Origin of the sequence: Euzebyella marina (assembly GCF_014855515.1) — a bacterium.
GTDB classification, from domain to species: domain Bacteria; phylum Bacteroidota; class Bacteroidia; order Flavobacteriales; family Flavobacteriaceae; genus Euzebyella; species Euzebyella marina.
Genome location: NZ_JACYFK010000003.1, coordinates 403,701 through 461,371, shown reverse-complemented (window position 1 = coordinate 461,371; position 57,671 = coordinate 403,701). Strand labels below are relative to the sequence as shown.

The window sequence follows — 57,671 nt, the reverse complement described above, 5'->3', positions numbered from 1 at the left end:
GTTGCCGACTTTGCAGGTATCGAGTATGTGATTATTTCAGCTACTGGATATACTGGTTCCGGCGGATTTGAAATCTATTGTAAGAACAGCGAGGTACAACAAATCTGGGATAAGGTTTTTGAAGCTGGTGCCGATTTCGGAATCAAACCGATAGGCCTAGCGGCCAGAGATACCCTACGACTGGAAATGGGCTATTGCCTTTACGGAAATGACATAAATGAAGACACATCACCGCTTGAAGCCGGTCTGGGATGGATTACCAAGTTTACCAAAGAGTTTGTCAACAGTGAAAATTTGCTCAAAGAGAAAGAAAATGGTGTAAAAAATAAATTGGTTGCCTTTGAATTAGATGATCGAGGTATACCAAGGCAAGGTTATGATATTGTAGATAATGATGGCCAAGCCATTGGCACCGTCACATCTGGCACCATGTCACCCAGCTTGAACAAAGGTATTGGCATGGGTTATGTACCGGCCGACAGGTCTCAAGTGGGTACCAAAATCAATATTCAAATTAGAAAGAAAGCGGTGCCGGCCACCATTGTAAAACTTCCGTTCTATAAAGTTTAATGATCGATTTTCAAGGTATATTACATAAAGTCTATTCAGAGATTGGCAACCGTCAAGAGCGGGGAAAAGTAGCCACCTATATACCTGAGTTGGGCGATATTGACATTAATAAGTTTGGCATTCATTTGGTCGATTCTGCAAAAAATGAATATTCAGAGGGCCATTCGCAAGAGAAATTTTCCATACAAAGTATATCGAAAGTATTGTCATTAACCAGGGCGCTAAGCCTAGTGGGCGAAAAACTATGGAGTAGGGTCGATGTTGAACCTTCCGGAGACCCTTTTAATCATCTATCCCTCTTAGAACAAGAAAATGGTATACCTCGTAACCCATTAATCAACGCAGGTGCCATTGTGGTTGCCGATGTTCTGGTATCTGAATTAAAAAATGCCAAAGTCGAATTTCTCGATTTTATAAGGAGGATTGCCAATGATCCCAGTATAGACTACAATCTAGCGGTTGCCAAAAGTGAAAAAAATACCGGATTTCGAAATTTCGCCGCTGCCAACCTTTTGAAATCTTATAGCAATCTCAAAAATAACGTTGATGAAGTGCTTGACTTCTATTTTCATCAGTGCTCATTGGAAATGAATTGCGCGCAATTGGCAGAAACCTTCTTTTTGTTCAGTAATAGAGGCCATTGCATACAAGACCAAAAGTTTTTAAGCGTTAATCAAGTAAAGAGAATCAACGCCTTGATGCTAACTTGTGGTTTTTATGATGAGGCGGGAGAATTTGCCTTCGAGGTAGGATTACCGGGAAAAAGTGGAGTCGGTGGAGGTATCGTAGCGTTATTACCGAACAAATTTACGGTAGCTACTTGGTCACCGGGCCTGAATAAAAAAGGGAATTCAAAGTTAGGTATGGAAGCTTTGGAAATGTTGACTACCGAAACCGGATTATCTATTTTTTAATTTTGGAAAGTAAGAGAATTTTAATCCTGGGAGGAAGCGGTTTTTTGGGCAATGCTATTTATAAAGAGCTTTGCAATTATTATGATACCTACGGCACCTACAATTCCGCTAGGCGGTCATTCGAAAACAACCAGCAGTTTTTAAGATATAATCTAGAAGAAGATGACGTTTTCACCATTTTGGAAAAAATCAAACCACACGTAATTATATCTGCCCTTCGCGGAAACTTCGCTTCTCAAATTCAGGCGCATCAGCATATAGTCGAATACTTGAACCAAAACGAATGTACGCTTTACTTTCTCTCGTCTGCCAACGTATTTGACGCTTACAGAAAATATCCCTCTTACGAAAACGACAAGACCTTATCTGAAAGCATTTACGGAAAGTTAAAAATCAAGATTGAAAACATGCTTCTCAGAATTCCCCAGAAAAAAATGGGCATCTTAAGGCTGCCCATGGTTTTTGGTAACGGGTCACCACGTATCAAAGAAATTAAAAAATTGATTTGGGACAATGAGCCTATTGAAGTTTTTCCAAATCTTGTTTTGAACGTTACCAATGATGACAAGTTAACGCAACAGATACATTACCTCATCAATAGAAATAAAACAGGTATTTTTCATTTAGGTAGTAAAGATTTGGTACATCATGAAGATTTTATCAAAGAGGTTGTTGATCGAATCGGTAAATTCAATCCTATCTACAAACGGGTCTTCACCTCTAATGAAGAACGCTATTTGGCCGTTCTGCCCAAAGACAATAAGCTGCCCAAGAATCTAGAAGTGACCTATCAAGATATAATCGACCATCATATCGTAGGCTAAAGCTTTACCATTAAATTCTTTCTTTATTAAGCCCCTAATCAACGTTCTTTTTAGTAGCTTCAAACAATACCTGAACATTTAAAAATTAATATCATGAAAAAATTATCCGATTCAGAAATAAATGAAAAACTTCAAGATTTAGAAGGGTGGGATTATAACAATGGTGCTATAGAAACTACTTTCGAGTTCCATAATTTTAAGGAGGCCTTTTCAACAATGACACGAATAGCCTTTGAATGTGAGGCGCAAAACCACCATCCGGATTGGCAGAATGTCTATAATACTCTAAGTATACGATTGAATACCCATGATGCCGACGGGGTAACTGAAAAAGACTTTAAATTGGCCAAATCTATTGAAGAAATCATCGAGAGCGAATAACAAGTCGTACTTATATAGATACAGTCAGAAGGTTTCTAGATAATTACGTGGGTAGTGAAACATTTTTTTAAATTTGCGTCCACTGAATAAATAGCACAGAATATTATGGGAAGAGCTTTTGAATTTAGAAAGGCCAGAAAAATGAAGCGTTGGGCAGCCATGTCCAAAGCATTTACCAGAATCGGGAAAGATATCGTTATGGCGGTAAAAGAAGGAGGACCCGATCCTGATGCCAATGCGCGTTTACGAGCGGTCATTCAGAATGCCAAGTCGGTCAATATGCCCAAAGATAATATTGAAAGGGCTATAAAAAGGGCCAGTGACAAAAACCTGGGTGACTATAAAGAAGTGCTGTTTGAAGGATATGCCCCCCACGGAATCGCCATTTTAATAGAAACTGCAACCGACAACAATACCAGAACAGTTGCCAACATAAGAAGTTATTTTAACAAGTGTAATGGCAGTTTGGGAACTTCCGGTTCTGTTGAATTTATGTTTGACCATACTTGCAACTTCCGAATCAATGCAGAAGGCCTAGACCCAGAGGAATTAGAATTAGAAATGATCGATTTTGGTGCCGAAGAAGTTTTTGTTGATGAGGATGGGATTTTAATTTATGCCCCCTTTGAAAGCTTTGGCGACATTCAAAAAGAACTGGAATCGCGGGAAATAGAAATTCTATCTTCGGGTTTTGAGAGAATTCCTCAGGTGACCAAAGAACTAGATGAAGAACAGACGGCAGATGTAGAAAAACTTTTGGAAAAAATTGAAGAAGATGATGATGTGCAGAACGTGTACCACACTATGCAGGAATAAATACGCTCACACCCCTTAAATACACGTAAAAGCCTCTATATCAATAGAGGCTTTTATTGTTTATAATCGTTTATATTTCATTATATTTATGCATATTCCGAACTAATACCGAACTAATGAATTTTAACTATTATCTTTCTACTTATTTAAAAAAGAACGGAACCCAATTAATCAGACTTAAAATTGAGACTTCTAAAAAGGATGTCCAGTATATTGACTCTGGAATATCTGTACTAAAAAACCAGTGGGACGACAAAAAGAAAAAAATAAAAAGGCATCCACTTGAAGAAAAACTGAACGCCAATCTCCAATCCTTATTGATCTCTGTTCAACAAATCTATTACAATAACAAAGGGATCTCGGCCAAACGCTTGCTTCTTCTTTATAAGAATAATAAGAAGTATGATACTAGTTCTTTTCTGGACTTCTACCAACAAATAGTCGATGAAGCTAGGTTAAAAGGTAAAATCCGCACTGCCAACACACAACAGAAGTACATCCAAAAACTAAAAAAATTCTCGAGCTACGTTTCATTCTCCGATCTTTCTGTACAATTCGCCAAGGATTATGAAAAATGGATGCTTGAAAAAGGGAATAAAATTAATACAGTCGCCTCGAATTTCAAGTCAATGTATGCAGTTCTAAATAAAGCAATGAAAATGGGTGTTATAAAGGAAAATCCTATAAGAGGCTATACAATAGTAACTGAGAATGTTGAAAAAGACTCATTGACTTTTGAAGAAATCACCAAACTTTCAGAATTGGAAATCCCTGTAAGATTCAAAGGGATGATCAAAGCCAGGGACATGTTCCTATTTTCCTTCTATACCGCTGGCATGAGATTTTCTGATATATGTAAGCTTAAATGGGAAAATATTGCAGGAAATGAAATCGTATATACTATGGGCAAATCCAGAACTAGAGCAGGTGCAAAAAGAACTTTGCCTTTGACTCCTAAGGCTGCGGCCATACTAGAAAATTATAAAGGCAGAAACAATACTTTTATCTTTCCTCCCCTTTATGGAATGGACAATAAAAATGCAGATGAAATAGAACACAAATTATATATTGCCAATAATGCTATAAACCGTTCATTGCGTAATGCTTGTGAAAAAGCAGAAATAGGAAAATGGGTGAATATGCATATGGCAAAACATTCCTTCGCCGACTTTGCGGTAAAGAAGGATACTGGGCTGTTATTGATCTCCAAACTATTGGGGCATACCAAATTGTCCACCACACAGCATTATTTAAAAGATTTTTACCATAAGGAAGAAGCAGAGGAAATGAATAGATTGTTCGGTTAAAGTGCTTTTGGTTCAATATTTAAACTACTTCATTTATAGTGATGTAATACCCTTTGTCCACTCTTATCGATATTTCCCCTTTTCTGAGTTTTTGATTGATCGAATAAATGTCTTCATAAGCATACAGGTATTTTTTGCCAACTTTGAAAAAACTGACTAATCCTAGATCCCGTAAAGCCTGCATGATCTGGCCATTGTACGATACACCAAGCTTTTCGCAAAACGCCTTACCGGTCAGATTAAGGGGTTGTATGTTTACTTGATTGCCCATTGAATTTTACGACACTCTGAATCGATTTATTTGTTCAATCCCTTTCTTTTCTTCTTTCTTTTAGACTTTTTTCTGGCACCATGGTCAGTAAGTTCCAGCTTAAAAGGATTCCATTCCGATTCATCCATTAAAGGCTCGACTATTCCATTTTCCTTAATTTCTCCCACATGACTTTTTGATTGTTGAGCAGAATTTCGAGTGCCTTTTGCAGTCCCATTATTTCTTGGTTCAACCTTGACTGTTCCTTCATCGTTTCCTTCGTCAGCTTGATCAGTTCCTCGTTCTTTTCCATTAGCCGATAATATAACTGAACGGTCTCTTGTTTGCTCATAATCGATTTGTTTTACAATACTGTTCCATGAGAATTTTTTACCTAGGGTACTGCCTTTATATACCACATCTTGATATTTGAAAGATATCCCCGAAACCCTGCCCGTAGTTTTGCTCACGTTAAATTTTGGCGAGATATTTTGCTCTTGTAGCAACTTGATAAATTCTGTTGTGTCCATTGCTTTTGAGATAGCCGGACCGATTCTCTCCTGTAGGACAAGCTTGATAGGTACATCGCCTGTTCTCAGGGTTTTCTCTATTTCCTTTTGGTCAAGTGATTTTTTTCCACCAATTTTTGTTGAAATTTGGGTCAATCCATATTTCCTTTCCAGATTATTGAGCACTTCCCGACTTCTTCTCTTAATGTTGCTATCATTTGTTATCCTGCCCGAATACCTGACCCTATTGGCCACTATATGGATGTGTTCGTGTTCCGTGTCCGTATGACGGTACATAATGAACTGGTTGTTATCGAAACCCATCTTCATTAGATAGTCACATCCGAATGAAGCAAACTCCTTATCGTTTAATTGATCTGAGTAGGGCAGGTTCAAGGAAACATGGAGGACCGCATTGCCCAATCTTGGCCGCAATTGCCTGATCAAATTGAATTCCTGTGTCATATTCACCGCTGTGGATTGTCCGATATTTGAATCGATCACATACCCTACACCTTCGCTTACCTTTTTTTCATTGTAGGCAAGAACACCGTAAAAATCCTTTCCTATGGTTATCTTACCTATCATTGTTCGCAATATTTGATTTGAGCTGTTGCAACAGCATTTTTACCTCCTCCAATTGTTTTATGATATTGAACGGGTCACGGATACCTGAGTTTGAGACCCTGGCAAGTTGGTTCAGGTTGTTTCCCACCCGGCTCAACTCGACAAAGAGTTTCCTGTCCAATGGGGTTATCTTTTTATTCGGCAAGGATTTTCCCGTACATTTTCTTCGGATATATTCGGCAACGGACAGCCCGATGGTTTCTGCATTAACGGAAACTTTGGAATGATCAGCAGCAGTCATCCTGACATTGACCTGTATTGTTTTTAATGACCCAAGTTCTTTTTTTGGCCTTCCCATTTCAAATGATTTAACGCATCACAAGGCAAACTGCAAACAAGGTGCGCAGGGTTTTTGTTAGCAAAAACACAACTTGCTACGTGACCTCCGATTAACTTAGGCCAAACCTAAAACATATCTCAAGTCAATAAGGGCTTTGCCGTACACGGAGTGTTGTACGGTAAATGGATTCAGCAGAGTTTAACGTCCTCGAAAAGGATTTTAAGGGAGGCCTCGGCTTCAGGAACCTGAAAGTACCTATGGGATTCCAACACGAGATGTTGTAGTGCGGATCTATAGCGTGCTTTGCCATGGGCGTTGTCCTCGTAAAAAGTACAGGGATCTTTGGGATGCACCTCCATGGGCGTGGTAAAGGATTTTACGTCCCTGTTCATATACTCGAATCGTTGGGAAGCCCTTCTGTGGATGCGATTAAGGGTAAGTTCTTTGGGGTATTTAGGGACATTGTAGTAGAGTTCCTCCAAGATTACGATAAAGGCCCGTCTGCGGGAAAGTTTCGGTTTCTGCGAAGCGATTCCGATGGCATTTTGCACATCGCGTACCAAACGCTCGGCCAATAGGACCTGTGATTGGGAATATTCCTTGCCGTTGACCTCGGGATGTTCCTTCTTGGCCAAATCTTCCAGATAGCTGAGCAGTTTTTCCGACGGAATCATAATTTAGGTCCGCCCCTGCGTTTGTTTATGTTTGGAGTTCGCTCTATAGCATTTACCAAGACCTTGGCAAGTTTTTCGGACCGAAGGGAGAGGCCGAGCAGGTGTTGTTGCACTATAGAACCCGCCAACAAATAATCGGCCATTGTAGTCTTCCCAGGCCAGAGCTTGGCCTTTACGACAAGATGTAGCAGTACTTGTTCGTGGGCATCGAGACTATAGCGTGCATTTTCCAGTTCCTTATCAAAATTTTTGAGATAAGCTTCGGGGCGTGGTTTCTTTTCTTTCACGGTTTTCTCCACTTTTTTCCATTGGGCCTGCGTCGAAAAACGCGCTGTTAAATAAGCTATGGAGAATCGGCCATATTCCCATTTTCGGTATGACGTAGCTTGGTCCAATAGTTCCATTTCTACAAAATCCGCTAGCGGTTCATTGGACAATGGCCGTTTCAAATCACATTCAATATTTTGGAGTGCTTCCAACTGTAACATCGCAGGACTATCCAGATTGTTCATCAGATGTCTTACAAAGGTTTGGGATAGGTCGAACAGCGGTTGTTTGCCTTCCAGAATTGCCTTTAACAGCAGTTCCCGTTGCCCTTCGGATACCTCGTCATAATGAAGCCCATACGTAAAGATGGCCGTGATGAGGGTTTTCAGTTGCTCGTCCGAAAGCGTGGTCTTTTTGTGGGAAGGGGAAAGACCATCCGGTTCACTGATGACCTCAACGAAAGACTGTCGGTCTATCGGCCGACTGAAATCCAGTACTTTATATAGGGTTTCCGACATGGTATAAATTTAATCAATATAGATTGTTCTCAACTTTTAGGCAAGGGAAATTCCACTCCCATTCTCCAATTCAAAGCGTTCATCTTTTCTAAAAATCCTTGGATTCCTTTGACCAAATCTTCATAGGCCGGCGAATCCCCATAAATCATTTGCTCTTGCATTGTTTTATAATCTGCCTTCCAATCCTCCCTATACTTAGGGGATGGGATGGGCCGTATATCTTGTGGTTGATGCAGATTATAATCGACCCCGCCAAGTTTTGTGAATACATACCTATGGCTTACTATGGTTTCATATAATCCTTGGTCATTAATGGCATTGGCCGCAAATTCTGTTTTCGATAATTGAAAAATATCGTACAAATGACGGCTTAGCCTATCTACCCTTATCTTTTCCTTGGGACGTTGGAATTCCTCATGCAATAGGAAAAGCTTTTCCAAAAAAGTCCTTTCAGGGGTTACGGATGGAACATTCACTGGAGGCTCGACAAATTCGGCATCGGGATATTCTTCATCAACAAAGGAGTTTATCGGTTTTAATCGAAAAGGTTCCCTTAAGGAGCGACAGCCAATCTCAACCTGCACCCTTGGTTGGATGTATCCGGGGGATTTGGTCAGAAATGGATAATAGATTTCTATGATACGGGGGTCTTGGTCACTTGATTCGGCCGGAATGATATTGAAACCCACATCCTTAAATCCGCCGTTCTTAAATCGCTGCTGCAACACTGGATAAAATTTCCCTGAAATATAGGAGCTGGTTTCTTTCCTCAGCTTGGTCAGCTGTTTTTTTGATAGCTCCCCTGAATATCCAAAAAATCCGCGGTCAACGGCAAGGTCGATATCTTCACTAAACCGATCTATCAGTTTCCAAGCCTTGCTTAGCGAGGTCCCTCCTTTAAAGACCAAATGTTCCGCTATCTCCATTTCAAAGATTACCTTTAATGCCTGGACGACCCACCAGTCTTTTTCAACCGCAAAATCAGGTATCCCCGTTTTGTTTTCTACATTTTTAAAGATGGCAAGCCTATCTTCTTTGGGTATATCGTAAAATGTCCTTTTATCCATTTTCCAAGCTCTTTTCCATAATTTTACGGATCCATGCCGGAGCCAATGCTATATCGTGAAGCAGGTCTTTTTGGTCTTCTTTTTTCAATAGGGCAATAATCTTTGCTTCTTCCTCGTCCGTTAATTGTTCCTTTCCTATCTCGCGAAGGGCCTGTATGACCAGTCTGCTTATCTCGCCCTTGGCCGATAAATTCTTGGGGGTGGTCTTCTTTAGTTTTATGCTTCGCTTCCCCAATTTTAATTCCCGGGGAGCTCCATCGGTAAGGAAGACAAGTTTCATGGGTACCTGTGTGCTAAGCCCCAACGCACTTAAAGCATATACCCCGGTAGGTACCAACCTGATCTTGTCCCTTTTGGCTATGGCCCTAGCAATCTCCTCTGCCGTTGGCAATACCTCTCCCACATATTTACTTATCTTGGGACGGACATAGATTCCTTGGGCCACTCTTTTTATATACCCTTCTTTTTCAATCCTATGGAGGGCCAACCGTATGGCTTCAGGTGAACCCAATCCCCGAAAATCATCGGGGAACACTAATTCTCCCTGCTCCTTTTTGGAAATGGATTTTTTTATTTTGGACTCAACACTCTGCATAACACATTCATCTTATCTGTAACAAATTTAGTAAATTTTTGTTACAGAATACCTTTGGCTATTAATCTATTCCTACAATAGTTGCCTTCAAATTTGTTTGCGTAAAAAACGGTAAAATATCTTAAATACGGGAACCAACGGTACACACACCGAACAAAGTTCTCGTACACTATGGAACTACAAAACACGTTCCGCAAAGGTATGGGACCCCGATAGGGGCTTCCATACGTTTGCATCCCGTTTCGAGGGGGTTGAAAATCAGTAGCCGGAAAGACGACCGAATGCGAGCCAGCGCAGCGTGCTCGCTCGGTCAGGCTTGAAGGTGGAGGGTTTTCAATTCCCGCAGAAACCATGGGGAGGGAGAGAAAAAGACGAACCAATGAGAACGATCATTCCAATGGTAAGATCAAGAATATGGCCTCGGCCATCTTTTAGCGATATAATATCCCCAGACCGATAGTTCCATTGCACCGAAGAGCCATACCAAATCTTTTATAAACGGGATACCGACCATGATGAAAAGAAAAAGTAGAAACGGTATTCTCAAAAAACGTTTGAGCCTGAGCATTCCCTGTAAAATAATCCACATAAAAATGATGAATCCCAAAAAGGGAAGTTTTTCGTAAAGAATTTCAAGCGATAGCATGTATATTGGATTTTATAGGGAGCGGATTCGTCCTGCCCGTTTCAAGGTTTACGAATGCCCCGTGATATTTGATTTTTTTGTTCACTAAAAGTTCGTAGAGGCAATGGACGGCCATCGACGACAGGGCATCATTGATGAACAGCGATTGTTCCTGCAACTTGTCCGCATAGCTACACCCTTTACCCTGTTCCACCTCATCCTCCATTTTTGATAGGTCGGGGAACAAATCAACGATATGATCTAACTTTTGTTTTTGCACCTCCCCATTCGAAGGCCGATCATTGTGTTGCAGATTTCCGAGGACATACTGACCAAAGTATTTCCCGTTGCCCAAATCCAACCAATAATGTTGGTTCTCATAGGGATAGGAACTTGAACGGGGATGTTCCAACACCTTTGCCAGTTCCAACCTAAAATCGGCACCGTCCACACAGCTAATGATCAAATTGGCGTGCAATCTTTTATCGTCCGCACCTATCCGTTCGGGAACGGCATCCCATTGCAGTCCGAAGGTATGGTTGACCTTGGTTACGGCACAAATGGCCTTGTTGCCCCCAACATCCTGTGGGGCGTACAACTGTCGGCCCACGTTCGAAGGCTGTACCATATCCCCGTCGAAAACGGTCACATAGATGCCTGGATGCCCTAACTGCACCAAGGCATGGTCGAGCCTTGCCAAACGTGCCAACACGAGGGAACCATTGCCCCCTGCCCCGACCAACGCAATGGTTATGGGATGGGTGGGAGCGAAAAAATAATTCGGGGCGTAGTGGTAATCAGTTTTCATAGACATGCTGTAAAAGTTGGTGGTTCGGGAGTAAAAGGGCTTCCTCGAAATGCATCGTCTCGTGCATCTGGAGCATCAACTCAGTGTAGTTTCCGTTCAGCAGATGGTCGTGGTTCGTATGGGTAAAAACCGACAGGAAAAATTGCTTTTCCACAAAGGCTATGATATCCTCATAAAAGTCCAAATGGCGATAGTGCAATGTCGCATCGCCCATGCACACCTTTCCAGAGGCATAGACGTTCATAAAAGGGGCATGGTAGAGCTCCGTGCCGTCATGGATCGGCTTTTTTCGTGTTATGGCAAAAACGGAAAGCGATTCCCCCGAAAGGGAAAATACCAATTTGGGTATGGGATATGTTCCCGTGGGTATGTCCAATTGCTCCTTAAAAAGAAGCCTTTCCACGGGTCGGTCACAAGACCAGACCAATTGTAACGTCCCCTTGTCCCTGAAATAGAGCAACGGTTTCGGCAATTGACCCTTAAAGGAAAACTCGCATCTGTCCACATCGACCAATTTGAGCATGTCCCTGACCATATCCATAGTAAGCGGAGACCCTGCCCCCAATTTCCCGTTTCGAACGGTATGCCTTGAGAAGTAACATTCGTCGCGTCCGTAGTAGCCATTTATGGCCTCATAACCTATGATGGCTATTTTGGGTTCAAAATGAAATTTCGGGTCGTGTAGGGTGTTTTCTTCCATCAGAGTTTTTTTAAGAGTTCGTTCAAACGGTCCATAAAATTGAAAACGGCATTTACCTGCCCTTCCTTCCGCATAACAAAGGACTTGGTCTCGTTCCCAACTGTGAGTGATGTGTCGTAAATGGTATGGGAGTAGCCGTACTGTGCAATCTCGTTTACAAAGTTGATATAGCCATTTTCCAATTGGGAATCCTCCCTATCCAAAAAGACGATCAGGTCGTCCACCTCCATATCCATATCGTCTTCCAAGAAACATAGGTTGGCAAAGGCATTGAAATCAATATTAGGGGCTTCCAACAGCAAATCCCGCATCATTTTGAACAAGGTGTTCTTTGGTCGGTAGCTTCGCATACAGGCCAACCAATCGAAATCCTCGTATTTAGAATAACCGGAGGCATGGGCCTCGATAAAGCACAGGACACATGGCCCCTCGGCACAACAATCGGTACCGGGGTCGGATTCGGATTCCGAAACTTCGAACGACCATTCGAGCAAACATTCCAAGAGGTAGCCCATCCGTTTGAATATATTGTCAAAGGGCAATGAATGTACAAAAGACAGCAGGGCAGCGAACAATTTTGGACTGCGGATTCGCAGCGAAAATATCGGGGCCATTGGAATCGCCCAAATATGGAGCGCCTCAAAAACAGGCTTCATGACAAGGATGCCATCATTTCCCTCTTGTGTGCATACCTCCTTTAACAGTGCATCGGGAATTTCCCTGTGCAATCGTTGCAATTGTCCGAAGAACCGCATTTCAGGGCAATCGTGCATCAATGCGATTTCTTTGCCCGTAAGCGTATCCAATGCATTTTTCGTCAGGATGCTTAGCGTGTCCCATCGATTTCCGTCGCCACCGTCGAATACCTCGAATCGGGGCAAGATGGGGATGGTCAGGTCAGAAAAAAACGATCCCCTTGTTGGATGTGCTTGGGTCTTCTTGTTCCCGATGACGGCCTCTTCCGCGAATCGAGAATGCCGAACAAGGCCTTGTGGAAGTGCGACAGTTCCCCTTTTGATGGTATGTGCTTCTTTTTCATTCATCGCTATCCTTTGGTTCCCGCTATGGTCTTGAACATAATTTCATGCCGACCGTCGACAATGCCGTTGTCCACGATCTTGGCGTTGGTCAATTCGGGATACACCGAGGCATAGTGGTCTTTGATTTGGTCAGGTGTCCAATTTGGGTCGATGTCGTCCAACAGGGATTCGCCCGAGACGTTCTTTAGCATAAATTTTCGTTCCAATCCTAATACTTCCATAGTGCTTGTGGTTTAAAAAAAGGTGGGTTGTCGGTAGGCTTTCATATCCTCGATGGTCTTTTTAGCCAAAGCGTCGTTTTCATCGAGTTCCAGTACCTTGTTGGCCAGATCCACGGCCTTCTCGTGTTCGACCATCGGGTTGAATTTCTTGCCCTTGACCAGTTCCCTTAGGTCGGACAGGGCTTTCTTCTTTTTCTCCTTACGGTCGTTCGCCATTTTGGTCTTTTCCTCGGCCTTTTTCAGGTTGCTGAGATAGCCGTTGGCATTGTCGAACAGTACTTTTGTTTCCTGCATGGGTTTCCCCAACCGTTCCAAAAAGACGGTATCGATTTCCTCGATGCTGCCCTTGAGCGTAAAGGGCCGTATCGTTTTTAGGGCGTTGTCGCCCTCCGATGCCTTTGGGAGTAGCGAGACCGCACAGTCCGTACCGTGAAAGGAGACCGATATGGAGAATTGTCCAATGCCCGTCTTGCCCAAAGATTTAAAGAATGTTTCCATAGGTATTGCTTTTAATTGTTGTTACAAGATACCCTCAAGAATCTTTAAATCATTGAATATTAAGGATTTAAACCACAATCGACTTCTTCTTCCCCTCACCACAAAATACGCCCCGAAGGGGCGTTGGAACCGGTGTCTGCCTATTGGAGTTGGGCGGTGTAGTTGTACTTATCTGGATGAGCTTTGAGCGCCTCTTAAATTTTTATGGAAATAATTGGCGATAGCTTTCTGGAGATCGAGGAAGTGATAATGTATTTATCTATTAAAATGTCCTATAAAAGGTCAATTAACGAGAATACTAAAAAAGACCAGGGTTGGGACACCTTGACAGAAGCAATAGCATTACGTTTAAACAGTCCCGTAAAATCCCCTTTTTTGTGACATTTATCTTTCCACTTCCTATTACTTGAAAATTAAATTGAATCATCATAATAAGTCGTTTAAAACCAAATGTGTTTTATCCCCTATATTTGGTATATAATGAACATATATTCATTATGCATACGTTGTGTGCAATTCTCTAGATAAAGAAGCTCTATTAATTTTTTAAGCCAAAAAGTTAAATTTTAAGGTAGGAAAATTATACTAAATTTAACCGTTAGTCAGAATTTGAACAACCATCATATTTATGATAAAAGTCTTTATGTATAGTAGAGTTTTGTTTGTCATCCTTTATTTGATAACATTATCTTGTTCTGAAGATAAAAAACAAGAACCATATTTCAACGATTTAGGAGAAATTCCGTTTGATGGACAATTGGATGATAAAAATTTTAAAGTATGTCACGAAGATTTAACAATTCCATTCAATTATGGAGGGTTTGGACTAATTTACGAGGGCGAAAAAAAGAAATTGGTAGAAACTATTAAAGAAAAATTCAATTACCCCCAAACTAAAGGACAAACTGGTTTCATAACAATCCGTTTTATAATTAACTGTGAAGGTAAAACTGGTAGATTTCGAGTTATCGAAATGGACCTTAACCTTAAGGTTAAAAAATTTGACAACAATATTTCTAATGAAATTTTGAATATTACCAAAGGTCTAGATGGGTGGAAATCACTTGAGAGATGGGAGAAAGCATGGGATGTTCAACAATATTTGACTTTCAAATTTGAGGACGGTGTTATAACAGATATTTTACCATGAAAAGGTACATTTTATTCTTTATTCTCATTCTATTTCAAACAATCGCAAGCAGTCAATTAAACTGTGAACTTTTTAAAGATGATTCGGAATGTTACAAGGCGTGCCAACATTATAACCAAGAGAGTCAGCATCAACAAGGTTCGTATGCATCTCAAAAACATTTGAGCGAGGCAATTGATTTGTGTCCAACTTTATCCAATGCGTATTTCGAAAAATCGGTTGCGTTTTTAAAAAGAGGGAAGTTTATTCAATGGAAGGAACTAATGGACAAAGCTGTGGAATTAAATCCCGAACAGCACCTTTCCGATAGAGCTTGGGCTCAGTACGCATTCTTACATAACTATGAAGAAACAATCAAAGATTTAAACAGGCTTATGGAATTAAAGGGAATACCGTTTATTGGTGTTGGGCAAAATGGCGATTACGATTTGCGAATAGTTTTAGCACTTAGCTATAAACTTACCGGCCAAAAGAAAAAAGCTATCGAAATAATTGAAACTGCTATGGCCGACAAAGATTACTATGTTGGACTTTATGACAATCTGCATTTAGGCATTCTTTATCTTGAAAACAATCAACTAGAAAGGGCAATTAAATCTTTTGAAAATCAAATTAAGGAAAATGAATTAGCTGAAGCTTACTATTATTTAGGGAAAACATACTTAGCTCTAAAAAATAAAACGGAGGCAACGCTAAATATAGACAAAGCATTAGAACTATATAAAAGTAATCGCAAAATGTTTAGTCGTTACTATCAATTTACCGACCAAATTTACGAACAAGACATTATTGACTTGAAGAAACTAATATGATGGACAAAAAGTAACGCGTAAATAAAACTGCATACAACAAAGATGCTAAACGTGATGCGGACTTTAGGGCAAAATAAAAGGTCTGTGTATATTTAAAATGTCACTAAATCTTATGGATTTACCTTTGGAACAAAAAAGAAAAAGTAAAATAATAAGCTTTAGCTTCGTGAGTAGACGGAAACGAAAAGATTCCTTGCTTTCGCACTACGCATAGCCGAGACCTTTCTACATATTGCGTAAATCGTGCTTCCGGATTCAATGACTTAAGGCATAGGCAGCACATTCATTTTTTTGCCGACACACACAATCCAACGCTAAAAAAACAAAAGAACTGCTTCTTTCCTTACTTATAGTATTTTCAAACAATCAAGAAAGGTTTTTTAACTAATCAATATACTTCACTAATTTTGTCATCAACTGACAAGTCAAAATATTAAAGTCAAATGAAGAAACATTTTGGAGAATACATCAGACAACTAAGAACCGATAAGGGATTTACGTTAACTCAGTTAGGTGCAAAACTCGAATTAGATTCAGCAAATTTGAGTAAAATAGAGAATGGAAAAAGGGATTTTGATGAAAAACGATTAAACCTTTTAGCCTCTGTATTTAATTTAAACTTAGATGAATTAAGGATTGAATTTCTTAGTCAAGTAATTGCAAAAAAAATTTACGAAAGTAGTTGCTCACTTGATGTTCTTCAAGTAGCAGAAAAAAAAGTTAATTATTTACGTCAAGCTAACTTAAAACAAAAAAGTTTAAAGTTTTAACTAATAGTAAACCAAGAAGTTATTACTACAAACGACAATTTAGCGAATGAGAAATAAAATATTTATAAGTCACGCAACACCCGATGACAATGATTTTACTAGATGGTTAGCGTTAAAACTAATTGGATTAGGATACGAAGTTTGGTGTGACATTCTTTTTTTAGATAAAGGGGTTGATTTCTGGAGCAATATCGAAAAAGTTATAAGAGAAGATACCTGTAAATTTTTACTTGTTTCATCATCTTATTCAAATCAACGCGAAGGTGTTCTTAAAGAATTAGCAGTTGCAGCAAAAGTAAAAAAGCAACTGAAAGATGATAAGTTCATTATTCCATTAGCAATTGATGAACAACTATCTTACGATGATATTAATATTGATATTGTTAGGCTTAACGCTATCGATTTTAAAATGTCTTGGGCAAGAGGTTTGAAAGATATATTAGAAGCGTTCGAAAAACAAAAAGTTCCAAAAGAAGTTGCTGACGCTTCAAAAAGTAATTTACTTTATCAACAAATTTTTCTGCACGATAAAAGTGTAATTGAAAAAGAAGAAATTTATGACTCAAATTGGCTTTCGATATTGTCCTTTCCTGAAGAGTTAAGATTTCACGAATACAATTGGATGCTTCCTAAAAGATTTGACGTAAGAGAACTGACGTTTCCTGCTGTTCGTTACAAAAATTATCTCTGTACGTTCGCTTGGGCCTACGACTTTACATATCATTTACCTAAAACAGAAACATATCATAAGAGCAAAACAATTAGGATACCAACAGAGGAAATTTTATCAGGAAGTTATGATTCTAATTTTATTAGAAATGCAGAATGTAAAAGGCTAATAGTACAACTTCTTAATAAAGCATTTGAATTAAGGATGAAAGATAAAGAAGTTCAAGAATATGAAATGTCTAATAAAACCGCATATTGGCTCGAAAAAGGTAAGTTAGAAAAAGACAAATTTGAGAAAACCATGTTAGTCGGAAAGCAAAAAGATAAAAATTGGCATTTCGGAATTTCTGGAGCTTCAAAACTTTATCCCTTTCCCGTATTAATGATTTCATCACACATATTTTTTACGGCAGACGGAAAAAAATTGATTGACTCTTCAAGCGTTCAACATTCATCAAGAAGAAGACAAGGTAAAAACTGGTGGAATAATACTTGGAGAACCAAACTATTGGCATTTATTAAATATTTATCCGACGATGACACTTCCTTTTATTTAGAAATGGGTAGTGAAGAGAAAGTTTTTGTATCCAATGAACCAGTAAAATTTAAAGGTAACGTAAGCTATAATATTCCTGAAAAAAATACTCTTGAAGAAGAAGCTGAATTATCGGGCTTTAACCAAGGCGAAGATATCGAGGAGCTGGAAGAGTTGATTGAAAATTTAGAAGCTGAATGAAAGAACTTATATACATCGAAGAACCAAAAATACTATTTGCACACGGTCAAAAATGTACTGACGCCAGAGATGGACTTGCCTTATTTGGCCCATTAAATAATCTTTATGGCATTAAGAGTGGCGTTATTGGTACTAAACAAGGACTGAAAATATTTAGAGATTATTTAGACCACATACAAAAACCAATCTATAATAGTAACAGTATTACTAGACCGATGTTTCCCGGTTTTGAAGCTGTTTTCGATTGTAAATGGGAATCCACAGGAATCACATTTAAAGAAGTTACAAATGAAGATATTGGTAAATTTCTTTACAATAGCAGTACGCATAAGCGAACTTACGACTTAGTTTCCCTTTTTATAGACAAGATCATTTCTGCTAATAAAAATGAAGATGAAAATGTCGATGTATGGTTCGTCATTGTTCCAGATGAAATTTATAAATATTGCAGACCAAATTCAGTACTTCCCAAAGAAATGGTTCAGACTAAGGCACTAATGTCTAAATCAAAAGCAAAATCTTTCAGGTATGAACCATCACTATTCCCAGATATCAACATAGAATTAAAAGAACAAGAAAAAGAGGCTGAAACTTATAATTATGACGCACAGTTTCACGACCAATTTAAGGCAAGATTATTAAAACACACCATACCAACACAAATTTTTAGAGAAAGTACGTTGGCTTGGCGCGATTTCAAAAATGCATTTGGTCTGCCAATTAGAGATTTTTCTAAAATTGAAGGGCATTTGGCTTGGACAATTTCAACAGCTGCGTTTTACAAAGCTGGAGGTAAACCTTGGAAATTATCTGATGTCCGAAATGGAGTATGCTATCTTGGTTTAGTTTATAAAAAAGTTGAAAAAAGTAAAAACCCAAGAAATGCTTGTTGTGCAGCTCAAATGTTTTTAGATAATGGAGATGGTACGGTTTTTAAAGGAGAAGTTGGACCTTGGTACAATCCTAAAAATGGACAGTATCATTTAGAACCTAAAGAAGCGAAGGCTCTGTTAAGTCAATCCTTACAATCCTATAAAGAACAGATTGGAGAATATCCTAAAGAGGTATTCATTCACGCAAAAACAAGGTTTAATCACCAAGAATGGGATGCATTTTTAGAAGTGACACCAAAAGAAACTAATCTTGTCGGAGTAACCATTTCAAAAACAAAACCACTCAAATTATACAAAACTGAGGGAGATTATACAATTTTAAGAGGAAATGCATATGTAGTTAACGAGAGAAGTGCCTTTCTATGGACTGTGGGCTATGTTCCTAAAATACAAACTGCATTATCAATGGAGGTTCCTAATCCTTTATTTATAGAAATAAATAAAGGAGAAGCAGATATAAAACAAGTTTTAAAGGATATTTTATCTTTAACTAAATTGAATTATAATGCCTGCATTTTTGCAGATGGTGAACCTGTAACGTTAAGATTTGCGGACAAGATTGGAGAAATACTTACTGCGAGTACTGACATAAAAACACCGCCTTTAGCATTTAAATATTATATCTAATGCCAACGGACGAAACGAAACTGAATTAATATGCTGAAAAAAATTACACTGAAAGGAAAATAGATAAAAGTGTTGGTCTTACCACCAACCAACCCAATTCAGATTAATTCCGGTTCAACTTCAACCTCAGTACTCTAATATAGTCGCTAGTTGCAACTTCTAAAATAGCCGCTCATTTATTGTCGGCGAGATATTGGATTTGCAATATTAGGTTTTGCGCAGGATCAGACCTTCACCGCCCTTTTTCGTTTGAGGTCTTTGATATCCTGTCTTAATACCTGCATTTTGGCCGTCTTTTCCCGAGGGAAGCCAATGGCCGTTTTCTTTCTATGGGTTTCCATCGAACGTAGGTTATAGTCCAGATCGAATTTTTTGGAGCTGATTTCCCGCTGTACCTTTTGACATAGCTTGACGAGTTGCAGGGCCACTTTTTCCGGATCGAACCGTTGCTGTTTTCTGCCAGCGATGTGGATATTCCTGAACTCTAGCCGATAGCAATAGAGATAATTGTGGTTTGAGGGAACATATTCCGCTTGAAAGACCAAATTGGCGTTCAGGGTTTGCAAGCGGGCAACTTGCTTGTGCTTTTGTATGTTCAGGTTCAAATTCGACCGTTCGACCATGGCCAGGCCCAATCCTTTGAAAAATGTTTTGGGTTCCCTTATGTTATGGACACTCGATTCGAGTTCGGAACCCGAAACGAGACCTAGCAAACTTCTTTGCAACTGGCCCATGTCCTCGGGTTCGATTTCATCCATGGGCAGGTTCAGCTGGCTGATCGTATTTTGCGCCCTCTCCAAATCGGCCACTTGGGAAACAATATGTTTGTTTTCCTTTTCAATGCGCTCGATGGCTTTGAAGGAATTGGCCTTGTTGAGCTCGTGCAACCGCTTTTGAGATTGTAGAAACTTTAGGTCATCCGAAAGCTTGACGAGTTGAAACTGGTCCATATCTCCAATCAACGCGGCCTGCATCTGTTCATAGGACAGGCTCTTGTCATCGGGAACGAGGTCGTCATAAATGCGCTTGTTCGGATCGGCCTCCCTGATCTGTTCCCGAAATCTTTCTTTATGGGTATTCAACGAATAGGAAAAGATGTCCGTGGAATCCTTGATGCCGTAGAATCGCTCCACCACCGTATTGCCATAGATTTGGGCCACTTCATTTCCCTTTCGCAGGCCCCGTCCGGCACGTTGGTCGAAGGCATCTGGGGAATAGGGAATGTCCATATGGAAGATACCCACGACCCGTTTTTGGATGTTCGTGCCCGTACCCAATACCTGTGTACTGCCGAGCGCTACCCTAATCTCGCCATTTCGTATCTTTTCTTGCATGAAATCCGTTTTGTTCTTCGCCTTTTCCTCTTGGGCCAAGGCAATTTCATGGGCTGGAATGCCATAGTCTTCCCGAAGGATTTCACGGACCGTTTCATACGAGTTATATTGTCCAGGTTTCCAAACGTTCAGGTCGGAGAACACCAAGCACACCCCTTTGTGTTCCGATGTTTTTTTATAAAGCCCGGCGACATCCCGGCACAGACGCTGGAGTTTGAACTGGTCGAGTTCCGAAAAATCGATGGCGAGATTGTCCTTTGCCAAAGGGTCGATCAAAAGGGACCGGTTGATATTAAGTGCCGTTATGTGGGCGGACTTCATTTGATCCTCGTTGTAAATGGGAACCTTGAACAGGGCGTTTTGGTTCCGATCTTTGGTAAACCTGAGCGAGGCCTGTTTGAGTTCCTCATAGGCTGGTGTCGACTCTAAAATGATAAATTCCCTATCAACCTCAAGGTCATGGGTCCTGAAATGTTTGTCCCTGCAGATATGGGTAAAGGAGTTATACATCTTGCTCAGTTCGGGCAGGTTGGTGTAGTATCGAAATCGAGCGTGCATCCTCGGATCGCCAAAAATATTCGGTTCGATGCTAACGCTCTGCTTCAGGAAAATCGAGGCCCAGGCATCGAAATTGAAGATGTTCTTGCGCTTCAGTGCCGCAGGGGTAAGGTAGCGCTGGTAGGCATACAGTTCGGTGACCGAGTTTTTCAAAGGGGTACCGCTATAAAAAAAGATGTTTTTGTCGGGACCCATCCTATGGTGGATGGATTTTATGCTGATTTCGAGATCTAGGTTCCTTTGACTGTCCGAATGGTTGTTGAGGCCGGAAACGTTCTGGTGTCGGGTCGTGAAACCGATGTTCTTGAAATAATGGGCCTCGTCGATCATCAAGGCCTCGATGCCTAGATCGGTCAGGGTCGTTTCCGTCTCCCCGGACCGTTCCTCCAATTTTTTAAGGGTCGCCTGTAGCTTGTCCTCCAAATGTTCCTTCCTTTTGATCAGGCCCTTAATCAGTTTTTTGGATTCCTTGATATTTCCGTATTCCCTCGCAGTTTGCAGGTCCTGTTCAATCATGTCGATTTTTTCCCCAAGGATATCCATGACGAAATGCCTTGATTTGGGAATCTGTTTTAGATGGCCGTGCTCGGCGATGATAAGGTCGATCGCCCTATGGTTTTTGATCGTTCTCAATGTTTTGGTCCTTTTGTCCTTTGCCATGTTCTTCGAACTTAATCGGAGGATGATCAGTTGGGGGAAATTGGCCCTGATCTCGGCCTCGATCTGGGGGGCCACACTCTTTAAGGTCAATAGCAGGGTTCTCCTGCTCTTCCCGTGCTGTTTCAGCTTATGGGCCAGCATGGCCATGGATAGGGTCTTGCCCTTTCCGACCTGATGATCGTTCAAGGCACTCCCTTTGGTAAGCCCGAAGAGGGTGGAGTCGATCTGATGCTGGTAGGGCGGGTAGACCAAGGTATCGGGAAAGGTGAGCCATCCCTTGGGCACCGTGATATTGACATCGGCCAAAAAGGCCTGGTAATAGTTGTTCTCAATGGTGGCCTTCAACTCTTGCCGCCCTTCGATAAAGGACTTGAAGTGGAGCTGCAGCTCCTCGTAAAGATTTTGGGCCATCAAGGTGGCATCCTTGTCCAATTTCCTAATGGTCTTTCCCGATCGGTCCTTGTAGGAAGTAAAAATGACCGGATACCTATTTTCCGCAAAATGTTGCAATATCCGTTTATAGTTCGCCTTGACCTCATGGCGGAGCACCACACTGAATCTTTCGTGGGCCTCTTGGTTAAAGTCCCTTGGGAACATCAAGGTCAGGGTGGAGTTGAACTGCGCCATATTGATCTGTACCTTCTCGCCTATGAGTTCCTCCAAAAAGGACTCTTTTGCGGAAATAGGAATAAAATGGCTTTCGAAATTGAACTCGATATCGTCCAGGTCCAACTTTGCGGGAAGCAGTTCCGTCAATGCCCGTTCCATTTTTTCCGTTTCGATTTCGAATGGTGGAGGATGGTTCCCGACATACTCGATCTTATCCTGGATATAGCCACTCGAAAATAGGAAATAGGGCACCACTGCATAGCCCGTTTCGGATTCCCTATCGGGCTCTAGAAAAAGGGAGCGGGTTTCCAGCCCGTTCAGCAACAGTTCCTTTTCGTTGGTCTTAAAGGCTCTTGTGATGGCTGCTATATCGATCTGTCCGTTATGGTCAAATTGGTAGCGCGCCATTTGTTCGGGATTCTCGAATCTGGGTTCCTTTGAGTCGGATGTATCTGTGCCAATTTCAGCAGAAGCGGTTTCATCAGGTTTGGTTTTGGCGCGGGGAGCCTTTAGAAATCGTTTCAAGGTGAACGACGGATTTTTGCCATAACCCTTTCCGTCCTCCTTTTTCTCAAACTGTTGGCGGACCTGCTCGAAATAATGGTCGTCCTTCAGAAATATGAGATGCCCCTTTAGGAATCCCCACTTAAAATGGAAGGTGTCCAATTGGTAGTCCAGGTCCTGGAAGCGTCTGGCAACTTCTTGCTCCGGAAGTTCCCTTTTTTCGATATTGAGGTTGAGCAGTACGAGCTCGTTCCGCATACGGGCATAGTCCGCCACCAATTCCCTGATTTTATAGGGTACCTTTCTTGTGCTCTGTGGGTCGGTGTAAAACAAAACTTCGCCCTTCTTGTTAAAATTGTAGGTACCAAAAAACAACCGGGAGTATTGTTTGGCTTCTTTATCGTGCAAGGCAATCGGAGGTAAAACCGTATCGACGATAGGAGGCGTTGGTGGTGCTGCCGTTTGTTCCTCGGCTATGGCCTCCTTTGGCAAGGGTTCCGGTTTTTTCGGTATATCTAAAGGTGCCGGACCGACCTCGAACTTGAAACCATCGGATTGTCCTTCCAGAAAATTCGACAGGGATATTTCGTTAGGTTCAACAATAATGCTTGGCCTGTTGTGGAAAAAGCCGAGCTTGGGCGTACCGTGAACATTTCCCGGATTGTTCTTGAAAAAACGATTGGTCAGAAAGGATTGACCTTCCAGTTCAACGGCTTCGGTTTCCGCAAAATCCATTTCGTCGGTGGATAGCGTTTTTTTGTTGGAAGTCCTACGGTACACCAATAGATCGGATACGACCTTTGTGCCCTCGTTGGTGAACAAGTCCGTGTTGAAACGGTTGGCCAGGAGCAAGTCGTTCTCCAATAATATAGACTCCCTAAAATCATTGTAGGCACTTCGCTCGGCAAAGGCCGAAGAGGTAACCAAGGCCGTGATACCGTCATGGCGTACCATCTTCGGGGCATAAAAATTGAAATAATTGCCCACGTTTTTGAGCGGGCCTTCAGTCAGGTAATCGTGTCGATACGCCTTGGTGATGGGAATGTCGCCAAATGGGATATTGGTCATGACCAGATCGAAGCGGGTCTTTTCGCCCTGGTCCAGAAAAAAATCCTCAAAAGTGGTGTTCAGTACGGTTACACGGTCGTTTTTTTGGTTATTGGACTTGAGGATCTCAAAGGATAGGATATCAGGTTCCAAAGCCGTGATTTGGGCTTCGGGGAACGCCTTTTTCAATTCCTGCACATAGGCCCCATTGCCCGCCGAGGGTTCCAGTATGGTCTTGGGTTCAAACCCGTTCTTTTTTAGAAGACCGATTTTATATTCGATAAGGGTCTTGGGCGTATAGTAGCTGGTCAGATGGTACCGCCGCAACGAATCCAGGATTTCCCTGAAGGTCTCCGGAAAAGCCTGTTCAATCGTCCGCAGCAACTGTTTCCCTTGCTCCTCTTTTCCGGAGGGAGGATAGAACAACAGTTCCCCCAACTTGGCAAGTCCGGAATTGTTGATATAATAGTTCTTGGGATTCGATGCCTTTATCAAGGCAACGATCTGGGCCAAATGTTCCTGTTTCATCCCGGACTATTGAAGCGATTTCAGAATCTCCGCCCTTCCCTTTGGGTGTTTTTCGTTCAGGGCCCGATAGATGTCCGACAGGGCTTCATTGGCATGTTCCAGCGCAAGGGGCATGATGTGGCCGTCCTCAAGAAACTGTTCCTGCAATTTGGCGTGCAGGATATGGGCATTGATGGCAAAATCAAAACGGTATTCCGCGGCATCCAAACGGGCGGTAAGGTTCGGATAGGCCTCCAACGCGTAAAAACAAAAATGAAGGTCGGGACCGCATTCCCCGCTGGCAAGCTGGCGCTCCCAGTCCTTGATCGTTTCCGGATGTTCAGTTCGGAACCTTTGGGTTTCCGAGGTAAGCAATAGTTCTTCCTGTGTCATGGATTGTATTTTTTAAGGTTTGTTCGACGGTGTAAAATCAATTGTGTATTCGATGTTTCGCCATGGAGTTTCGTTCAATTCGATAAGGTGTTCGTACAAGGCGTTCTTGAACAGCATCACGCCGTCAAGTGAATCTAAGCGATAGAAAACGTGTCGACCCTTTTCGGAGCGGATGAAAAGCTCATAGGCCTCTTTCTCGGTGCTTTGGCTACATGGTGATAATATATCCGAAGTAAAATCCAACAACGTGGTAATACTGTCCATAAGGAAAGCATCCCGTAGTAGGGGACGGCCGTTTATATCGAAAATCGTTATCTCAAAAAGCATGGTTCAAATGGAAATTTTAATTTGTCTTTTTTTCTTTGTCCCCAATGGTTCCAAGGGATTGGTATGGTTCATATATTCCCTATAGCTATGGTAGTATTCGGGATGTTTGCTTTTTAGATTGGCAATGGGCCTATATTCCTTGAGTTCTGGTTTCTTGCCGTTTTTCGACAATGCAAAGTAGGTTTTACCTGAACCGTAATGCTTTTTTAGCAGTAGGGTATCATTGGTCTGCCGCAAGGGAATCTTGTCCACATCTATGAGAAAGTCTTTCTTCTCGATAAGGTTTTTGACGACCTCGTACTTTAACCGTTTGGGTGCGCTTTTGGATTCCAAAAAATCATCCAGCAATGTCCATTGCTTTAAAGCATCGATACCTCTTATACTGTCCGTAGCCTTTAGGTATAATCTGTTCCCATGAATGCCGAGGGAAACGCCGTATTTGGTCTCGGCCAAAACGGTTATCGATTTTTGTCCGAGCAGGGATCGGAACTCCTTTACCGAGAGGTAGCGTCGATTTTTTTCATTGGCGACTTTTAGATATGGCACCAGTACGACCACGTTTTTTCCTAGGGTTGCGGGAACGAAGAGTCCCTCCAAGCCTTGTTCGATCTGAATAGGCAACGTTTTGGAAAATTTGGGTAGTTTATCGCCAGGCGGCCCTAGAGTTTGGATGCCATTTTGTAGATGCCGATTGTATGAGTAAATATTACTTAAAGTATCGTTGAAAAGGTGGAGCAGCCTGTTTTTGGTCTGCATATCCAAATGGTCGACATCCCTTTGGAAATACCTGTGCTTCATAAACAAATGATCGGATCTGGAAGGATACAGGTGTTGAACCCTTTCCTTTAGTAGCGAAATGGAATAGTTGCGCCAGACCGGACAATTGTTCACATGGGTAAAGGATATATATGTCCTATTCTCTACACTATTATAGCCCAATAGCAGTTTCATCAGCTTATTTTCGTTTTCATGGATGGATATGCGACCTATAGGGGTAATATTCCGGTCTTTTTGGAACAGCCGGTCTTTACTTTTTAAAAGGGCCAACTGCTCTTTCAGTGCCGTATTGATAAAACCCGATTCGGCCAATTTGAGATCACGGACATATTGCAACTTTCTGAGGTCGTTCAATTGATCGGTCGGAACGGCCTTAAATTCAAATTTTTTAAATGCACTGAAGTCGGGGTCCAAAAATCGGGACACAAAATTTTTGATCCTGTGGAAGAGTTTAATGGAATTGCGAATAGTGAGGTACGATTTCATGGCTATCGGTTCAATCGATTTTTAAATTGGAATACGCCTCATATTTTATATTGAATGAAGGTGCGGGATTTATCCTGTTGCCGTCCTTAATGACTTCGTAATGCAGATGGGGGCCAGTGGAAATCCCCGTACTCCCAACGGTTCCGACAAAATCATGGGCATCGAGTGCTTCCCCGAGTTCGACCGCCACGGATTCCATATGCCCGTATAGGGTACTGAAACCATAGGCATGTGAAATGATGACATGCAGGCCATGCCCATTGGGATCGTTTTCGATATGGGCCACCCTTCCGGCAGCGGTACAATAGATCGGGGTATCCTTTTCCGCCGCCAAATCGACCCCAAAATGCTTCCTAGTGACCCGATGGATGGGATGGTGGCGGTTTCCATAGGAACTTGAGAGTACATAGTGCTCCCGGAACAGGGGAACCGTCGAGGGCACACTGTCCAAGATTTCCGGGCGCAAGGGCAAAAACGGTTTTAACCGGTCCATTTGCTCGAAATTTTCCAAGTCGTGCAATAATTCGTTGAGCCGTTGATAGATCAGGTCTTCCCTTGATTCCTCGGTCATGGGTTTGTTTATTTGCCTTGTTAGCTTTCCAAGGTCTTTGGTATTTTGGGGATTATTGTAAAAAAATCGATTGGCGGCGATACAAAGAAAGAACACCCCGACAAAAATCCAGTAACTGCTGTTCTGTGGGGTAAAATGACCGCTATCCGTGGAATTGGTGATGCCGCCCACTTTTTGGGCGTATCTCTTTATCCAACCGATCGAAGATTTTTTAATGTTCTTCCATGTGCTCATAACGAATTTATTGCGAAGAATCTTGACAAAATTTTGATTATTACAAATTTTACTTATATTTGTAGTAATTATTGCAAATATTTGTAATTTTTACAAATATGAATAACACATGGCGAAAATTTGATGCAACGCTGGATCTACCGGCCCTAATGGATTATTTTGGGCTTGTGGTGCAACGAAAAACGAGTACCATTATATGCTACCAAATCGGGAAGGAGCAGTATATCGTCATAAGGACCGAGTTCGGATATCGCTATTACAAACCGAGCGGACCCAAGACAAAACTGACCGTTTTTGACTTTATATTGGAACGGCTTTCCCGAACGGATGCAGAGGCGAGAACGGGTCTGTGGACTAAAATCGAGGATTTCTATGTAGAGCTTGAAAAAAAATCGGAATTTTTTCTAAATGACGGCTCCAAAAATTCACTTGAAGTTGTTGACATCGGTTTCAATCATTTTGAAGCACTGACCGAGGAACTTTCCCTAAGGCCGAAAATCCTAGCAGGTGTCGGTTCCGACATTTTCCAAGATTGTATCTACGAAAATCCGGAGGGCCAATTGTATTTCCCCTATCGAAACTTAGCCAACACCCTTACGGGATATGCCATGGACAAGGAAGGGAAGCTTTCCCTGATAGCGGAAAGCGATATTTCCAAATCCGTTTGGTTCAGTAAGGTCCCCGATACCATCAAGCATTTAGTGGTACTGCGCAACCCCATGGAGGCCATGGCCTTTCATCGAAGGTTCCGATTGGAGAATGTGGTCTACCTTACGATATCCAACATCAATTACGAGACCTCGAAACTACTGGTGCAGATCCTGAAGCGTACGAAGCTGAAAAAAATGGTGCTCAGTTTTACCGGATCATCCAAGATCGAAGGCTATATCCACGACCTGATGCTCATTTCCTTTATCAACGACTCGCGTTTTTTGTTCCGGGTGGGCAAGGACCATTTGGCCGTCCGCTTCGATCCCGAAGGGCAGAAACCGTTGGCCAAGCTGCACAATGAGGTACTAAAATACAACGGTAGCTTGGCAAAGGAATATATCAAATACAACAAGGTGCCCGACCAATCCCTTTTGAACAGGAAGAGCATCGTGCTGACCAAGGAAAAGCAGTGGGTATCGTGCCGTATTCCCTTTGAGGTCAACGCACTTCGCTATTTTCTCTGGAGCTATTACCGAAACTATATGGACAAGACCGTTGAGATCGTTAAACCCGTACACGCCAATTGGAGGCTGGAGTTCGAAGCGAACGGGGTCTATGTCGGAACCGAAAAATTAAAGGCCTTTAGGATGGCCGTATAAATAAAGGGGGCGCTCCCGCCCCCTTCAATCCTTAATTCCGGACATGAAAAATGGAAATGTCATATCCAGAATTACAAAGTTAACAATTGTTTATTAATCCTTAATTTAAAACTTGAAAAATGGAAAAACAAGCACAGCAGGTTTTCGTAAAAGTGAACCAACGGTGGCAACGGGCTACCGTAACCGGAGAAAAGGACGGAAAGGTATCCGTCGTGAACAACGAGGGACAATCGTTCAAAGTGCCCAAAAAAAAGAAGTATTATGAACCCATCGAATCCAAGGACCAGAAATTTGCTTATAAGGACCTCGAAGAACAATTGAAGGGCCATTATATCAGCTATAAAAAAATCCTCCCGAACGTACGCACAAATCTGACCGAGGGACAGGAGCATTTCCACGAGTCCACCTATATCTCCGAGGGCGAGCTCAAGGAAAGTGCCAAAATGATACAGATGGTATATGACCGGAACTTGGGTACTAGACTGGACGTCCAGTACCGTAGAAATGAAAAGGTAACTCTGGACGAGGCATGGGCCTATAACCATAGTTTCAGCGCCGATGAGTTCGAGCGCATGGTGGACAAAAAGGAGTTCGTGCTGTTCCAGGGAAGCACCAACGACGGCGAAGTGTTCCAAAAATTGGCCTATTACGAGCCAAAGGTACAGGATATCCGTACCAAACCGGCACTTTCCACGAACACCTATTTTTATGGGGTAAAGTTGACGGCGAAACAGGCCGATGCACTCAACAGGGGCCAGGAGCTCGAAATGGTCATCAAGAGCAAAGTCCACGGGAACAAACCGTATTTGGTATCCTGGTCCCCGCGCCGACAGACCTTTATTACCAAAAAAGTCGATTTGGAAAAGGCCAAAAAGCTTGAGGTCAACCCCGGCGAAAAAAAAAAATCGCGCGGCCGAGGCATGAAAGTCTGACCGATTGACCTAACAATGGGCCGTCCGTCACGGACGGCCTTCTTTTCATCCATACTATCTACAAAAGCAAATAACCTCAGGGCAACCCTACGAGGCATTCACAATGAAAAGACTTACAATTATCGAGATAAGTCCTTAGCATTTAAATCTCGATTACTGACTAAAGTTTGGGACATAACCGCATGTAATGCTCCCAAAAAAACCATGCCTATATGAAAAATTATGCCGAAAATCCGGAGCACTACAAACGGTTGATCGCCCAGATCGATCGTGAGGTCGATTTTCCCGGATACCTGATCGCACAGGGCTACCAATTGCTCAAGAAAAGTTCGGGTTCACAGGAATTTGGCAAGGAGGCGGAACGCCTCGTCCTACAGACAAAAAGAAATCCCGTAACCTATTTCAATCGCAACGACTCTTCGGACAAGGGGCGATTTTTCAAATACCTCCACAAACGCTCCGCCAATTTTTACGAAGCCGTAAAACAGGGACTGGGCATCATCCAAAGGGATTATCCCGAACCTTCCCCGGCCAAGGTGCACCAAAAGAACAACAGGCATATCAGCTTGGAAGATCGTTATCATATCGGCCCCTTGACCAGACCGAACTATTTAACGGAAGGTCGCGGACTCTCCATAAACACCCTCCAATCCGAAGCCTTCAAGGGCAGGATCTTCAATGCCTTCCACGTCAGTGATAACAAGGGCCGCATCGCCAATATCGCCCTTCCCAAATATGGGTTGGACGGAAAAATCAAGAACTATACGCTTTATAATAGGCCCTATCGGGACAGAAAGGACGGAAAGGTGAAAAGGTTCCGCTTGTTCCTCAACGAGCGTTATGAATACCTTTTCGTTTCCAATCCAAATATCAACGCAGAAAAAATAGTTTGTGTGGAGAGCGGTTTCGATGCCATGGCCTACCATGAACTGCACGGTTGCCCAAAAACATTCTACATCTCCATGTCGGGCCATATCGACGAGCGGAAACTCGAACAGTTCCTCCAATGGAACCGTACGGTAGATCCATCCCATACGCTCCCTCTTCTTTTGGCCTTTGACCATGATATCGAGGGGATGCGCTACGACCTTATTCTTTTGAGCCATTGGATCAATCGAAAGTCCAACCGGGTATTCATCGAAACGGATTGGAAACGCCCCGTGATGCGTTTGAAACTGAACTATCTCACCAAATCCATTGCTATCATGGAACGGGATACCGATTACATCAATGAACGGATTTCCAGAGGTTCCCACGGAATGCCCGAAGGTCTTCAAAAAGCCGTCTGCTATCGCGACAAGGTGCTTTGGGAACTGGATTTGGAAAGGATAGTCTCCCTCCCCCAACATTCCAGAACCTATTGGCGGCTGGCAGTGGAGGCACTTTCCCAATGCTTCGCACAGGGTATCCTGAAAATGGACAAATGCCCCACCATGAAGGATTGGAACGAGGAACTGATCTCGGTAAAAAAAAAGTCCAGTTGTCGGCTAGTGAATCTACTTTAAAGACTGTCATGGACAGACCGAGGAAAACCCAAAAAAGAAAAGGACATGCAAGATAAGAACAAGGGCTATATGGGCATGTACCTATCCGCTTTCCACTTCGCCATTATCCTATTCCGGGAGCAATATGCCCTGTACTTATTCCATTACGGGCATCAGGGATTCTCGGATAACATCCATTCCTTTCTAGTACGGTCCGGGCTACCGTCCCAAGGCATGGTCGCCCGTCTGCTCTTGCTGGGGCTTCTGATGGGCGGTATTATGATGTACCGTCCGGTCAAAAAAGAGGAAGTCGGTCGCAGAAAAAGTGTTGCGGGCTTTCTCGTGTCCTTGGCCTTGCTGTTCGTTTCTTGGTGGTGCCACGGTGCTTCCGAACTAGGGATGTGGGCCTCCATGATATTTCTTTCATTGGCCTACTTGGGATTGATGACCTTCGGGATGCGATTGTTCCAGTTTTTGGACTTCATGAACTTGGCAAAAAATGACCCCTTTAACGATACGAAGGAAACCTTCGAGCAGACTGGGGAGCGTATAGATACCCCATATTCCGCCAATATCCCATATACCTATTCGCACGATGGGAAACAACGGAAAGGATGGATTAATTTTGTCAATCTTTTCAGGGCGTTGTTGGTCATCGGCACTCCGGGGAGCGGCAAATCCTTTTCCGTTATCGAGGAGATCATGGCCCAGTTCATCGACAAGAAATACGCCATGGTCATCTACGATTTTAAGTTCGATACGCTGACCCGTAAGGCGTACGGTTATCTACAGGAGGCCATAAAAAAGCACGGGAACGATTCCGAAATGCCTTTCCCGAAGCTCTACCGAATCTGTTTTGATGACCTTCGGATGACGCACCGGAACAACCCCATGGATCCCTATGGGCTGGTCAATCAGTCGGATGCCATCGATACGGCCACGACCCTTATGAAAAACCTGAATCCCGAATGGATAAAACGGCAGGACTATTTTTCACGTAGTGCCATCAGTTATACAGGGGGCTGTATCTGGTATCTCAAGAAAAAATCGGAAGAAACGGGCAGGTATCTCTGTACCCCGGGGCATTTGGCCATTCTGACCACCGTAAAGATCGATATATTGATGGAAATCATGACCAAGGACGTAGAGGTACGCCAAATATTGGTTCCTTTTCGGGACGCATTGGAAAAGGAGGCCATGGAACAACTGTCTGGCCAGACCAGTACGGTCCAGATAAGCCTTTCCAGTATTGCGACCAAGGAAATTTTCTATGTGATGTCGGGCAACGACTTCAGTCTTGAGGTGAACGATCCCCGGTATCCCAAAATCGTATCGCTACAGAACAATCCCGAACGGAAGGAAGTCTACTCCGCACCCTTGGGCCTGTACATGAACACCATTCTCAAACGGGTAAACAAACCGGGCAAGCGGCACATGGCATTGCTTATCGACGAGGTACCCACCCTGTTCATCATGTTGTTGCGGACCATAATCGATACCGGGAGGGAAAACAAGATCGCCACCATTTTGGGGCTTCAGAGCGTCGGACAGCTGATCTTGGACTACGGCCGGGAACTGGCCGATGTCATCTATGACAACTGTGCGAACCTTATCTGCGGTGCGGCCAAGGGCGAGACGGCCAAACGGTTGAGCGAGCTTTTCGGAAAGATCCATCAAGAAAAGGTCTCGAAGAACACGAGCAGTTCGGACGTAAGTACCAATCTGAGTACACAGATGATGGAGCTCTTGCCCAGGAGCAAGATTGCATCCATGTCCACCGGACATTTCGCAGGGTTGGTGGCCGATACTTTCGAGCATCAGATCAAGGAAAAGAAATGTTATGGCCAGTTGCTCCCCGACATCGAAGGCAAGCGAAGGGCCATGAAGCACAAGTTGCCCGTTGTCAACGATTTCAAACCGGAGAATTTCGGGGAACTTTTCCAAGCACAGATGAAGCTCATAGAGGAGCTGGATTTACCGAAGAATGTCTCGGGCCTGTTTACCAGGGAAATCGGGTACATCGAATTTTATGGAAAGCGTCTGGAAGAAACGGCCAAAAATGCATTTACCAATGGTACCAAACGCCGAATTTTTAAGGATGTGGTCAAGGAGCTTCGCCTGTTCGATTTCAGGGAGGATATTCTGGAACTGCTGAATACGGGTGTTAGGGACGCCGATTGGCAAAGGTTATTGGCCTATATTGTGGAGGAATTTTTGGTACGTACGGAAATGGACCGTGTGGCCCAGGCCGAATTCGACAAGATCATTAATGAAGTGGACAGCTTGGTCAAAGAAGAGTATAAAGCCCTTACGGGAAAAGAGCTGAAGAGTGCCATATTTGACGAAAAGAAAATAAATGGTGAAATTGCAAGATCAATCGACAACTCCGAGGCGGCCGTGGAAAAGTTCATGGACGATTTCGGGAAGGAACTTGATGAGTCCCTGTCCCAAAGTTTGGCAGCTTGGCAGGAAGAGACGGAGTATAATTTTGAAGAGGAATTTTCCTCGTATCCCATAGAAAATTTTGAATAATGGACAATGAATCGATCATCAATCTGGACTCCAAGGATTTGGGGTATATCGGGGAACGCTTAAAGGAAATACGTCTTGAACTGGTGGAATTGGACGATGTCGAGGACAAAAGGTTCAGTCAGTTTTCGATGACCAACCTAAGCGATTACCTGAACATGGACCGTACAACTTTGGCCAATGTGGAGCGCGGTTCCTCAATGGTCAATTCAATCAAGATCATCCTCTATTTCTACAGCTTGGGCTATAACCCCATTTGGATCCTGTTGCCCGATAACGAGTTCGTGCAAAAGCGTAACCTTGGGGAAAATATGGTCTATCAAGAAGGACTTCGCGAGAAATACCTTGAGCTGGAGGAACGGGTTTCAGAGGCCATGAAGGATTTCAAATCGTCCTTGTAAATTTTGCATTCGAAGTAATTTCTTGCCGTTAAAAAGATTTAGGTTCAATATCCCCATTATTGTCCGCAACAATCTACCTATGCTTTGTTCAATTGCTGTATAGCAATGTCCATAGCATTATAATCATTGCTATATAGCAACGTATAATGCAATAGATATTCAATGCTATATATGGATATAGTTTCAAATGTTCATAGTGTCATATGGCCATATGATACTATGGTTTTAAAAAGTATATTTATGGAAACAAAAATAATTTCATGTACGGGGGAAAAGGGCGGTTGTGGCAAGACGACCCTGAATATCATCTTGGCCACCAACCTGTTCCACCTGTACCGGAAGAAAGTGGTATTGATCGATATGGACAATCCCCAGTACTCGGTGTACAAAAAGAGGAACCGAGATCTTGGACAGGTAGGCTCGACCGAAATGCCGATGTTTCCCGTGGAGCGGGCAACGGTCCAGACCTTGGAACCGTTGATCAAAAAATATTATGGTACCGTGGATTTTATCATCGTCGATTTCCCCGGAAACCTTAACGAGGAAATGGTAAGGGGGCTGCTGTATGTCGAACATATCTTCATTCCCTTTTTCCTTGACGAACTGGAAATCGACAGTACGGCGGTGTTCTACAAAACACTGCAACGGAACTATCTATGGAACGAAAATCGGGTACTGCGGTCCGTCAATCTTTTCTTCAACCGCTACGAGCTGGTCAAGGTCAATAAGTTCAATGCGGTAAGGAAAACCTTGGCGAAAGCGGGGATGCCGATGATGGAACAGGTCGTCATGGAACGCACCGTATACAGGGAGCGATACCGGAATACCCTAATTCCCATTCCCCCGACAAAAGAGAACGGGGAACTGGGGCTAAAACGATTTATGGAAGAGGTCATGAAAATTTCAAAAAATTAAAAATGGGCAAAAAAGTAAACGTCAAGGACTTGCTGGAATCGGCCATTCTAGAGAATACGGATACCAAGAAAGAGGTAGAGGGACTTAGGGAACAACGGCACGGCACGGGCGGAAAAGTTGAAAAGAGTTCGGTCGGACAAAACAAAACAACTGATGATACCCTTAAAGATGGCAGAACGCATAAGGCACCTCGTACATTTCCCCTGGCAAAGTTAAGCCATAGGGAACAAAGGAAGGTAACGGATTTCGAGACGTTGCTGGAGCAAAACAATTATATCGACAAAAAGGAGCAATTTATCTTTAGGTTGAGCAAGACCTGTTTTGAGGACTATGAGCGACTGGCCAGCGCATGCAGCTACAAGTTGGAAAAAAAGGTCTCGCGCAACGATATCATGCGGAAGGCTCTGGAGCTTTACCACAAAGAAAACGTTCGGGAACTTCAACGAATTATCGATAAGATTTGAATTGGCAGTGGGAACATATCGTCTATGCCGTCATCGGTATCCTGTGCCTATTATGGTACCTATGGGTGTTTGTCGTACTTAAAAAATCAAAAAACGAAAAAAATGTTCAGGAAAATGATTCATATATGCAAAAATCACATATATTTGTAAAAAACACATCTTCAAAGGATAAAGATATGGACCAGTTACTCAACCGTGTCGATGAGAATGAAACCAGCTCCGAGCTGTTGGATATTTTCAATGCGTCCGATAAAGATGTTCAGAATGAATCCTTAATTCCAGAACATGAAAAATTCAAGATTATCAAAAATTCCGAGTCCCCTCCGGAACCGGAGGTGGATGACTCCGATTAACGTCTTCCTGACCCTACTTCTTATTGTTGCTTTCCATTCGGTCGGCTTTGCCCAGATAGACGAACTGGTCGATCAGGTCAACGAGGCGGAACAGGGTACGGCACAGATAGGGAACAGTATTTTCCGCATCATCAAGATTGCCGCAGGTGTACTTCTGGCCATCGCGGCACTGGCCTTTCTCATCATCAGGGAACAGAACCAGGATATGGCCCGTAAAGTGGGCAACGCCATTGTGGGGCTGGTCATTTTCTACGGCCTTATCGAGATCGGGGAAAACTTGGCCAACTGATCATGGAAAACAAGCTGGTCAAAATTCCAAAGGCCCTGCAAAAGGACGTTTCCTTCTTTGGGCTTCGTGCTAAATATGTGGACCAAGCCTTTAAGGGCTCGTTCCTGTCCCTGATGGTGGGACTGTTCCTCAGTACGGTCATCCCGACCTTTCTTAGCCTTTTGCTTTCCTTCTGTACCGCGGCCCTCTATATCGCACTCATGCTTTTCTATTCAAAGGCTTATGGGGAAAACGGTTTTATCAAGTCCCGAGCGGACAGAAAGGGGCCGGATACCCTTAAAGGCCATGTCAACAAAAAAATGCTGGTGCTATGGAAAAAAGATTGAATCTTCTGGATGCCTTTCCCATTTATGGCTATGAGGCCCCGATCTTGGTATCCAAGGAACGAGGTTGCCTGAGCATTCCGCTGCAATTGGAACTTCCCGAAATCTACACTTTGGACAGCAAGGATTATCTGAACCTGAACCGGATGGTCTCGGGTATCTTGGAAATCCTGGGCGAGAACTGTCTTTTGCACAAACAGGACCTCTTCTTCGGGGAAACCTATTCCATGGACCGACAACGATTGGAACGGGATTTTTTCGAGACCGAGGACGAACGCTATTTCAAGGACAGGCCCTTTTTGGAGCACCGGTGCTATCTGGCCATCCATAAAGTGCCCAAAAACTATATCGGCCGCACGCCTATCGGGGCCAATTCCTTCTTAAAAAAGGAGCGCCGGTTCTACGGCCAAAGCTATGTTCCCGAAGAATACCTCGACGGGGACACAATGGCGGATTTCGAGGCCAGGGTCGGTGCCGTCAACGACCTTATCAACGATTCGGGCCTGATGAGCTCGAAAATCCTTGATTCCGAGGGACTTTTCGGTCGAGCGGGCTATTACGATTGTTATCTGGAAGCGCGCTACGGGGAAGGTACGGGAAGGGATATCGACTTTTCCGAACACGGGCTGCGGGTCGGCGACAAACAGGGACAGTACTTTACTTTGGAAAACCTGGACCAGTTCTCCAAGGAGGATATGGCCTTTCACGAATATTTTGGAAAATACAGCACCGGTGACAACCTCTTTCCTATAGGAAACCTGTTTTCCTTGGGTTTCAGGATTCCGCAGGAACATATTGTCAACCAATATATCTATACCCCCGAAAAGGAGAAGGCCATGGCCAAACTTAGGTCGAAGGCCAAACGTCTGGACAAATATGCCCGCAACCGCAAGGGGGACAAGAACAGTACCTACCGGGACCAAATCAATGATTTCCAGCAGCATATCCTCAACGAGCATAAGGAACTGGTCTATTATCACTTGAACGTATTGGGCCTTTCTAGCTCCAAAAAATCCTTTAGGTCGATGTGCAATTCCGTCCGGTCGGCTTTTCGAAAGCTGGGTATTCATGCCAAGGAAAATACCGTGGACCGAAAAAACCTCTTTTTCGGGGGTATCTTGGGCAACGGTATTGGGTTAAGCATGGAACTCTTCAGCCCCTTTTCCTCGGAGATGGCGGCCAGCCTTTGGTATTTTGAAGGGGGATATCGAAACAGAATGCACGGCCCCCACGGCCTGCGGATGGTCGATAGGGCCACGGGGAAACCTTTATTGGTAAGTCTATACCGCGATCCCGAGGCAAAGGACTGGATCTTTAACCGGGGCATGCTCATCGCCTCCGGATCCGGTGGCGGAAAGACCTTTTTTGCCAATGCCTATCTGTTCTCCGAATATCGAGAGGGAGCGGAAATCCTGATTCTTGAGAACGGGAATTCCTATGACAAGTTGCTGGACCATCTGGATGGGGTCGTCATAGAGAACGACGACAAAAATCCCTTTACGTTCAACCCCTTTATGCTGGATTCAGGGGATGTTGTCGAGAAGGATGGTAAAAAGGTGCTTACCGAGCACAAGCTGACCCAGCTCATCGCATTGGTCTATCTTCTATTGGGGCGAAAGGAGAATACAACGGACGACGGTCATGACAGTGCCGTAATCCAGACCATAATCGAATTGTTGGTACAGGGATATTATCGGGACCAGTTCCTCAAGGATAATCCCGATTACTCCTTCAACACTTTTTATGGGTATTCGGAAAGGCATTTGGAGCGGCTTATGGATTCCAAGGGCATACGAAAGGAAGTCTTCGATCCCAATTTGTTCTTACTGCTCTTGGGCAAGTATGCCCACGATGGGCCCAGGGCATATCTGTTGAACAGTAGGGACAAAAGGATAGCCCAATTGGGTCGTGAAAGGTTGGTCTACTTCAAACTCGAAAACCTGATCGAAAACGAACAGCTCTTTCCGATCCTGGCGTTCTTGATGATCGATGTATTCGACAAAAAACTGAAGGATCCCAAAAAACTTTCCCTAAACAAAATATTGGTCGTTGACGAGGCGTGGAACCTGTTCGACAATCCGATAATGGCCAATTATTTTGACGCCAAGTCAAGAATGGCCCGGAAATATGGGGGCCAGCCCATTTTTATCTCGCAAAAGGTAAGCGATTTTGTCAAATCCGAGTACATCGGCAATACCATCGTGGTGAACAGCCATATCAAGGTGTTGCTGGACCTCGGCGAGTTCGGTAATTCCTTTGGGGAGATCCAACGGTTATTGGGCCTGAACGAGAAACAGAAGCAACTGATCCTATCCATTAACAAGGATTTGCCCATGGGCCGAAAGCTACGGGAAATGGCCATTTGTTGGAAGGACCGCGTCAAGGTGTTCGGATTGGAAACCTCATTGCCGACCAAATGCCTGTTCGAGACCAACCCCAACGAAAAAGCGAAGATCAACCGTCTCCATGAAAAACATGGCCGTGATTGGGAAAGAACGGCCAACGCCTACAAACAGCTGCAAAACGAACTGGCGGAATCCGGTTCGGGAAATTTGAACGGCATCGATTATAACCCTAAAAATAAAAAACGATGAAGTATTTAAAACCAAAAATTGTACACCTGAAAATTTTGATCGGGCTACTCCCTTATTTTGGGGCCGCCCAGATTCCCGTGACCGATGTGGCGGCCAATGCCCAACTGGTCATCCTCAATCAAAATGTGGCCACGCTGAATTCGCAACTGGTCACCTTGAACTCGACCATGGGCAAGCTTTTGGCACAGATGGAACGAAACGTTACCGCAAATTCCAGTGCCTCCAAGATCCTGAGCCAGGACCTGACCGCAAAAAGGACCCCCGCCAGCTATGTCATGGGAAGTCCAGAAATGAACGAGCTATATGACTTGAAGGACAAGATCGTGGAAGCCTATAAGGGTACTCAGAAAAATCTGCGCTCTTTCGCCAATCTGGAAAAGGTGGAAAAGGAAAGGGCGACCGAAACCTTGGCCGATGCCCTGGTACAGGTTACCTCCTTGGTCTCCCAAGGATCGCATATCGCCTCCACGGGCGAAATCATCGAATCGGCCGATAGACTTTCGGCATTACGCTCCATCTTGGACAAGATGGACAGCGTATTGGAAACCATCATAAAGGTCAATACCTCCCTCTTACAGAAAAACGAACACCGCAAAGCCATCTATTCATTGATCAAGACCAATTGATGTACGTTATGCAATCGGATACAGGTTTTAGGGTAACGGTCAACACGATATTCGACCAATATATCGATGATGCCTTTGCGAATTTGGGGCCCACCTTGGGCATTGGTTTTCAAATGGCAAAGATCGGGTTGGGCATTTTCGCCATCATGCATTTTGTGGGCAATGATCGCGCCGATGTGTTCAAGGCCCTAAAGTGGTTTCCGTTGATGTTCATCCTTTTCAACTACTCCGAGTTTGCACACGCCATCTTTGAATTCTACAACAACCTCGGTTCCTCGTTTGTCAGCACCCAAAAAAACTGGGATACCATCGGGCAAAAGGTGGCCCTGGCCCAAATCGATGTGGCCGCCAACAATGTGGTAGAATGGAACATGTTCAGCATGGATATCGATGGACTGCAATCCTTTGCCCTTACGGGTCTGGCAGGTTCCATAACGGCCTTCGCACATATTATCTCTACGCTGATTTTCGTGGGCATCAAGGCATTGGCCACCATTTACCTGTTCATCCTTATCATTTTCGGGCCGATCAATATCGGGCTTTCGTTCATTCCCGCCATTTCGGGCCTTTGGAAAGCATGGTTGCAAAAGTTCATGAGTCTCTGCCTTTGGCTTCCCATGTTGTATGTAGTGGATATGTTTATGGTCAATCTTGTCGATGCGCTCGTGGACCATTTGTTGCGTAACAGTGCCTACGACCTAGGATTGATCTTGAGTTCCTCCCTCCTGGTCTTGATGACCTCCTTCTTTTACATCAAGGCCCCTACACTGGCCAACTTTGTAGTGCAGGGACTCAATATTTCGGGCGGTGGCATCGTCTCAAAGCCCAAGCATTACGGCAAAAAAGCAATACAAACGGTCATCGATGCCAAGAGCGGCGGGGCCACAAAAGCGGTTAGGACACTTACACAATAACAAGGTTATGAAGGGAAAATACGAGATATTCAATGATATCGCCCAAAGTAGAAGGCACAACAACAGGCTCGTCTATAGCTGCCTGATCTTGATGATAGCGGTCTTCGCGATTGCCATCTATTTCGTGGTATCGGCCCATGAGCGTGCTAACAATAACGCCTATGTGCTGCATGGGGGGCAACGCCTCCCCATGGTACCGATTAGGGATGCCAAGGAAAACCTCGAAATTCTTTGCGAAGGTCACGTCCAAAACTTTCATGAACTGTTTTTCTCGTTGGAACCCGATCTGGACCTGATCAAAAGAAACATAGAGGAAAAAGCCTTGTTCATGGTCGATTGGTCAGGCAACCGTTTATATGCCCGTTTGGTCGAAAAAAAATACTTCCATGATGTGGTAATGCGTGACTATCACTACTTTGTGGAACTTGATTCGATTCAGATCGACTATGCAACCTATCCGTTTCCGTTTACTTTTTACGGCAAACAGGCCATAGAAAAAGGCAAATCCACAACGTATAGGAACTTGGTCACTAAGGGGCACCTGAAAAAAGCGGGCATTACCCCAAACAACCTGAACGGAATCAAGATTATCGACTTTGAGGTCGTGGACAATTCCGATCTCGAGCGTAGGTAACATGAAATTCAGTGGCAACATAAAGCGTTTGAAGCGATGGGTCGTAAGGCACAAAAATTTTGCTATGGCCCTACCTTTTATTCTGGTACTGACCAGTTTTTTTGTCATTGAGAACGTCAAGGATTTTCAAATGGGGTTCGGCGACACTACCGACCCCACGAATGGCTTCAATCCGGAACTTCCCGGCAAGGTTCCGACCTTGGAATCCGAAGCTATCGCCGAGCCTTGGAAATTAAAGGACTCAACTGAAAAGAAAAAGGCAGGGAAATCTTCGTCCTTACCGGACATGACCCAAATGGACGATTCGCAAAACGATTCGCTCCAAAGAATCTTGAAGCGATTGGAAGGACTATCCTTGGATACTAAACTCCAGGAAACGATGGAGACCGACCCACCGGATAGAAAGAAAACCGTGGAGAGGGAAAAGAAGAACAGGATGACCGCGGAGGAGCAGAAACAAAAATTCGTGGAGAACCGCTTGGCCTACCGTGAAATGCTGCTGGAGGGAAAAAGGAAAATAGTCGGGGAATCCTTGACCGGCAACCGCTGGCCCCAACAGGAACGGATGCCCGTTACCAAAAAGCCGACCTTCTTTAGGGCAACCGTATATGGCGATCAGTTCATCTTGCCCAATGAGAATGTAAGGCTACTGCTCATGGAAGATATGGTCCTTAGTGATAAACGATTTCCCAAAAATACCTTCATCTACGCTATGGCTTCCATACAGGGAAACAGGGTGTATTTGGATATAGACAATATCGAGCACCATCCGGTCGATATCTCCGTCAGGGACTTCAACGATGGCAGGGAAGGAATCTACAACAAAAGGGCCAGGGAACTCTGGAGGGAGTACAAGGCCGAAATGGGAGGCGATGCACTGCGAGAGGCCACCGACGAAATTACCAGCGGCGCACCGGATGTTTTAAAAGGCATCGCCCAAGGGTTGGGGACTTTCCTTCGAAAAAAAAGGTTACGGGAAAAAGAAAAAATCCTATTGATGGATGACTATGAACTCTTACTGGCAACACAATGAAAATAAAAGCTGTACTTACAATAATTGGGCTATTGGGGTCTCTATCGGTTATGGCGAAAATGGACACCATTCCGGTTTCAAGGAACTATAAGACCATTCTGGTACTGCCCGCCCCTTATGATTTTTCCATTAATGGGAAGGGGCTGAATTTTTTGGAGTCCTTTCCGACGAAAAGTGCTTCCGCAACCTCAGAGCGTATCGTTTTGCTTATCTATAACGATGTGGCACCCGACACCTCCGATTTTACGAACTATACCATTTATACCCGTGACGGTCGTGCCTATGATTTTATCCTGCAACTGGTGGACATCCCCGCCAAGAAGCGATGGACCATAACCACCGACATGGTCGATAACCTCGAAGAGCTATCCCATAAAAAAAGTGCTACTGAATTGGATGAATCCGACTTTGCTTCATATCCTGACATAAAGGAAAAGGAAACCATAGCGGCCACCGAAACAGTTACGGAAACATTGGAAGTTATACCCGAAAAGGAGATAGATGGGGAACCCTTACCGCTTACCCAGGAATTGTATGTCTTGGATCGAATGGAATATATACGGCGGAGATGTTATTACAACCAGTTCAACAAGGGCAAGATCATCCGATATTTTTCAAAATACGATGATGTATTTCTCTGGCTGGAGAACGTGTATTATGAGAATAACGAAATATACCTACAGTTTCGCTTGGAGAACAAGGAACATATAGACTATGATGTCAATTTTATAAGGTTCAGCATCGCCACCAACTACAAGAATAGTTCGAGCAATGTCAAGACGGAACACAAGCCCTTGTTCAGGTATAAAGTTCCCAAAAAGGTCGAGGGGAATTCCGAGAACTATTTTATGGTGGTCTTCGATAAGTTTACCCTTGACCGGAGAAAGTCCCTCGTAGTGGACCTAGATGAAGAAAAGGGCAATAGAAACCTATCCTTGGATATAGACCAACTTGTCATCAATAACCCATCAGGATTTAAATTATGAAAGGCCATAATGCGCATTTATAAGATAATGACCAACTCCAACCGATATAATAAAAAGGCTGTCATCACTGGTTGGCTAAATTTTAATTAGATGAGAACAAAGTTATTTTTCATTACGGTGTTGTTTTGTTTTGCGGGTTCAGCCGTTTCAGGCCAAATGCGGGGCAACCTTGCTTCTTCGGTCGGCGTGAGCGGTGGCTATGTCGAGGATGGTTATGGTATTATGGGAACGTTTAATTTTCATCCCAATCGGTTCCAATATTTTCAGATAAGTGTTTTGGCCGCAATTGCCGAGGACAAGGGTGCCCAAAATATTCCCTATAATATTTTCACTATCCAGCCGGGGCTGTACTATCGTGTATTCATGGCGCCTCGAAGAAAAAATTTTAGTCTCTTCCTTGGTGGCGGTGGGCTGTTCGGATACGAGGTCATCAACAACGGAAGCAATGAACTGCCCACCGGTGCGCTTATCAATGGCAAAAGCCAATTTATTTACGGCCTATATCTCGGTGCGGAAATGGAAATAGGCCTAAGTAACGATTTTTCGCTATTGGTCAAGGCCAACGAATACTACCATGTCAATTCGGACGTGGGAAATTTTTATCCGTATGTCGGCGTCGGCCTACGGTATTTTTTGTTTTAAAAAGCGACGTTATGAAATTCAATACCCCACAACGCATAGTCGCCATAGGTACGCTATGCATGATATTTATAATTGCCTGTAGCAAGGACTTTGAAGGAATAGTGCAGGATTCCTTTGATTTTACCTTTCATGGCACGAACGAGGAAAACGGCTTTGTATTTGAAGCTGTAAGAACGGATTTCAGCTTGGAACCCGATCGGATGGTTTCTACCGTTTCCTATTTCATGAAATATAATATCCTTGACGGAAAAGGCTATTATTTAGGTACGGAAAACGATACCATCCGCGAAAACGATACCATCCCCGTCAAGGATTTTGACCTTTCTTACCGCTATATGCCCATCGATACGGGTATGCACAAAGTCAAGGTATTGGCCTGGGATTCAAACCGATTGCAAAAGGAGTTGGAGTTGGCCTACAATGTCAAGTACGCCAGTTTCAGCTTTCTCTTGGGCAAGGGTACCGGCGATTTCATTATCAATAGCCGGAACCCCGTCAATGTAACCTTGTTACGGGACAAGAACACGGTAGCTCCGGAGTGGGATTCGACCGAGGAATTTGAGATTACCTACCAACTGCAAGATGGTTCGGGCAAGCTTCATTTGGACGATGTTACCTACGATGCTGGAACCCCCTTCAAGTTGCCCAAGGGCGTTACCGAATTTGGCTACTTACCAGAAACCTTGGGCGAGCACAAATTGACCATGGTGGCCAAGGCTCCCGATGGGGCATCCCTCACGAATGAGCTGCTGCTGACGGTCGGAAATGTCAATTTCACGTTCAGGGCAACCGCGGCATCCTCACAGGTGGAGCTGGACACCAACCTGGCAATCAATATTGATTTGCAGACACAGGACGAGGAAAGCGAAGTTACCTATGATATTAGCCATTCCTTTTCTTCCGATAGCCAAGGCGCGGGAACCGTACGGGACCAAAATGGCGGGGTCATGGACCCCGGGACTTTTCGCGGCATTGATCCCGGCAATTATAACTATACCTTTGAGGACGATGAATTGGGGCAGCGCAAAATCTATTTTGATATACGAGACAGCAATGGCCAGAGGAAAAGGGACAGTGTCGAGATCGAGATTGCCAACATTCCCTTCACGTATAGCGGAAATTCGGAAAGCAACCAGGTATTCGTAAACCAACGGACACAGCTTAATTTCAACATTAAATCGAACGGTAACACATCCAATATCGATTATTTCCTGACCTATGACCTAGAAGAAGGAAACGGAAGGGTTACTGGGGTCAATGGAAATACGATCCGGAACAATACCGACTATCCGGTCGACTTGGGTAATTTCCCATTGTTTTATACTCCGGAAACCTTGGGCCCGCATCGTATCAATTTTCTCGTTACGGACAATTACGGGCAAGCGGTCGGACCTGTGGAGATCGATCTGGATGCCAATCCCCTTGAACTGGAATTCAATGCCTCGGCCAATAGCAACGAGGTATTGGTAGGCCAGCGTGGTACGATTTCATTGAGCCTTATCGAACAAGGGGATTACGATGGGGTTTCCTATGAACTGAATTACTTTATTTCAGGTGGTGACGCACAATTGTACAATGGAAATTCGCCAATAATCCCTAGCCAATATTTTTCGGTAAGTCCGGGAAGCTTTGCGTATGATTTCGTTGGGGACCAGGCAGGAACCTACGAAATAACCTTTTTGCTTCGTGACAGCAACGGACAGATTCTTGAAGATAAGGTTACCGTTGTCGTTGGCAACAACGACTTTACGGTCAATATGACCCCGTCCAAGGCTACTGAGTTTTCCAACATTCCGGTGGGTATGATCGTGAATATCGACGAAGTGCCCGACGGAGCGAACGACAGTTACACGGCTTTCTTTTCCTCTAGTCAAAACGGGTCGATGTCCATTAATGGTATAACTTACGGTCCGGGGGAACAATTTCCTTTGGGTGCCGGGGTCAACAATATTTCCTATACCGGATCGGAACCCGGACAGCATAATATCGTTCTCAGTGTCGAATCGGGATCGGACGTTACCCGAACGGCCAACACTACCATCACTTTTGACCAGGTCGACTTTACCTTTACCGGGGGCACCCAAAAATCCGACATAACCGTAGGGGAAACCACTGGCCTCAATTTTAATATTTCGGAAAGTGTCGGGTCTTCGGATTACACCATGCGTTTCAGTATGAACGGCAATGCGCTCATCAGGGACAACAATGGTATAGAGGTAAGCCCCGGGAACAGTTATGATGTCAATACGGGCAACTTTAACTGGACGCTCGAAGGTACCAATGAAAGTACCGTTCGAATGGCTTTCACGGTCCGAAACGATACCGGATTGGAGAAAACCGTGGATATAACGGTAAACGTTGCGGCCAAGGATTACACCTTTACCGCATCGGGCACATTGCAGCAGGCCTATATCGGGGAACAGGTGGATGTTAACTTCAATATTTCCGAAATCGGAATCGGTGGGGACACCTACGTGATGTATTTTTCGGCAAATGGTAACAATGGTTCTTTTGAATATGCGGGCACAAGCTATTCCGCTGGGGAAAGTTTTGATGTACCCGTGGGGGCATTTTCGGGAAAGTATGTCGGAACGACCGAAGGCAACCATAACATCACTTTTACGGTGCGCTCCTCATCAGATGTGGAGAAAACGGCCAATGTCAATATCAACTATGAAAGGTACGAGGAACCGTTCGAGTTAACCGTTAGTCAGGCTCCCGGAGAACGTTTGGAAGAAGAACCCTTTAACATCACGGTCATTACCAATGCCATTGGCACCCATGATCCGGCGGTGACCTATCAAATGACATTTTCTTTCAATGGAAACCGTGTCGGTTATTTCTTTTATGGCGGAAATAGATATGATGAGGGGGAAACAATACCATTGAATTACGGTAGTACCAACCTTACTTTCTATCCTGAGACCCCAAATACGTTTACCATTGATTTTGAGGTGGAGAACTCAACAGGACACTCCAAAAGCGGAAGCACATTTGTTGACACTTTAGGAAGGCCCGTGGCATTGGTCAAAGGGGAAAAGCACAATGTCAGTTGCGGAGGATTGAACGGTTGTGATTATCAAGTCAGGATATATACCTGTTTTGATATCGGGTGCTCGGAGGCCTATGGCGGTGCTACGCTGGACCAGGTGGAAATCAGGATATTCAACCGGAGTACCAACCGATGGGATACCCGATTGTTCAATTACAACGAAGCCACGGGCAGTGGAGTGGATCGATATTTCATGTTGGAAGAGGAACCCCGAGAAAGCCGTTTGAAATATCTTGATCAGGACTTTGAGGTCAGGGTCAGGGATACCAATGGCCAGTGGAGTGAATGGACATCGGGGAAAATTGTTAGAGTATGATCAAAAGGGGGTAATGCAAACCATTTTCTAGCTTCTTTTAAAAGTATACGTTATGACAACATCTTGATTGTCTAAAAAGTCGTCTTGCTCTAGGACTAACCTGTTTTGGCTAAACTCGATGATGGTCATATCATCCCTATTATCGAAACGAAGAATTTCATTATTGATTAATTCGTATTGGTCTTTTTCAACATTGGCAAAGGCTGCTACATCACCACAGCTTAATCCGTTTTCGTTTATAGTATAGGAATCTTTTCCTTCGTCAGCGGGACCATCACTAAAAAAAGTAAGGTTGTCCTTTAAGCATTGGCGGATTTCATTGGTATTATATAAATCTATATTTACCGTACCGTCGCCATTTATATCCACGGCGGTATTGGAATCGATAGCCTCATATTCCCACTGGCCGAACAAAGCTTGCTTCCTATCCGATTCTGCAACGCTGTCGTCGTCGCTATTGCACGAAAAAAATAGCAGTATCGGGAATGCAAGAAAGATGAAAATATTTGGTTTCATTGGAATTGGCCTTGAATTATTACAAATATATCACTAAGGATTACATATTTTAAACAAGAATTTTCAAAATTAATTGTGCGTAGGCAAGATAAATGCATGGAGCGCATTTTTGCGCCTCCATGCTTTTATGCGCGGTGCCGAGGATGTTTAAAAACCGTAGCCGGAAAGACGACCGAATGCGGGCCAGCGTAGCGTGCCCGCTCGGTCAGGCTTGAAGGCGAAGGATTTTCAACTTCCGCAGGCACATGGAAGAAAAGGAAAAAGAAGATACTATTTGTTTCAAAAAGTGAAAACCACTCCAAAAGTTCGATAGCCTTCCAGGTGGCCAGTAGTAAATTCGGTTTTCATCCGTTCTGATTTTTTCCAGCCCAAGGCATCGTTTGTATCTATTTTCTTGATTCGTCGGTTGGCCGCCGCCTTGCCCACTACATATACGATAAAAAGACCTAAGGGATAGTCCGAGGCCCAATGCACCTTACTGCTCATCTTTTCAAAGGCCATGATACCCATTAAAGTATAGCCCATGGGCTTGATCCATTTTATCTCGGGGTAGTTACTAGCAATAACGGTAATGGTCGCCATAAAAGTGGCTACATGGCCCGAGGGCATGGCATCGTAGTTGCACGTTCTTGTTTGATATTCCTTGATACTGGGGAAGAGTGTCCACTTTCCGCCAGGATTGCCACTTTCGATGGCGGGGCCGGGACTCTGCCTTCCGGTTATCCTCTTGATGGTCTGTTTGATGACGCTGATTATACGTGCCATTTACAGCAGCCATACCTTATTTGTTAGTGGACCTTAACTATACTATTTTTTGCAGTTAATTTTTTAAAAGTGCTGGTTCCTGCCTAAAACATTCCACCAGCATTTTATACAGCTCTGGATGTTTCTTTTTAAGTAAATCTGGTCGCTCGAAGAAATACTCTGAAGCTACAGCAAAGAATTCTGCTTGGTTTGTACCTCCGTATTTTCGGATATCAGAATGATTATCATTAATCGCTTCCATTTCCTTATGGATTAAAGTCAACCAAGGAATGGTATATTGATGTTCCAACAATCGCTCTGGAATGCCATCTGTACTATCATCCAGCTTATCAATAAGATGCACAAACTCGTGTATGCCAGTATTGCTTTTGTCGGTTGTGTTTTTGAACCCGTGATGCAATGCTTTTTTCGATAAAATCATCTGTTTTTCGAACCTTCCGTTACCGACCAATCCTCCAATATTTCGCAGTTGTCTTTTGCTGTCGAATTCTAAATCCTCATTAAAATGGTCGGGATATAAAAGTATACCGCTTAAATTAGTGTAATGCCATTCTTCAAAACCAAAAACGGGAATCACGGCACTTGCGGCAATCAATATTTTGTCCAGTTCCTGTAACTCCAGTTGTACTCCGTCGATGGAAACCTCGCTTAAAAACTGCATCATTCGTTGTTGAAAAACTGCCTGTTCACTTTTGGGAAGTTTCCGGTAAAAGAGTACATGATCCATCAGCAACGGATGCCAATGATTTGGGAAGGGCTTTACCTTTTTTTTTCCTATTCCGGAAAAATAATAAACGGCAAGCGCCAATATCAATCCGAATATAATCGTATAAATCATAGTTGATGTAGCGGATAAGGGAATATCATCTGATTTTAATTTTTCCCAGAATAACCACCATATAATAACAAATTATCCGGTTTGATTATTTGGAATAGTCCTTCAACAGAAAATTCCAATGGTATCTTTTTAACAATCCTATGTACAAATAGAGTTTCAACTTTTGGGCATTCAATTTTTTATTGACTTTTATTGATGACGTATTGAAGTAGGAGACAATACTGTAAAGTTCTTCTACGCTATAGTTTTCAAGAAGTTCAAAGCAATGATAACGTAAGTAGGTAGCCAAGTTCTTACCTCTATACGCCTGAAACGTGTAAACATTCAAAAGGTAACCTTCCTTATCTTTTATTTTGAAGGAGCGGCCTTTAAACACAAAATCCTGCAAATCAACGAATAATAGGGCGGCAATCTCTTTCCCTCGCTTGAGACCGATACATATCTGCCCCATACTTAAATTCTGCTCTAATTCCTTGGTTGTAAGCCCCATGATGTTATTCATTATCCCAATCTCGTCCAAACCTATATAACATAATTCATAGTCTTTGAAGCTATCTCGAATCTCAGGTTTTTCGGCTCCATTTTTTATTTCCCTATACCAATAGTAGGGTGCGATGTCCAATCCTATCCGGGTCAGAGCATTTCTAAGGGTGAATAAAAATAGTCCATGGCGTATTCGGTGCCACAATAACTTCGTTTTATAGAATTTGCTTTTTTCCGCTACCTTCATTTTCTTTTCATTTGACTTAAGTCAGTACTGACAGAACGATATCTTTTAGATTGGATATAAATTTATTATAGGCGTTTGGTGATTAACGAACATCAACACTTTCCGCGTTAAACCCAATTTTCTGCAAGGTAGCTTTTACATCTTCTTCGGAAGCACCATCGCTTTCTATGGTTAAGATTTTATCAGGATTGGCGGTATCCACTTCCCAACTTTCAACACCCTCTTGTTTGTTTAAAAATGGGGTTACTTTAGAGACACAACCACCACAATTGATATTTGTTTTAAATTTTAAAGTTTTCATAGTTTCTGAATTTATAATTATTAAAGTCTTATTCGTTTTAACCGTAGGCTATTAACTACAACCGATACACTACTGAATGCCATTGCTGCTCCCGCAATCATCGGGTCTAACAAGAACCCATTTACGGGATACAGAACTCCTGCCGCGATAGGTATTCCAATGATATTATATATGAATGCCCAAAACAGGTTCTGACGTATACCAAAAACCGTTTTTTTTGATAGTTCCAACGCTTTGGGAATGGTTTGCAAATCTGAGGTAATCAAGGTCATCTTTGCCACGTCCATTGCGATGTCCGAACCTTTACCCATTGCAATACTTACATTGGCTTGTGCTAAAGCATGAGAATCATTGATACCATCGCCAACCATAGCTACTATCTTTCCTTCCGATTGTAATTTTTCAACAAAAGCTGCTTTCTCTGAGGGCATTACTTCTCCTTGGTAGTTGGTTATCCCTACTTGTTGTGCTACTGCTGCTGCAGTTTTATTATTATCTCCAGTAAGCATATAGACCTCGATACCCCTTTCTTGAAGCGTTGCTATGGCCTTCTTTGAAGTTTCCTTAATCTTGTCCGCAATGGCGAGTATCGCCAGCACTTGTTTTTCATTAGCAAAAAATATGACTGTTTTTGCTTGCTCTTCGAGGCTTTCTGCTGTTTGCATTAAGGAGGCATCGATTTGAATATTATTCTCAAGCATTAATTTATGGTTTCCCACATAATATTTTGAACCGTCCTTTATTTCAGCTTGAACGCCTTTTCCTGTAATACTTTCAAAAGAAGCAATTTCAGCTTTTTCAATATCTTCTTCTTTCAAAAGGTTGACCACCGCTTCCGCCAAAGGGTGTTCAGATTGTGCTTCAATTGCTAAAAGAATTTGTTTGTATTTCTTCGTGTCTTTATTATTCTCAGACCAATGAATATCCGTCACTAATGGTTTTCCTTCGGTAATGGTACCCGTTTTATCAAGAATGACCGCATTCACTTTATGGCCGAGTTCTAAACTTTCGGCATCTTTTATCAGGATATTGTTCTCGGCTCCTTTCCCAATACCCACCATTATAGCTGTAGGTGTTGCCAATCCTAATGCACAGGGACAAGCGATAACCAATACTGCTACAGAGGTCAATAACGCCTGCGCAAATGCATCATCGCCTCCTACCAACATCCAAACGATGAACGTAATGATGGATATACCCAATACGATGGGAACAAAAATACCGGCAATCTTATCGACCAATTTTTGAACTGGAGCCTTACTTCCCTGTGCTTCCTGCACCATTTTGATGATTTGGGAGAGCAAAGTTTCCCCGCCTACTTTTTCAGCGGTAAATTGAAAACTTCCTTTTTGGTTTACCGTACCCGCAAATACTTTTCCACCACCTGATTTTTCCACGGGAACAGGTTCCCCTGTAATCATACTTTCATCTACATACGAGCTGCCTTTGGAAACTTCCCCATCCACAGGAATCTTTTCTCCTGGACGAACTAAAATAGTTTGACCTACTTGAACCGAGGAAATAGGAATTTCTTTTTCTTCCCCATGCTCAATGATTTTTAGTGTTTTGGGTTGTAATCCCATCAGTTTTTTAATGGCCGAAGAGGTGTTTGATTTGGCCCTTTCTTCCAATAATTTTCCAAGGGAAATGAACGTAATAATGACCGTGGCCGCTTCGTAATAGACGTGTGGTTCAATACCACGGCTCAGCCAAAATTCAGGAAAGAGGGTGTTGAAAACACTGAACAGAAAAGCGATTCCGGTACTCAAGGCGACCAAGGTATCCATATTCGCCTTCCCGTGTTTGGCCTGCTTGAAAGCATTGATGAAAAAGCTACGACCGAACCAAAATAAAACAGGAAAAGTCAATACCAAGGATATCCATTTTCCAGGTTCCCAATGCATAAAAAACATTCCCAAAATGAAAATGGGAAGGGTCAGAATCGCTGACCAGATAGTACGGTTTTTTATATCATAATAATGCTTTTGCCGAAGCTCCTCTTGTACCTCCGAAGGGTCTTCAGCATTTATGATAATGTCATAGCCCACCTGACGTAAAGCGTTTTGCAATTTTTCTTCGGTAACGTTCTCATCATAATCTACGAGTACCGAGCTGCTCGCAAAATTAACAATGGCATTATTGACACCTTCAGTATGCGACAGGATGGATTCAACACTTGATGCGCAGGCCGCACAAGTCATTCCCGTGACCGGAAACGATTTTTTGATATCTGATTTCTTGGTTTTATCCTTTTGCTCCAAAACAGTTGTGGTTTCCATAGCTTTATCTGAATTACTTTATGCAAAGTTCGGAATTGTTGCCGCCAACCGTGTTACGAAATTTGCTGAAAGAGTTGTAGAATTCTCGGAAGAAACAACTGACCATCGTGCAAAAATCTACATAAAGTTTTTCGCCTCTTGACCACAGGCCTCGACTACTCTTATCAATGGCTGTGACAGGTAAAAAGAGTACTCCCTCTTTCCAGCGATAGTAGAAGTCTCTGCAAAGCTTTACTTGTTGCATTAAAAAGTTGCTTACATACAATAATCTTATGCTTTAATTATTTTTCATAGGACCATTTTTTCCTAATTTAAGGCTTAATAGAATTACTACTATGAAAAACTCTAAAAGTGAAATTTGGTTAATCGCCGGATTGAGAACACCATTTGCAAAAGTCGATAAAGAGCTTAAAGATAAAGATGCTCTCCAATTATCGATTCCCGTTGTTCAAGAAATGATAAAATGGAATTCCATTTCCCCCAATCTCTTTATCTGGGGTTCGGTAGCGCCGAATCTTGGCTACAGCAACCTTGCGCGAGAGATACTTATGGATGCAGAATTGGATCAAAGTATTCCAGCGTTTACCACTATTATGGCCTGCAGTACCAGTATGATGGCAGCCATTGAAGCCGCTGGATTGATAACCGAAGAGGAGGTTGCCCTAGTGGGCGGCGTCGAAAGTATGAGTCGGGTTCAACTAGGACTGAACCAGAATTTTTCCGACTGGCTGCGGAGGTTGTTCCAAAGCAAGACACTTGCGGATAAATTTTCAAAATTGAAAGATTTGAGTTTTGGGGATATACGGTTGTTTATCCCGAGTGTTACCAACAGAACTACTGGCCTGAGTATGGGCGAACATTCCGAAATTACCACAAAACGCCTTCAAATAGAGAGAAGGCGGCAAGACGAGATTGCCCTTAACAGCCATCAAAATTATATTAGGGGAAGAAATAATGGTTTTTTTGATGATTTGATTTTACCGCTGGATGGCATTAAAGAGGATAAGATTCCTCGGGAAAATACCAGTTTGGAGCAGTTGGCCAAACTCAATCCAGTATTCGATAAGGAGTCGGGCAACGGTTCATTGACTGCCGGAAATTCTTCCTTATTGACCGATGGTGCCGCAGGTTTATGGGTATGTGGTTCAAAAGCAAAAGAGAAATTTTCTGACAACTCCTATGCTACTCAATTGGTAGACTGGGAAATCGCCGCCGTAAATATTGAAAAAGAAGGACTGTTGATGGCCACTACTTTTGCCATACCCAAATTGTTGGAAAGACATAAACTTCGTTATGACGAAATTGACCTATGGGAAATACACGAAGCATTTGGGGCACAGGTGGCTGCTAACGTTCAATTACTTGAAGATAAAAATCACCTTAAAAAGGTGGGTGTTTCATTCGACTTTGGAGCGTTCCCTTGGGCCCATCTCAATCCAAATGGAGGAAGCATTGCCGTTGGTCACCCTTTCGGAGCAACTGGTTCAAGAATTATTAACCAGGCCATTAAGGAACTGGCACAAATGGGACCCGGCAAGAAAGCGGTGGTCAGTGTCTGTGCCGATGGTGGACTGGGAACGGTGATGTTATTGGAATCCTGACTAATATGTTTGGTTTATATCAGCGTATAAATAAAGGATACTCAAAAGGTTTCTTAAATCATTTACCGGAGGTTGTGCATCTACCATAAATAAAAATACTTATTTAACGGCAAACCCCATTGAGAATCGCTCACATACCGCGTTTACCGTCCCAACTGATTCTCCAGATCGTATTGGTCACATCATCGGTTATCAACATCGATCCATCGAGTAGTACGGCGGCACCCACGGGTCGGCCATAGACCTCATCTTTTTTGCCGTCAACAATAAAACCCGTTAAAAAGTCTTCAGGTTTTCCAGTTTGTTCTCCGTTCTCGAAAGGCACGAAAACCACTTTATAGCCTGATAAAACCTGTCTGTTCCAAGAACCATGCTGCACGACAAAGGCTCCGTTCCGATACTTGTCAGGAAAGGAATCGCCCGTGTAGAACGTCAATCCCAAAGATGCCGTATGGGGGCCAACGTTCACATCGGGCAGCAGTGTATTCTCCACTTGGGCCGAAGGCACCCATTTTACCCTTGGATCTTCATTTTGCCCATAGTACACATAGGGCCAACCATAAAATCCGTTTTCGCGGACACTGGTCAAATAATCTGGTACGAGGTTGTTGCCCAATCCGTCGCGTTCGTTGACCGCCGTCCACAAGTCTCCGGTAATGGGGTTCCAATCCATACCCACGGCGTTTCTTAATCCGGAAGCAAAGACCCTTAATCCGGAACCATCGGGGTCGATCTCCAGAATGGCCGCCTTCATGAATTCGGCCTCGGCCCCTTTCTCCCCGACATTTGAGCCACTACCGACCGCTATGTATATTTTTGAACCGTCCTTGTTGGCAATTATATTGCGTGTCCAATGTCGATTGGCCTTTCCTGCGGGCAAGGTCGTAATTTTTTCTGCTTTTCCCGATAGTTGAGATTGGCCGGGCTTGTAAGGAAAACGTAGCAATCCGTTGGTATTGGCCACATAGAACCAATCATCCAACACAAGCATTCCGAAGGGTTGATTGAGTTCCTTTTCGAGAAATACGGCGCGTTCATCGGGAGATCCATCCTTGTCTACATCGCGGAGCAAGGTTATCAAGTCGGCACTGTTCTTAAAGCTTTTCGACTTTGATGCCCCGATGAACCATGCCCCGATTTTTTTCCAAAGCGGATAATTCGAATTGCTTTGCGCCACAAGTACATCGCCATTCGGTGTAACGTACATCCACCTTGGATTCTTGAAACCGTCAGCATATTTTGTAACGGTAAAACCTGGCGGGGCTTTTGGGGTCCTTCCATTTTTCCAGCCAATGACATTGCTATAGTTGGAATAGGACTTGGATGCCGATATCGGCGGTAGCGAATCGACGGTCTGCGCATTTGTAGTTGCCAATACTAGGAGTGAAATGATTAAACCTGTAAAAAAACGTGTTCCCATAGCCATTTAAAATTTTGTCTTACATCATTTTTACATAAGAAGTAACAAATAGGTTATTTCAATTTTTCGATAGTTTCGCCAAGATCAAATACTTTTACGTCGTTCAACCCATTTGAAAGTATGCTGCTTCCGATCGCACTTCTATATCCACTGCCGCAATGGACAACAATGGGTTTGTCAGTGGGAATATCCTGAATTGAATTCCTTAGTTCGTGAAGGGGTTTGTTCAAAGCATCCTCAAAAATTTTCTTTTCCCTTACCTCGTCCGTATTTCTGACATCGACAATGGTGTAATCATCCAGGTTAAGAAAAAAATGCTTGATGTCCAATCGTTCGTTTTTGACCAAGTTTGCCTTCGGCAGGGTAGTTATGGCCTTGAGTTGATTTTCATATCCGATCTTCGCCACCCGCTGGGCGATGGTCTTTACACTTTTTGGAGAATCGACAACCAGATGAAATTCCTCATTTGGTTGGATTATAATACCTAACCATGTTTCAAAAGAGGATGCTTCGCCACCCTGCATAATATTGATACTCTGTGGCCAATGACCTTGTTTAAACTCGTTTTCATCACGACTATCAACAATTAGGATATTATCTTTTGGGGTTTCGGCGTTGAGATGAATAGGGATTTTAGCGGTTGCCATATCAATCGATTCAACTTTCTTTTTGTTCATAGCTACATCATGTTTGAAATAGGCCGGTATGAACGGTTGGTCTTCAAGGAGTTCTTTGACAAACTCGTCTTCATTTTGATGGCCAAATGCCCAGTTATCCTTTCGCTCCCTACCTAATGTGCTACTGCTATCTGCCGACATGCTTTTGCCGCACAGGGATCCCGCCCCGTGGGCGGGGTAAATAATGGCCTCATTCGGTATTTTTTTGAATTTAGTTCGAATTGTGTTGAACATTTCACGGGCCAGTGCTTGCTTTTTTTGCTCTTTGTCATCTTCATTTCCGCGCAGGTCCGGGCGTCCGACATCCCCGATCAATAAGGTGTCCCCCGTAAAAAGTGCAACCTCATTTTCATCTGTGGCAAGAATGGAAATACTATCGTATGAATGCCCAGGAGTATTTATGGCTTCTAGTTTGGTATTGCCCACGAATATGGCACTGTTCCCATCAAAACTTTCGAAAGGGTATTCAGCTTCCAATCTGCTGCTGTTATAGATCGTAGCACCTGTTTCTTTGCTAATTTGCCAATGTGAGCTTACAAAGTCTGCATGGGAGTGGGTCAATAGCACAACTTTGATCTTAGCATTGTCTTTATGCGCAAGGTTATAATAGTGCATCGGGTCGCGATCGGGATCGATTATCGCCATCTCCCCTTCGCTCAGCAGTACGTATGAATAGTGGGAAAGTGGTTCATATTCAAATTGCTGTATTTTCATAAAAATTTTATGTGTTTATAATTTAACGTCCGAAATGCCTTCGTTTATTCTCCTGTATTTTCGTTTTTTCCTTTCGAAAGTAAAAACTGTTATTACCTCCTGACATTCACTTTTCCGTATCAGTCAAGGTTTGTTGTTTCTTCGGTAAGCGATCCTTCAAATTTGGGAAGCGGACGCTTTTCCTTTTCTTCTTCTGTTTCTACTATCCCATTTTCCTTGATATCGTTAATCAACCATTGCATTTCCATTATTTCCCGACGCTGCGCTTTGATGATTTCATCGGCGATTTCCCTTACCCTGATATCTTTTATTTGAGATCGTTCACTAGTTAGGATAGCGATGGAATGATGGGGAATCATACCTTCCATATAATCAACACCGGTAACCGTAACCTGACTCCTGACCAGCCATATTCCGCCTGCAATCAGCAAAACGCCCAATGCCAGGATGGCAATATTCTTATTGCGGTCTTTGTACATTTGTAGCATATACAGCAGCATGATAATAACCATGGACCCGCCCATGATCAACGTCATAAAGAACCTGGTTTCACTATACCAGAAGTGATCGATAATCTGATAGGAGTGCGTGTACATTAAAAAGAACATCGCGACCATTGAGGTGCCAATCATTGCGAAGAACTTTAAATACTTATCTGTTTGTTTTTCCTTGTTTTCCATCGTAAAATTGTTTTTTGGTTATTATTAGAATTTCAATTGTTTGTAGCTATCATACAAATTACCGCATAACTATATAGGCATTGTTTTAGTTTTGTTCAACACTATTCTTAAGTTGTATTTTATATTGATCGCCGGTATTTTTAAGGGCATTTTGTAAATTTCCCAAAGGCACTTCAAATTGCGACTCTACCGTTGCTT

Annotated in this window: 58 protein-coding genes (2 of these 58 cut by a window edge); 30 read left to right on the top strand and 28 right to left on the bottom strand. The window is 43.2% G+C overall.

All coding sequences use genetic code 11. The features are described 5' to 3' along the window. From gcvT to IL356_RS15055, 6 genes are all read left to right on the top strand, one after another. Positions 1-570, top strand: the 3' portion of a protein-coding gene (gene gcvT / locus IL356_RS15080) for a glycine cleavage system aminomethyltransferase GcvT (RefSeq protein ID WP_121848357.1). The gene continues 516 nt to the left of window position 1, outside the view; only the last 570 of its 1,086 coding nucleotides appear in the window; its start codon lies off the left edge, out of view; its stop codon occupies positions 568-570. Beyond that, positions 570-1,484 (top strand): glutaminase, encoded by a 915-nt coding sequence (locus IL356_RS15075; protein WP_121848356.1) that lies wholly within the window; start codon positions 570-572, stop codon positions 1,482-1,484. The genes gcvT and IL356_RS15075 overlap by 1 nt, the downstream gene beginning before the upstream one ends. 2 nt (positions 1,485-1,486) lie before the next feature. Beyond that, positions 1,487-2,308: a sugar nucleotide-binding protein gene (locus IL356_RS15070; protein WP_121848355.1), complete on the top strand. Its 822-nt coding sequence runs from the start codon at positions 1,487-1,489 to the stop codon at positions 2,306-2,308. Between the two features lie 93 nt (positions 2,309-2,401). After that, positions 2,402-2,689 (top strand): 4a-hydroxytetrahydrobiopterin dehydratase, encoded by a 288-nt coding sequence (locus tag IL356_RS15065; protein WP_121848354.1) that lies wholly within the window; start codon positions 2,402-2,404, stop codon positions 2,687-2,689. Positions 2,690-2,794: 105 nt separating this feature from the next. Further along, positions 2,795-3,505 carry a YebC/PmpR family DNA-binding transcriptional regulator gene (locus IL356_RS15060; protein ID WP_121848353.1) on the top strand — a complete coding sequence of 237 codons (711 nt, stop codon included), beginning with the start codon at positions 2,795-2,797 and terminating at the stop codon, positions 3,503-3,505. A gap of 116 nt (positions 3,506-3,621) precedes the next feature. After that, positions 3,622-4,812 (top strand): site-specific integrase, encoded by a 1,191-nt coding sequence (locus tag IL356_RS15055; protein ID WP_121848352.1) that lies wholly within the window; start codon positions 3,622-3,624, stop codon positions 4,810-4,812. Positions 4,813-4,831: 19 nt separating this feature from the next. On the opposite strand, the gene IL356_RS15050 is transcribed toward IL356_RS15055, so the two are convergent. The 12 genes from IL356_RS15050 to IL356_RS14995 form a co-directional block, all read right to left on the bottom strand. Further along, a complete protein-coding gene (locus tag IL356_RS15050; RefSeq protein WP_121848351.1) occupies positions 4,832-5,083 on the bottom strand; it encodes a hypothetical protein in 252 nt (83 codons plus the stop codon). Between the two features lie 26 nt (positions 5,084-5,109). After that, on the bottom strand, positions 5,110-6,159 hold the full coding sequence (locus tag IL356_RS15045; RefSeq protein ID WP_121848350.1) for a relaxase/mobilization nuclease domain-containing protein: 1,050 nt from the start codon (positions 6,157-6,159) through the stop codon (positions 5,110-5,112). Then, positions 6,149-6,496 (bottom strand): plasmid mobilization protein, encoded by a 348-nt coding sequence (locus IL356_RS15040; protein WP_121848349.1) that lies wholly within the window; start codon positions 6,494-6,496, stop codon positions 6,149-6,151. Before IL356_RS15040 ends, IL356_RS15045 begins: the two co-directional genes overlap by 11 nt. A gap of 170 nt (positions 6,497-6,666) precedes the next feature. Further along, positions 6,667-7,152 carry a hypothetical protein gene (locus IL356_RS15035; RefSeq protein WP_121848348.1) on the bottom strand — a complete coding sequence of 162 codons (486 nt, stop codon included), beginning with the start codon at positions 7,150-7,152 and terminating at the stop codon, positions 6,667-6,669. After that, on the bottom strand, positions 7,149-7,937 hold the full coding sequence (locus IL356_RS15030) for a hypothetical protein (RefSeq protein ID WP_121848347.1): 789 nt from the start codon (positions 7,935-7,937) through the stop codon (positions 7,149-7,151). The genes IL356_RS15035 and IL356_RS15030 overlap by 4 nt, the downstream gene beginning before the upstream one ends. A gap of 29 nt (positions 7,938-7,966) precedes the next feature. Beyond that, entirely contained in the window at positions 7,967-9,004 is a 1,038-nt protein-coding gene (locus IL356_RS15025; RefSeq protein WP_121848346.1) for a nucleotidyl transferase AbiEii/AbiGii toxin family protein, read from the bottom strand. After that, positions 8,997-9,599 (bottom strand): DUF6088 family protein, encoded by a 603-nt coding sequence (locus tag IL356_RS15020; protein ID WP_121848345.1) that lies wholly within the window; start codon positions 9,597-9,599, stop codon positions 8,997-8,999. Before IL356_RS15020 ends, IL356_RS15025 begins: the two co-directional genes overlap by 8 nt. A 632-nt stretch (positions 9,600-10,231) precedes the next feature. Then, positions 10,232-11,032, bottom strand: coding sequence for a PRTRC system ThiF family protein (locus IL356_RS15015; protein ID WP_192466563.1), 801 nt, complete (start codon positions 11,030-11,032; stop codon positions 10,232-10,234). Then, entirely contained in the window at positions 11,022-11,732 is a 711-nt protein-coding gene (locus tag IL356_RS15010) for a hypothetical protein (protein WP_121848342.1), read from the bottom strand. Before IL356_RS15010 ends, IL356_RS15015 begins: the two co-directional genes overlap by 11 nt. Next, positions 11,732-12,775, bottom strand: coding sequence for a hypothetical protein (locus tag IL356_RS15005; protein ID WP_121848341.1), 1,044 nt, complete (start codon positions 12,773-12,775; stop codon positions 11,732-11,734). The genes IL356_RS15010 and IL356_RS15005 overlap by 1 nt, the downstream gene beginning before the upstream one ends. Before the next feature lie 2 nt (positions 12,776-12,777). Next, positions 12,778-12,993 carry a PRTRC system protein C gene (locus IL356_RS15000; protein ID WP_121848340.1) on the bottom strand — a complete coding sequence of 72 codons (216 nt, stop codon included), beginning with the start codon at positions 12,991-12,993 and terminating at the stop codon, positions 12,778-12,780. 12 nt (positions 12,994-13,005) lie between these two features. After that, positions 13,006-13,491, bottom strand: coding sequence for a PRTRC system protein E (locus IL356_RS14995; RefSeq protein WP_121848339.1), 486 nt, complete (start codon positions 13,489-13,491; stop codon positions 13,006-13,008). Between the two features lie 628 nt (positions 13,492-14,119). Here IL356_RS14995 and IL356_RS14990 point away from each other — a divergent pair. The 5 genes from IL356_RS14990 (at position 14,120) to IL356_RS14970 (ending at position 19,148) form a co-directional block, all read left to right on the top strand. After that, the gene (locus IL356_RS14990) at positions 14,120-14,641 is read left to right on the top strand and encodes a hypothetical protein (protein WP_162987843.1); all 522 of its coding nucleotides are present in this window, start codon (positions 14,120-14,122) and stop codon (positions 14,639-14,641) included. Next, complete coding sequence (locus tag IL356_RS14985) at positions 14,638-15,453, top strand: tetratricopeptide repeat protein (RefSeq protein WP_121848337.1); 816 nt, start codon at positions 14,638-14,640, stop codon at positions 15,451-15,453. The genes IL356_RS14990 and IL356_RS14985 overlap by 4 nt, the downstream gene beginning before the upstream one ends. A 443-nt stretch (positions 15,454-15,896) precedes the next feature. Next, entirely contained in the window at positions 15,897-16,223 is a 327-nt protein-coding gene (locus tag IL356_RS14980; RefSeq protein WP_109649957.1) for a helix-turn-helix domain-containing protein, read from the top strand. 46 nt (positions 16,224-16,269) lie between these two features. After that, on the top strand, positions 16,270-17,628 hold the full coding sequence (locus tag IL356_RS14975) for a toll/interleukin-1 receptor domain-containing protein (protein WP_121848336.1): 1,359 nt from the start codon (positions 16,270-16,272) through the stop codon (positions 17,626-17,628). After that, positions 17,625-19,148, top strand: coding sequence for an argonaute/piwi family protein (locus tag IL356_RS14970; RefSeq protein ID WP_109649955.1), 1,524 nt, complete (start codon positions 17,625-17,627; stop codon positions 19,146-19,148). The genes IL356_RS14975 and IL356_RS14970 overlap by 4 nt, the downstream gene beginning before the upstream one ends. A gap of 224 nt (positions 19,149-19,372) precedes the next feature. On the opposite strand, the gene IL356_RS14965 is transcribed toward IL356_RS14970, so the two are convergent. The 5 genes from IL356_RS14965 to IL356_RS14945 are packed head-to-tail and all read right to left on the bottom strand — an operon-like array spanning position 19,373 to position 27,155. Continuing rightward, a complete protein-coding gene (locus IL356_RS14965; RefSeq protein ID WP_121848335.1) occupies positions 19,373-24,388 on the bottom strand; it encodes a helicase-related protein in 5,016 nt (1,671 codons plus the stop codon). Between the two features lie 6 nt (positions 24,389-24,394). Further along, positions 24,395-24,760 carry a hypothetical protein gene (locus IL356_RS14960; RefSeq protein WP_121848334.1) on the bottom strand — a complete coding sequence of 122 codons (366 nt, stop codon included), beginning with the start codon at positions 24,758-24,760 and terminating at the stop codon, positions 24,395-24,397. A 12-nt stretch (positions 24,761-24,772) separates the two neighbouring features. After that, on the bottom strand, positions 24,773-25,087 hold the full coding sequence (locus tag IL356_RS14955) for a hypothetical protein (protein ID WP_121848333.1): 315 nt from the start codon (positions 25,085-25,087) through the stop codon (positions 24,773-24,775). Between the two features lie 3 nt (positions 25,088-25,090). After that, positions 25,091-26,350, bottom strand: a complete 1,260-nt coding sequence (locus IL356_RS14950; RefSeq protein WP_162987842.1) for a hypothetical protein — start codon at positions 26,348-26,350, stop codon at positions 25,091-25,093. Between the two features lie 10 nt (positions 26,351-26,360). Beyond that, positions 26,361-27,155: a M23 family metallopeptidase gene (locus IL356_RS14945; RefSeq protein WP_121848331.1), complete on the bottom strand. Its 795-nt coding sequence runs from the start codon at positions 27,153-27,155 to the stop codon at positions 26,361-26,363. A gap of 98 nt (positions 27,156-27,253) precedes the next feature. Here IL356_RS14945 and IL356_RS14940 point away from each other — a divergent pair, with 98 nt between their 5' ends. The 3 genes from IL356_RS14940 to IL356_RS14930 all read left to right on the top strand — a co-directional run bounded on the left by IL356_RS14940 (position 27,254) and on the right by IL356_RS14930 (position 30,902). After that, positions 27,254-28,465, top strand: a complete 1,212-nt coding sequence (locus IL356_RS14940; RefSeq protein ID WP_121848330.1) for a hypothetical protein — start codon at positions 27,254-27,256, stop codon at positions 28,463-28,465. A gap of 119 nt (positions 28,466-28,584) precedes the next feature. Beyond that, complete coding sequence (locus tag IL356_RS14935) at positions 28,585-29,397, top strand: hypothetical protein (protein ID WP_121848329.1); 813 nt, start codon at positions 28,585-28,587, stop codon at positions 29,395-29,397. 212 nt (positions 29,398-29,609) lie between these two features. Further along, entirely contained in the window at positions 29,610-30,902 is a 1,293-nt protein-coding gene (locus IL356_RS14930) for a toprim domain-containing protein (RefSeq protein ID WP_162987841.1), read from the top strand. A gap of 152 nt (positions 30,903-31,054) precedes the next feature. Here the strand turns inward: IL356_RS14930 and IL356_RS14925 are convergent, their stop codons facing one another. Continuing rightward, positions 31,055-31,294 carry a hypothetical protein gene (locus tag IL356_RS14925; protein ID WP_162987840.1) on the bottom strand — a complete coding sequence of 80 codons (240 nt, stop codon included), beginning with the start codon at positions 31,292-31,294 and terminating at the stop codon, positions 31,055-31,057. Here IL356_RS14925 and IL356_RS14920 point away from each other — a divergent pair. The 15 genes from IL356_RS14920 (at position 31,281) to IL356_RS14850 (ending at position 46,952) form a co-directional block, all read left to right on the top strand. Then, positions 31,281-33,413, top strand: a complete 2,133-nt coding sequence (locus IL356_RS14920) for a type IV secretory system conjugative DNA transfer family protein (RefSeq protein ID WP_162987839.1) — start codon at positions 31,281-31,283, stop codon at positions 33,411-33,413. The genes IL356_RS14925 and IL356_RS14920 overlap by 14 nt on opposite strands. Beyond that, the gene (locus tag IL356_RS14915) at positions 33,413-33,811 is read left to right on the top strand and encodes a hypothetical protein (protein WP_094997555.1); all 399 of its coding nucleotides are present in this window, start codon (positions 33,413-33,415) and stop codon (positions 33,809-33,811) included. The genes IL356_RS14920 and IL356_RS14915 overlap by 1 nt, the downstream gene beginning before the upstream one ends. Positions 33,812-33,982: 171 nt before the next feature. Beyond that, a complete protein-coding gene (locus tag IL356_RS14910) occupies positions 33,983-34,726 on the top strand; it encodes a ParA family protein (RefSeq protein ID WP_162987838.1) in 744 nt (247 codons plus the stop codon). Positions 34,727-34,728: 2 nt separating this feature from the next. Further along, positions 34,729-35,190, top strand: a complete 462-nt coding sequence (locus IL356_RS14905; protein WP_121848324.1) for a hypothetical protein — start codon at positions 34,729-34,731, stop codon at positions 35,188-35,190. A gap of 125 nt (positions 35,191-35,315) precedes the next feature. Then, the gene (locus IL356_RS14900; protein WP_162987837.1) at positions 35,316-35,543 is read left to right on the top strand and encodes a hypothetical protein; all 228 of its coding nucleotides are present in this window, start codon (positions 35,316-35,318) and stop codon (positions 35,541-35,543) included. Then, positions 35,530-35,832 (top strand): hypothetical protein, encoded by a 303-nt coding sequence (locus IL356_RS14895; RefSeq protein ID WP_121848322.1) that lies wholly within the window; start codon positions 35,530-35,532, stop codon positions 35,830-35,832. The genes IL356_RS14900 and IL356_RS14895 overlap by 14 nt, the downstream gene beginning before the upstream one ends. A gap of 2 nt (positions 35,833-35,834) precedes the next feature. Beyond that, positions 35,835-36,158, top strand: coding sequence for a DUF4133 domain-containing protein (locus tag IL356_RS14890; protein ID WP_121848321.1), 324 nt, complete (start codon positions 35,835-35,837; stop codon positions 36,156-36,158). Continuing rightward, positions 36,143-38,749: a TraG family conjugative transposon ATPase gene (locus IL356_RS14885; protein ID WP_192466562.1), complete on the top strand. Its 2,607-nt coding sequence runs from the start codon at positions 36,143-36,145 to the stop codon at positions 38,747-38,749. The genes IL356_RS14890 and IL356_RS14885 overlap by 16 nt, the downstream gene beginning before the upstream one ends. Beyond that, positions 38,746-39,375, top strand: coding sequence for a hypothetical protein (locus IL356_RS14880; protein ID WP_121848319.1), 630 nt, complete (start codon positions 38,746-38,748; stop codon positions 39,373-39,375). Before IL356_RS14885 ends, IL356_RS14880 begins: the two co-directional genes overlap by 4 nt. A gap of 8 nt (positions 39,376-39,383) precedes the next feature. Next, positions 39,384-40,289: a type IV secretion system protein gene (locus tag IL356_RS14875; RefSeq protein WP_162987836.1), complete on the top strand. Its 906-nt coding sequence runs from the start codon at positions 39,384-39,386 to the stop codon at positions 40,287-40,289. Between the two features lie 7 nt (positions 40,290-40,296). Further along, positions 40,297-40,923, top strand: a complete 627-nt coding sequence (locus tag IL356_RS14870) for a hypothetical protein (protein WP_121848318.1) — start codon at positions 40,297-40,299, stop codon at positions 40,921-40,923. A 1-nt stretch (position 40,924) separates the two neighbouring features. Continuing rightward, positions 40,925-41,956 (top strand): conjugative transposon protein TraM, encoded by a 1,032-nt coding sequence (gene traM, locus IL356_RS14865; protein WP_121848317.1) that lies wholly within the window; start codon positions 40,925-40,927, stop codon positions 41,954-41,956. Continuing rightward, entirely contained in the window at positions 41,953-42,942 is a 990-nt protein-coding gene (locus IL356_RS14860; RefSeq protein WP_121848316.1) for a DUF4138 domain-containing protein, read from the top strand. The genes traM and IL356_RS14860 overlap by 4 nt, the downstream gene beginning before the upstream one ends. Before the next feature lie 90 nt (positions 42,943-43,032). Beyond that, positions 43,033-43,584, top strand: a complete 552-nt coding sequence (locus tag IL356_RS14855; protein ID WP_121848315.1) for a conjugal transfer protein TraO — start codon at positions 43,033-43,035, stop codon at positions 43,582-43,584. Between the two features lie 11 nt (positions 43,585-43,595). Next, on the top strand, positions 43,596-46,952 hold the full coding sequence (locus IL356_RS14850; protein WP_121848314.1) for a TraQ conjugal transfer family protein: 3,357 nt from the start codon (positions 43,596-43,598) through the stop codon (positions 46,950-46,952). 27 nt (positions 46,953-46,979) lie between these two features. Here IL356_RS14850 and IL356_RS14845 read toward each other — a convergent pair whose 3' ends face one another. From IL356_RS14845 to IL356_RS14820, 6 genes are all read right to left on the bottom strand, one after another. Beyond that, on the bottom strand, positions 46,980-47,468 hold the full coding sequence (locus IL356_RS14845) for a hypothetical protein (protein ID WP_121848313.1): 489 nt from the start codon (positions 47,466-47,468) through the stop codon (positions 46,980-46,982). A 279-nt stretch (positions 47,469-47,747) separates the two neighbouring features. Then, positions 47,748-48,233 carry a phosphatase PAP2 family protein gene (locus IL356_RS14840; RefSeq protein WP_121848312.1) on the bottom strand — a complete coding sequence of 162 codons (486 nt, stop codon included), beginning with the start codon at positions 48,231-48,233 and terminating at the stop codon, positions 47,748-47,750. A gap of 55 nt (positions 48,234-48,288) precedes the next feature. Next, positions 48,289-49,071 carry a M90 family metallopeptidase gene (locus tag IL356_RS14835; protein ID WP_121848311.1) on the bottom strand — a complete coding sequence of 261 codons (783 nt, stop codon included), beginning with the start codon at positions 49,069-49,071 and terminating at the stop codon, positions 48,289-48,291. A gap of 85 nt (positions 49,072-49,156) precedes the next feature. After that, entirely contained in the window at positions 49,157-49,801 is a 645-nt protein-coding gene (locus IL356_RS14830; RefSeq protein ID WP_121848310.1) for a GNAT family N-acetyltransferase, read from the bottom strand. A gap of 82 nt (positions 49,802-49,883) precedes the next feature. After that, on the bottom strand, positions 49,884-50,102 hold the full coding sequence (locus IL356_RS14825) for a heavy-metal-associated domain-containing protein (protein ID WP_121848309.1): 219 nt from the start codon (positions 50,100-50,102) through the stop codon (positions 49,884-49,886). A 20-nt stretch (positions 50,103-50,122) separates the two neighbouring features. Then, complete coding sequence (locus tag IL356_RS14820) at positions 50,123-52,381, bottom strand: heavy metal translocating P-type ATPase (protein ID WP_121848308.1); 2,259 nt, start codon at positions 52,379-52,381, stop codon at positions 50,123-50,125. A 335-nt stretch (positions 52,382-52,716) separates the two neighbouring features. Between IL356_RS14820 and IL356_RS14815 the strand changes: the two genes are divergently transcribed. Further along, complete coding sequence (locus tag IL356_RS14815) at positions 52,717-53,982, top strand: thiolase family protein (RefSeq protein WP_121848307.1); 1,266 nt, start codon at positions 52,717-52,719, stop codon at positions 53,980-53,982. Positions 53,983-54,112: 130 nt separating this feature from the next. Here IL356_RS14815 and IL356_RS14810 read toward each other — a convergent pair whose 3' ends face one another. The 4 genes from IL356_RS14810 to IL356_RS14795 form a co-directional block, all read right to left on the bottom strand. Then, positions 54,113-55,402: a PQQ-dependent sugar dehydrogenase gene (locus tag IL356_RS14810; protein WP_380084828.1), complete on the bottom strand. Its 1,290-nt coding sequence runs from the start codon at positions 55,400-55,402 to the stop codon at positions 54,113-54,115. A gap of 53 nt (positions 55,403-55,455) precedes the next feature. Continuing rightward, positions 55,456-56,793 (bottom strand): MBL fold metallo-hydrolase, encoded by a 1,338-nt coding sequence (locus IL356_RS14805; RefSeq protein ID WP_121848305.1) that lies wholly within the window; start codon positions 56,791-56,793, stop codon positions 55,456-55,458. 119 nt (positions 56,794-56,912) lie between these two features. Beyond that, positions 56,913-57,425 carry a DUF305 domain-containing protein gene (locus tag IL356_RS14800; RefSeq protein WP_240467933.1) on the bottom strand — a complete coding sequence of 171 codons (513 nt, stop codon included), beginning with the start codon at positions 57,423-57,425 and terminating at the stop codon, positions 56,913-56,915. A gap of 133 nt (positions 57,426-57,558) precedes the next feature. Continuing rightward, positions 57,559-57,671 carry the 3' portion of a heavy-metal-associated domain-containing protein gene (locus IL356_RS14795; protein ID WP_121848304.1) on the bottom strand. The gene runs 118 nt beyond the window's last position, so 113 of the gene's 231 nt are visible here — the last part of the coding sequence; the start codon falls outside the window, past its right edge; the stop codon is at positions 57,559-57,561.

Bases quoted from the DNA above. Each gene is read 5' to 3' on its own strand.
- IL356_RS15075 (WP_121848356.1), top strand. From the start codon at position 570: ATGATCGATTTTCAAGGTATATTACATAAAGTCTATTCAGAGATTGGC.
- IL356_RS15065 (WP_121848354.1), top strand. From the start codon at position 2,402: ATGAAAAAATTATCCGATTCAGAAATAAATGAAAAACTTCAAGATTTA.
- IL356_RS15060 (WP_121848353.1), top strand. From the start codon at position 2,795: ATGGGAAGAGCTTTTGAATTTAGAAAGGCCAGAAAAATGAAGCGTTGG.
- IL356_RS15055 (WP_121848352.1), top strand. From the start codon at position 3,622: ATGAATTTTAACTATTATCTTTCTACTTATTTAAAAAAGAACGGAACC.
- IL356_RS15050 (WP_121848351.1), bottom strand. From the start codon at position 5,083: ATGGGCAATCAAGTAAACATACAACCCCTTAATCTGACCGGTAAGGCG.
- IL356_RS15045 (WP_121848350.1), bottom strand. From the start codon at position 6,159: ATGATAGGTAAGATAACCATAGGAAAGGATTTTTACGGTGTTCTTGCC.
- IL356_RS15040 (WP_121848349.1), bottom strand. From the start codon at position 6,496: ATGGGAAGGCCAAAAAAAGAACTTGGGTCATTAAAAACAATACAGGTC.
- IL356_RS15035 (WP_121848348.1), bottom strand. From the start codon at position 7,152: ATGATTCCGTCGGAAAAACTGCTCAGCTATCTGGAAGATTTGGCCAAG.
- IL356_RS15030 (WP_121848347.1), bottom strand. From the start codon at position 7,937: ATGTCGGAAACCCTATATAAAGTACTGGATTTCAGTCGGCCGATAGAC.
- IL356_RS15025 (WP_121848346.1), bottom strand. From the start codon at position 9,004: ATGGATAAAAGGACATTTTACGATATACCCAAAGAAGATAGGCTTGCC.
- IL356_RS15020 (WP_121848345.1), bottom strand. From the start codon at position 9,599: ATGCAGAGTGTTGAGTCCAAAATAAAAAAATCCATTTCCAAAAAGGAG.
- IL356_RS15015 (WP_192466563.1), bottom strand. From the start codon at position 11,032: ATGAAAACTGATTACCACTACGCCCCGAATTATTTTTTCGCTCCCACC.
- IL356_RS15010 (WP_121848342.1), bottom strand. From the start codon at position 11,732: ATGGAAGAAAACACCCTACACGACCCGAAATTTCATTTTGAACCCAAA.
- IL356_RS15005 (WP_121848341.1), bottom strand. From the start codon at position 12,775: ATGAATGAAAAAGAAGCACATACCATCAAAAGGGGAACTGTCGCACTT.
- IL356_RS15000 (WP_121848340.1), bottom strand. From the start codon at position 12,993: ATGGAAGTATTAGGATTGGAACGAAAATTTATGCTAAAGAACGTCTCG.
- IL356_RS14995 (WP_121848339.1), bottom strand. From the start codon at position 13,491: ATGGAAACATTCTTTAAATCTTTGGGCAAGACGGGCATTGGACAATTC.
- IL356_RS14990 (WP_162987843.1), top strand. From the start codon at position 14,120: ATGATAAAAGTCTTTATGTATAGTAGAGTTTTGTTTGTCATCCTTTAT.
- IL356_RS14985 (WP_121848337.1), top strand. From the start codon at position 14,638: ATGAAAAGGTACATTTTATTCTTTATTCTCATTCTATTTCAAACAATC.
- IL356_RS14980 (WP_109649957.1), top strand. From the start codon at position 15,897: ATGAAGAAACATTTTGGAGAATACATCAGACAACTAAGAACCGATAAG.
- IL356_RS14975 (WP_121848336.1), top strand. From the start codon at position 16,270: ATGAGAAATAAAATATTTATAAGTCACGCAACACCCGATGACAATGAT.
- IL356_RS14970 (WP_109649955.1), top strand. From the start codon at position 17,625: ATGAAAGAACTTATATACATCGAAGAACCAAAAATACTATTTGCACAC.
- IL356_RS14965 (WP_121848335.1), bottom strand. From the start codon at position 24,388: ATGAAACAGGAACATTTGGCCCAGATCGTTGCCTTGATAAAGGCATCG.
- IL356_RS14960 (WP_121848334.1), bottom strand. From the start codon at position 24,760: ATGACACAGGAAGAACTATTGCTTACCTCGGAAACCCAAAGGTTCCGA.
- IL356_RS14955 (WP_121848333.1), bottom strand. From the start codon at position 25,087: ATGCTTTTTGAGATAACGATTTTCGATATAAACGGCCGTCCCCTACTA.
- IL356_RS14950 (WP_162987842.1), bottom strand. From the start codon at position 26,350: ATGAAATCGTACCTCACTATTCGCAATTCCATTAAACTCTTCCACAGG.
- IL356_RS14945 (WP_121848331.1), bottom strand. From the start codon at position 27,155: ATGAGCACATGGAAGAACATTAAAAAATCTTCGATCGGTTGGATAAAG.
- IL356_RS14940 (WP_121848330.1), top strand. From the start codon at position 27,254: ATGAATAACACATGGCGAAAATTTGATGCAACGCTGGATCTACCGGCC.
- IL356_RS14935 (WP_121848329.1), top strand. From the start codon at position 28,585: ATGGAAAAACAAGCACAGCAGGTTTTCGTAAAAGTGAACCAACGGTGG.
- IL356_RS14930 (WP_162987841.1), top strand. From the start codon at position 29,610: ATGAAAAATTATGCCGAAAATCCGGAGCACTACAAACGGTTGATCGCC.
- IL356_RS14920 (WP_162987839.1), top strand. From the start codon at position 31,281: ATGTGGGCCTCCATGATATTTCTTTCATTGGCCTACTTGGGATTGATG.
- IL356_RS14925 (WP_162987840.1), bottom strand. From the start codon at position 31,294: ATGGAGGCCCACATCCCTAGTTCGGAAGCACCGTGGCACCACCAAGAA.
- IL356_RS14915 (WP_094997555.1), top strand. From the start codon at position 33,413: ATGGACAATGAATCGATCATCAATCTGGACTCCAAGGATTTGGGGTAT.
- IL356_RS14910 (WP_162987838.1), top strand. From the start codon at position 33,983: ATGGATATAGTTTCAAATGTTCATAGTGTCATATGGCCATATGATACT.
- IL356_RS14905 (WP_121848324.1), top strand. From the start codon at position 34,729: ATGGGCAAAAAAGTAAACGTCAAGGACTTGCTGGAATCGGCCATTCTA.
- IL356_RS14900 (WP_162987837.1), top strand. From the start codon at position 35,316: ATGCAAAAATCACATATATTTGTAAAAAACACATCTTCAAAGGATAAA.
- IL356_RS14895 (WP_121848322.1), top strand. From the start codon at position 35,530: ATGACTCCGATTAACGTCTTCCTGACCCTACTTCTTATTGTTGCTTTC.
- IL356_RS14890 (WP_121848321.1), top strand. From the start codon at position 35,835: ATGGAAAACAAGCTGGTCAAAATTCCAAAGGCCCTGCAAAAGGACGTT.
- IL356_RS14885 (WP_192466562.1), top strand. From the start codon at position 36,143: ATGGAAAAAAGATTGAATCTTCTGGATGCCTTTCCCATTTATGGCTAT.
- IL356_RS14880 (WP_121848319.1), top strand. From the start codon at position 38,746: ATGAAGTATTTAAAACCAAAAATTGTACACCTGAAAATTTTGATCGGG.
- IL356_RS14875 (WP_162987836.1), top strand. From the start codon at position 39,384: ATGCAATCGGATACAGGTTTTAGGGTAACGGTCAACACGATATTCGAC.
- IL356_RS14870 (WP_121848318.1), top strand. From the start codon at position 40,297: ATGAAGGGAAAATACGAGATATTCAATGATATCGCCCAAAGTAGAAGG.
- traM (WP_121848317.1), top strand. From the start codon at position 40,925: ATGAAATTCAGTGGCAACATAAAGCGTTTGAAGCGATGGGTCGTAAGG.
- IL356_RS14860 (WP_121848316.1), top strand. From the start codon at position 41,953: ATGAAAATAAAAGCTGTACTTACAATAATTGGGCTATTGGGGTCTCTA.
- IL356_RS14855 (WP_121848315.1), top strand. From the start codon at position 43,033: ATGAGAACAAAGTTATTTTTCATTACGGTGTTGTTTTGTTTTGCGGGT.
- IL356_RS14850 (WP_121848314.1), top strand. From the start codon at position 43,596: ATGAAATTCAATACCCCACAACGCATAGTCGCCATAGGTACGCTATGC.
- IL356_RS14845 (WP_121848313.1), bottom strand. From the start codon at position 47,468: ATGAAACCAAATATTTTCATCTTTCTTGCATTCCCGATACTGCTATTT.
- IL356_RS14840 (WP_121848312.1), bottom strand. From the start codon at position 48,233: ATGGCACGTATAATCAGCGTCATCAAACAGACCATCAAGAGGATAACC.
- IL356_RS14835 (WP_121848311.1), bottom strand. From the start codon at position 49,071: ATGATTTATACGATTATATTCGGATTGATATTGGCGCTTGCCGTTTAT.
- IL356_RS14830 (WP_121848310.1), bottom strand. From the start codon at position 49,801: ATGAAGGTAGCGGAAAAAAGCAAATTCTATAAAACGAAGTTATTGTGG.
- IL356_RS14825 (WP_121848309.1), bottom strand. From the start codon at position 50,102: ATGAAAACTTTAAAATTTAAAACAAATATCAATTGTGGTGGTTGTGTC.
- IL356_RS14820 (WP_121848308.1), bottom strand. From the start codon at position 52,381: ATGGAAACCACAACTGTTTTGGAGCAAAAGGATAAAACCAAGAAATCA.
- IL356_RS14815 (WP_121848307.1), top strand. From the start codon at position 52,717: ATGAAAAACTCTAAAAGTGAAATTTGGTTAATCGCCGGATTGAGAACA.
- IL356_RS14810 (WP_380084828.1), bottom strand. From the start codon at position 55,402: ATGGGAACACGTTTTTTTACAGGTTTAATCATTTCACTCCTAGTATTG.
- IL356_RS14805 (WP_121848305.1), bottom strand. From the start codon at position 56,793: ATGAAAATACAGCAATTTGAATATGAACCACTTTCCCACTATTCATAC.
- IL356_RS14800 (WP_240467933.1), bottom strand. From the start codon at position 57,425: ATGATTGGCACCTCAATGGTCGCGATGTTCTTTTTAATGTACACGCAC.